51 protein-coding genes and 1 pseudogene (1 of these 52 running past the window's edge) are annotated in these 57,671 nt (G+C 69.8%); 25 read left to right on the top strand and 27 right to left on the bottom strand.

Features of this window, described 5'->3' with window-relative positions:
* On the bottom strand, positions 1 to 94 hold the 5' end (the start) of the coding sequence (locus tag B0I29_RS25805; RefSeq protein ID WP_221402837.1) for a 4-hydroxy-3-methylbut-2-enyl diphosphate reductase. It extends 950 nt beyond the left edge of the window; the window shows 94 of its 1,044 coding nt (coding positions 1-94); it begins with the start codon at positions 92 to 94; the stop codon falls past the left edge of the window.
* A 67-nt stretch (positions 95 to 161) separates the two neighbouring features.
* Between B0I29_RS25805 and B0I29_RS25800 the strand changes: the two genes are divergently transcribed.
* From B0I29_RS25800 to B0I29_RS25790, 3 genes are read left to right on the top strand one after another with little or no spacing between them, the layout of a single operon-like run.
* A complete protein-coding gene (locus tag B0I29_RS25800; RefSeq protein ID WP_111651669.1) occupies positions 162 to 731 on the top strand; it encodes a hypothetical protein in 570 nt (189 codons plus the stop codon).
* Positions 732 to 740: 9 nt separating this feature from the next.
* Positions 741 to 2,081 (top strand): exodeoxyribonuclease VII large subunit, encoded by a 1,341-nt coding sequence (gene xseA, locus B0I29_RS25795; RefSeq protein WP_111651668.1) that lies wholly within the window; start codon positions 741 to 743, stop codon positions 2,079 to 2,081.
* Positions 2,078 to 2,281 carry an exodeoxyribonuclease VII small subunit gene (locus B0I29_RS25790; protein ID WP_111651667.1) on the top strand — a complete coding sequence of 68 codons (204 nt, stop codon included), beginning with the start codon at positions 2,078 to 2,080 and terminating at the stop codon, positions 2,279 to 2,281. The genes xseA and B0I29_RS25790 overlap by 4 nt, the downstream gene beginning before the upstream one ends.
* 28 nt (positions 2,282 to 2,309) lie before the next feature.
* On the opposite strand, the gene B0I29_RS25785 is transcribed toward B0I29_RS25790, so the two are convergent.
* Complete coding sequence (locus B0I29_RS25785) at positions 2,310 to 2,861, bottom strand: DUF4245 domain-containing protein (protein WP_375790635.1); 552 nt, start codon at positions 2,859 to 2,861, stop codon at positions 2,310 to 2,312.
* A 50-nt stretch (positions 2,862 to 2,911) separates the two neighbouring features.
* Here B0I29_RS25785 and glpX point away from each other — a divergent pair, with 50 nt between their 5' ends.
* On the top strand, positions 2,912 to 3,979 hold the full coding sequence (glpX, locus tag B0I29_RS25780; protein ID WP_221402736.1) for a class II fructose-bisphosphatase: 1,068 nt from the start codon (positions 2,912 to 2,914) through the stop codon (positions 3,977 to 3,979).
* A gap of 51 nt (positions 3,980 to 4,030) precedes the next feature.
* Here glpX and B0I29_RS25775 read toward each other — a convergent pair whose 3' ends face one another.
* The 4 genes from B0I29_RS25775 to phoH2 all read right to left on the bottom strand — a co-directional run bounded on the left by B0I29_RS25775 (position 4,031) and on the right by phoH2 (position 7,929).
* Complete coding sequence (locus B0I29_RS25775; protein ID WP_111651664.1) at positions 4,031 to 4,654, bottom strand: rhomboid family intramembrane serine protease; 624 nt, start codon at positions 4,652 to 4,654, stop codon at positions 4,031 to 4,033.
* A 43-nt stretch (positions 4,655 to 4,697) separates the two neighbouring features.
* Positions 4,698 to 5,474 carry a S1 family peptidase gene (locus B0I29_RS25770; RefSeq protein ID WP_111651663.1) on the bottom strand — a complete coding sequence of 259 codons (777 nt, stop codon included), beginning with the start codon at positions 5,472 to 5,474 and terminating at the stop codon, positions 4,698 to 4,700.
* Between the two features lie 65 nt (positions 5,475 to 5,539).
* Positions 5,540 to 6,241: an aggregation-promoting factor C-terminal-like domain-containing protein gene (locus tag B0I29_RS25765; RefSeq protein ID WP_111651662.1), complete on the bottom strand. Its 702-nt coding sequence runs from the start codon at positions 6,239 to 6,241 to the stop codon at positions 5,540 to 5,542.
* 269 nt (positions 6,242 to 6,510) lie between these two features.
* Positions 6,511 to 7,929, bottom strand: a complete 1,419-nt coding sequence (phoH2, locus tag B0I29_RS25760) for an RNA 5'-3' helicase PhoH2 (protein ID WP_111651661.1) — start codon at positions 7,927 to 7,929, stop codon at positions 6,511 to 6,513.
* Between the two features lie 273 nt (positions 7,930 to 8,202).
* Here phoH2 and otsB point away from each other — a divergent pair, with 273 nt between their 5' ends.
* On the top strand, positions 8,203 to 9,012 hold the full coding sequence (otsB, locus tag B0I29_RS25755) for a trehalose-phosphatase (protein WP_111651660.1): 810 nt from the start codon (positions 8,203 to 8,205) through the stop codon (positions 9,010 to 9,012).
* A 4-nt stretch (positions 9,013 to 9,016) separates the two neighbouring features.
* Here the strand turns inward: otsB and B0I29_RS25750 are convergent, their stop codons facing one another.
* A complete protein-coding gene (locus tag B0I29_RS25750; protein ID WP_111651659.1) occupies positions 9,017 to 9,787 on the bottom strand; it encodes an isoprenyl transferase in 771 nt (256 codons plus the stop codon).
* A 32-nt stretch (positions 9,788 to 9,819) separates the two neighbouring features.
* Positions 9,820 to 10,941 (bottom strand): geranylgeranyl reductase family protein, encoded by a 1,122-nt coding sequence (locus tag B0I29_RS25745; protein ID WP_111651857.1) that lies wholly within the window; start codon positions 10,939 to 10,941, stop codon positions 9,820 to 9,822.
* A gap of 86 nt (positions 10,942 to 11,027) precedes the next feature.
* On the opposite strand from B0I29_RS25745, the gene B0I29_RS25740 reads away from it, so the two are divergent.
* A complete protein-coding gene (locus tag B0I29_RS25740; protein WP_111651658.1) occupies positions 11,028 to 12,518 on the top strand; it encodes a glycosyltransferase family 39 protein in 1,491 nt (496 codons plus the stop codon).
* 26 nt (positions 12,519 to 12,544) lie between these two features.
* Here B0I29_RS25740 and B0I29_RS25735 read toward each other — a convergent pair whose 3' ends face one another.
* The gene (locus tag B0I29_RS25735) at positions 12,545 to 14,353 is read right to left on the bottom strand and encodes a phosphoenolpyruvate carboxykinase (GTP) (RefSeq protein WP_111651657.1); all 1,809 of its coding nucleotides are present in this window, start codon (positions 14,351 to 14,353) and stop codon (positions 12,545 to 12,547) included.
* A gap of 311 nt (positions 14,354 to 14,664) precedes the next feature.
* On the opposite strand from B0I29_RS25735, the gene B0I29_RS25730 reads away from it, so the two are divergent.
* The 3 genes from B0I29_RS25730 to B0I29_RS25720 are packed head-to-tail and all read left to right on the top strand — an operon-like array spanning position 14,665 to position 16,643.
* A complete protein-coding gene (locus B0I29_RS25730; protein WP_111651656.1) occupies positions 14,665 to 15,429 on the top strand; it encodes a sigma-70 family RNA polymerase sigma factor in 765 nt (254 codons plus the stop codon).
* A gap of 46 nt (positions 15,430 to 15,475) precedes the next feature.
* Positions 15,476 to 16,045: a GtrA family protein gene (locus tag B0I29_RS25725; RefSeq protein WP_375790634.1), complete on the top strand. Its 570-nt coding sequence runs from the start codon at positions 15,476 to 15,478 to the stop codon at positions 16,043 to 16,045.
* A 40-nt stretch (positions 16,046 to 16,085) separates the two neighbouring features.
* Positions 16,086 to 16,643 carry a GtrA family protein gene (locus tag B0I29_RS25720; protein ID WP_111651654.1) on the top strand — a complete coding sequence of 186 codons (558 nt, stop codon included), beginning with the start codon at positions 16,086 to 16,088 and terminating at the stop codon, positions 16,641 to 16,643.
* Between the two features lie 16 nt (positions 16,644 to 16,659).
* Here the strand turns inward: B0I29_RS25720 and B0I29_RS25715 are convergent, their stop codons facing one another.
* From B0I29_RS25715 to B0I29_RS25705, 3 genes are all read right to left on the bottom strand, one after another.
* The gene (locus B0I29_RS25715) at positions 16,660 to 17,232 is read right to left on the bottom strand and encodes a PH domain-containing protein (RefSeq protein WP_111651856.1); all 573 of its coding nucleotides are present in this window, start codon (positions 17,230 to 17,232) and stop codon (positions 16,660 to 16,662) included.
* Positions 17,233 to 17,236: 4 nt separating this feature from the next.
* On the bottom strand, positions 17,237 to 18,091 hold the full coding sequence (locus tag B0I29_RS25710; RefSeq protein WP_111651653.1) for a biotin--[acetyl-CoA-carboxylase] ligase: 855 nt from the start codon (positions 18,089 to 18,091) through the stop codon (positions 17,237 to 17,239).
* A 123-nt stretch (positions 18,092 to 18,214) separates the two neighbouring features.
* On the bottom strand, positions 18,215 to 19,183 hold the full coding sequence (locus B0I29_RS25705; RefSeq protein WP_146616884.1) for a hypothetical protein: 969 nt from the start codon (positions 19,181 to 19,183) through the stop codon (positions 18,215 to 18,217).
* A gap of 133 nt (positions 19,184 to 19,316) precedes the next feature.
* Here B0I29_RS25705 and B0I29_RS25700 point away from each other — a divergent pair, with 133 nt between their 5' ends.
* Positions 19,317 to 20,888, top strand: a complete 1,572-nt coding sequence (locus B0I29_RS25700) for an acyl-CoA carboxylase subunit beta (RefSeq protein WP_111651855.1) — start codon at positions 19,317 to 19,319, stop codon at positions 20,886 to 20,888.
* Positions 20,889 to 20,904: 16 nt separating this feature from the next.
* Here the strand turns inward: B0I29_RS25700 and B0I29_RS25695 are convergent, their stop codons facing one another.
* The 3 genes and pseudogenes from B0I29_RS25695 to B0I29_RS25685 all read right to left on the bottom strand — a co-directional run.
* Positions 20,905 to 21,642: a M50 family metallopeptidase gene (locus B0I29_RS25695; RefSeq protein ID WP_111651651.1), complete on the bottom strand. Its 738-nt coding sequence runs from the start codon at positions 21,640 to 21,642 to the stop codon at positions 20,905 to 20,907.
* A 23-nt stretch (positions 21,643 to 21,665) separates the two neighbouring features.
* Positions 21,666 to 21,881, bottom strand: a complete 216-nt coding sequence (locus B0I29_RS25690) for a hypothetical protein (protein WP_111651650.1) — start codon at positions 21,879 to 21,881, stop codon at positions 21,666 to 21,668.
* Positions 21,882 to 24,022: 2,141 nt separating this feature from the next.
* A pseudogene (locus B0I29_RS25685) lies at positions 24,023 to 25,039 on the bottom strand (serine/threonine-protein kinase); the annotation flags it as partial.
* A gap of 101 nt (positions 25,040 to 25,140) precedes the next feature.
* Between B0I29_RS25685 and B0I29_RS25680 the strand changes: the two are divergent.
* Positions 25,141 to 25,338 (top strand): acyl-CoA carboxylase subunit epsilon, encoded by a 198-nt coding sequence (locus tag B0I29_RS25680; protein WP_111651854.1) that lies wholly within the window; start codon positions 25,141 to 25,143, stop codon positions 25,336 to 25,338.
* 83 nt (positions 25,339 to 25,421) lie between these two features.
* Positions 25,422 to 25,784 carry a hypothetical protein gene (locus B0I29_RS25675; RefSeq protein ID WP_111651649.1) on the top strand — a complete coding sequence of 121 codons (363 nt, stop codon included), beginning with the start codon at positions 25,422 to 25,424 and terminating at the stop codon, positions 25,782 to 25,784.
* Between the two features lie 929 nt (positions 25,785 to 26,713).
* Here B0I29_RS25675 and B0I29_RS47515 read toward each other — a convergent pair.
* Together B0I29_RS47515 and B0I29_RS25665 are read right to left on the bottom strand one after the other, a co-directional pair.
* Entirely contained in the window at positions 26,714 to 26,842 is a 129-nt protein-coding gene (locus B0I29_RS47515) for a hypothetical protein (protein WP_260329797.1), read from the bottom strand.
* Between the two features lie 228 nt (positions 26,843 to 27,070).
* Complete coding sequence (locus tag B0I29_RS25665) at positions 27,071 to 27,532, bottom strand: gamma-glutamylcyclotransferase (protein ID WP_111651647.1); 462 nt, start codon at positions 27,530 to 27,532, stop codon at positions 27,071 to 27,073.
* Positions 27,533 to 27,629: 97 nt separating this feature from the next.
* On the opposite strand from B0I29_RS25665, the gene B0I29_RS25660 reads away from it, so the two are divergent.
* A complete protein-coding gene (locus tag B0I29_RS25660) occupies positions 27,630 to 29,030 on the top strand; it encodes an NAD(P)H-quinone dehydrogenase (RefSeq protein WP_111651646.1) in 1,401 nt (466 codons plus the stop codon).
* Here the strand turns inward: B0I29_RS25660 and B0I29_RS25655 are convergent.
* Positions 28,957 to 29,667, bottom strand: coding sequence for a DedA family protein (locus B0I29_RS25655; RefSeq protein WP_111651645.1), 711 nt, complete (start codon positions 29,665 to 29,667; stop codon positions 28,957 to 28,959). The genes B0I29_RS25660 and B0I29_RS25655 overlap by 74 nt on opposite strands.
* A gap of 343 nt (positions 29,668 to 30,010) precedes the next feature.
* Between B0I29_RS25655 and B0I29_RS25650 the strand changes: the two genes are divergently transcribed.
* From B0I29_RS25650 to B0I29_RS25640, 3 genes are read left to right on the top strand one after another with little or no spacing between them, the layout of a single operon-like run.
* Positions 30,011 to 31,570 (top strand): circularly permuted type 2 ATP-grasp protein, encoded by a 1,560-nt coding sequence (locus tag B0I29_RS25650; protein ID WP_111651644.1) that lies wholly within the window; start codon positions 30,011 to 30,013, stop codon positions 31,568 to 31,570.
* Positions 31,571 to 31,583: 13 nt separating this feature from the next.
* Positions 31,584 to 32,522 carry an alpha-E domain-containing protein gene (locus B0I29_RS25645; RefSeq protein WP_111651853.1) on the top strand — a complete coding sequence of 313 codons (939 nt, stop codon included), beginning with the start codon at positions 31,584 to 31,586 and terminating at the stop codon, positions 32,520 to 32,522.
* A complete protein-coding gene (locus tag B0I29_RS25640; protein ID WP_111651643.1) occupies positions 32,519 to 33,376 on the top strand; it encodes a transglutaminase family protein in 858 nt (285 codons plus the stop codon). The genes B0I29_RS25645 and B0I29_RS25640 overlap by 4 nt, the downstream gene beginning before the upstream one ends.
* Here B0I29_RS25640 and B0I29_RS25635 read toward each other — a convergent pair.
* From B0I29_RS25635 to B0I29_RS25615, 5 genes are all read right to left on the bottom strand, one after another.
* On the bottom strand, positions 33,360 to 35,114 hold the full coding sequence (locus tag B0I29_RS25635) for an acetyl/propionyl/methylcrotonyl-CoA carboxylase subunit alpha (protein WP_111651642.1): 1,755 nt from the start codon (positions 35,112 to 35,114) through the stop codon (positions 33,360 to 33,362). The genes B0I29_RS25640 and B0I29_RS25635 overlap by 17 nt on opposite strands.
* A 67-nt stretch (positions 35,115 to 35,181) precedes the next feature.
* The gene (locus B0I29_RS25630; protein ID WP_111651641.1) at positions 35,182 to 35,796 is read right to left on the bottom strand and encodes a Maf family protein; all 615 of its coding nucleotides are present in this window, start codon (positions 35,794 to 35,796) and stop codon (positions 35,182 to 35,184) included.
* Positions 35,797 to 35,865: 69 nt separating this feature from the next.
* A complete protein-coding gene (locus B0I29_RS25625) occupies positions 35,866 to 36,603 on the bottom strand; it encodes an SCO6745 family protein (protein WP_111651640.1) in 738 nt (245 codons plus the stop codon).
* A gap of 58 nt (positions 36,604 to 36,661) precedes the next feature.
* The gene (locus tag B0I29_RS25620; RefSeq protein WP_111651639.1) at positions 36,662 to 37,591 is read right to left on the bottom strand and encodes a hypothetical protein; all 930 of its coding nucleotides are present in this window, start codon (positions 37,589 to 37,591) and stop codon (positions 36,662 to 36,664) included.
* 1 nt (position 37,592) lies between these two features.
* Entirely contained in the window at positions 37,593 to 38,228 is a 636-nt protein-coding gene (locus B0I29_RS25615) for an MBL fold metallo-hydrolase (protein WP_111651638.1), read from the bottom strand.
* A gap of 200 nt (positions 38,229 to 38,428) precedes the next feature.
* Between B0I29_RS25615 and B0I29_RS25610 the strand changes: the two genes are divergently transcribed.
* Positions 38,429 to 39,355, top strand: coding sequence for a DUF4349 domain-containing protein (locus B0I29_RS25610; protein WP_111651637.1), 927 nt, complete (start codon positions 38,429 to 38,431; stop codon positions 39,353 to 39,355).
* Positions 39,356 to 39,382: 27 nt separating this feature from the next.
* Here B0I29_RS25610 and B0I29_RS25605 read toward each other — a convergent pair whose 3' ends face one another.
* Positions 39,383 to 40,639 (bottom strand): amidohydrolase, encoded by a 1,257-nt coding sequence (locus B0I29_RS25605; protein WP_111651636.1) that lies wholly within the window; start codon positions 40,637 to 40,639, stop codon positions 39,383 to 39,385.
* A 426-nt stretch (positions 40,640 to 41,065) separates the two neighbouring features.
* On the opposite strand from B0I29_RS25605, the gene B0I29_RS25600 reads away from it, so the two are divergent.
* Both B0I29_RS25600 and B0I29_RS25595 read left to right on the top strand, forming a co-directional pair.
* The gene (locus tag B0I29_RS25600) at positions 41,066 to 42,976 is read left to right on the top strand and encodes a serine/threonine-protein kinase (protein ID WP_111651635.1); all 1,911 of its coding nucleotides are present in this window, start codon (positions 41,066 to 41,068) and stop codon (positions 42,974 to 42,976) included.
* A gap of 20 nt (positions 42,977 to 42,996) precedes the next feature.
* Positions 42,997 to 44,646 (top strand): phospho-sugar mutase, encoded by a 1,650-nt coding sequence (locus B0I29_RS25595; protein WP_111651634.1) that lies wholly within the window; start codon positions 42,997 to 42,999, stop codon positions 44,644 to 44,646.
* A 48-nt stretch (positions 44,647 to 44,694) separates the two neighbouring features.
* On the opposite strand, the gene B0I29_RS25590 is transcribed toward B0I29_RS25595, so the two are convergent.
* Together B0I29_RS25590 and B0I29_RS25585 are read right to left on the bottom strand one after the other, a co-directional pair.
* Entirely contained in the window at positions 44,695 to 45,381 is a 687-nt protein-coding gene (locus B0I29_RS25590; RefSeq protein ID WP_111651633.1) for a GOLPH3/VPS74 family protein, read from the bottom strand.
* A gap of 49 nt (positions 45,382 to 45,430) precedes the next feature.
* A complete protein-coding gene (locus tag B0I29_RS25585) occupies positions 45,431 to 48,937 on the bottom strand; it encodes a bifunctional glycosyltransferase/CDP-glycerol:glycerophosphate glycerophosphotransferase (RefSeq protein ID WP_111651632.1) in 3,507 nt (1,168 codons plus the stop codon).
* 176 nt (positions 48,938 to 49,113) lie between these two features.
* Here B0I29_RS25585 and B0I29_RS25580 point away from each other — a divergent pair, with 176 nt between their 5' ends.
* The gene (locus B0I29_RS25580; protein ID WP_111651631.1) at positions 49,114 to 49,644 is read left to right on the top strand and encodes an NUDIX hydrolase; all 531 of its coding nucleotides are present in this window, start codon (positions 49,114 to 49,116) and stop codon (positions 49,642 to 49,644) included.
* Between the two features lie 28 nt (positions 49,645 to 49,672).
* Here B0I29_RS25580 and upp read toward each other — a convergent pair whose 3' ends face one another.
* Positions 49,673 to 50,305, bottom strand: coding sequence for a uracil phosphoribosyltransferase (gene upp / locus B0I29_RS25575; protein WP_111651630.1), 633 nt, complete (start codon positions 50,303 to 50,305; stop codon positions 49,673 to 49,675).
* A 60-nt stretch (positions 50,306 to 50,365) separates the two neighbouring features.
* On the opposite strand from upp, the gene deoC reads away from it, so the two are divergent.
* The 5 genes from deoC (at position 50,366) to B0I29_RS25550 (ending at position 56,854) form a co-directional block, all read left to right on the top strand.
* Entirely contained in the window at positions 50,366 to 51,295 is a 930-nt protein-coding gene (gene deoC / locus B0I29_RS25570) for a deoxyribose-phosphate aldolase (RefSeq protein ID WP_111651629.1), read from the top strand.
* 5 nt (positions 51,296 to 51,300) lie between these two features.
* Positions 51,301 to 52,725, top strand: coding sequence for an aldehyde dehydrogenase family protein (locus B0I29_RS25565; protein WP_111651628.1), 1,425 nt, complete (start codon positions 51,301 to 51,303; stop codon positions 52,723 to 52,725).
* Entirely contained in the window at positions 52,718 to 53,533 is an 816-nt protein-coding gene (locus B0I29_RS25560; protein WP_111651627.1) for an aldehyde dehydrogenase family protein, read from the top strand. Before B0I29_RS25565 ends, B0I29_RS25560 begins: the two co-directional genes overlap by 8 nt.
* Positions 53,534 to 53,628: 95 nt before the next feature.
* Positions 53,629 to 54,516 (top strand): DNA primase, encoded by an 888-nt coding sequence (locus tag B0I29_RS25555; RefSeq protein WP_111651626.1) that lies wholly within the window; start codon positions 53,629 to 53,631, stop codon positions 54,514 to 54,516.
* A gap of 82 nt (positions 54,517 to 54,598) precedes the next feature.
* Complete coding sequence (locus B0I29_RS25550) at positions 54,599 to 56,854, top strand: transposase (protein ID WP_181557974.1); 2,256 nt, start codon at positions 54,599 to 54,601, stop codon at positions 56,852 to 56,854.
* The last annotated feature ends 817 nt before the right edge of the window (positions 56,855 to 57,671 follow it).

The following is a 57,671-nucleotide window of genomic DNA, read 5'->3' as shown; positions in this document are numbered from 1 at the left end:
ATCCACGCGGCTTGGCGAGCAACACACGCTTACGAGGTTCAGTCACCCGGCCATGGTACGTGGACCGCTCCCTTGCCTGTCGATGTGCGATCAGCGCCACAGGGCGGGCAGAGTGACCGTTTTGCCGCTAAAGTCATGGATCGAGCGCGATACTGACGTTCATGGGCGGCGCGCATCGGGGTGAGGATCCCTGGGCTGCGTGGCCGTCGATCCCGGCCGTGCTGCGGGTGATGGCCGGCTGGTTCTTCGTCGGCATCGGCGTACTGAATCTCGCCGTCGAGGTGGACGGCGGCCTGATCGCCCCCTATCTGATCTTCCACGTGGTGCTGCTGGGCGGCGGCGTGCTGCTGCTGTCCTGGCACCGGATCGCCCCGAGCCTGGCCGCCTGCCTTGTCGCCGCGCTGCTCGCCCTGGCCGGCATGGCGGCCACCGCGGTCCCGGTCACGTCCGGGTGCTGCCTCGCGGATCATCCGCAGCGGCGCGGTTATCCGTTCCCGTTCCTCGGCACCGGTGACGGCGTGCACGTCGACCCGGAGTACCTGGTCACCGACCTGATCTTCTGGGGTTGCGCCGGCCTGATGCTGCTCGTCGTGCTCACCGGGATCGAACGGCTGCTGCCGGAACGGCGTACCCCGGTCGACCTCGGCGGTTATCAGGGCAAGCACGCCGAAACACGCGCGATGGACGCCACCACCGATCGTGCCGACGAGAATGTCGGTGGTCTTCCGTAATCTGGCCGGGTGACCCAGCCAGAAGCCAAAGGGACCGATCCCAAGAGCAGCGCCGACGAGCCGTGGCCGGTCCGCGTGGTCAGCCAGAAACTCGGCGCCTGGATCGCGAAACTCGGCTGGGTCTGGGTGGACGGGCAGGTCGCCCAGATCAGCCGCCGCCCCGGCTCCGGCGTGGTCTTCCTGACCCTGCGTGACCCGTCCGCCGACCTCAGCCTGACCGTCACCGCCCACCGCGACGTGCTCGACGCCGGCGCGCCGGAGCTGGCCGAGGGCGCCCGGGTCACCATGCATGCCAAACCCGAGTTCTACCCCGGCCGGGGCACGCTGAGCCTGCGCGCCGACGAGATCCGCCAGGTCGGGCTCGGCGAGCTGCTGGCCCGGCTGGAAAAGCTGAAAAAGCTGCTCGGCGCCGAGGGCCTGTTCGCCCGTGACCGCAAGCGGCGGCTGCCGTTCCTGCCCGGCCGGATCGGCCTGATCACCGGGCGGGCCAGCGCCGCCGAGCGCGACGTCCTGATGAACACTCGCCGCCGCTGGCCGGCCGTGGACTTCCGGGTGGTCAACGTCGCGGTGCAGGGCCCGACCGCGGTGCCGCAGATCATCGACGCCCTCAAGGTGCTGGACAACGACGACACGATCGACCTCATCGTGATCGCGCGCGGCGGCGGCAGCGTCGAGGACCTGCTGCCCTTCTCCGACGAGGCGCTGTGCCGGGCGGTCTTCGCGGCCCGCACCCCGGTGGTCAGCGCGATCGGGCACGAGACCGACGCGCCGCTGCTCGACTACGTCGCTGATCTGCGCGCCTCCACCCCGACCGACGCGGCGAAACGGATCGTGCCGGACCTCGCTGACGAGATGCGCCTGATCGAGATGGCCCGCAACCGGCTGGACCGCGCGGTGATCACCCTGATCGAGCGCGAACGGCAGCGGATCGAGGCGTGGCGCTCCCGCCCGGTGCTGGCCCGGCCTGAGTCGCTGATCGACCAGCGAGCCGCCGAGGCGGTCGCCCTGCGGGAACGGGCCGGCCGCAGCCTGGAGCACCGCGTGCGCCGCGCCGACGACGACCTGCGGCACACCGTGGCCCGGCTGCGCGCGCTGTCACCGGCCGCGACGCTGCAGCGTGGTTACGCGATCGTGCAGCGCGCCGGCGGTCACGTCGTCCGCGCCGCGGACGACGTGACCGCGAAAGACCTTCTCCGGATCCGGCTCGCCGAGGGCGAGATCCAAGCGACGGTACGCCCCAAAGCAGGCAAAGCCGTCAAGCCAGCCGAAGCCGTCAAGCCAGCCGACGCAGTCAAGCCAGCCGAAGCCGTCAAGCCAGTCGAAGCAGTCGAAGCGCAGGAGAACCGATGACCGACGAGAACCTCAGCTACGAGCAGGCCCGCACCGAGCTGGCCTCCGTGGTGGAACGACTGGAGCAGGGCGGCGGCTCCCTGGAGGAGTCACTGGCCCTGTGGGAGCGCGGCGAGAAACTGGCCGACGTCTGCCAGCGCTGGCTCGACGGCGCCCGCGAGCGCATCGAGGCCACTCGCGCCGCCCGAGCCGGCGACTGAGGAACACAAGCAGACGGCTAAAGGGACATCAGGGCAGCGCTGCCGCCAGGGTCTCCAGGTTCTCCTGGTCGGTCTTGCCGACCAGGACGATCGTGCGGTTCTGCTCGGTCACGATGAACGCGATCTCGCCCGGCCGCCCGGCGTACGTCAGCCAGGCCCGGTTCGCCGAGCGGAACGTGCCGGTCCGCGTGCCCTCGTCGCCCACCTCGGCGGGGACCAGGGTGGCCGCCGGCACGGTGCTCTGCACCATCAGGATCGGGTCGGCGTCCGGGTCGGCGTAACCGACGCGCAGTGTCGCCCCGCCGTTCTCGTTGCGGAAATTGGCCGACGTGACGGTCCAGTCCTCGCCGAGGCCGGTCGGCTGCGCCACGGTGAAGTGGGCCGAAGCCAGCTGGATGGCCGACGACGGGTCCTTCGCGATCGGCTTGTCGCCGTCGAGCACCACGCGCCAATAGACCATCCCGAGTCCGATCGGGATGAGCAGTACCAGCAACGACAGGATCATGTCGCGGGGACGGCGGCCCTCACGCGGGGCGAGCCGCGGGGACGGAACGGCAGGGGCAGACGCAGCGGGTTCCACGCATCCCATTGTTAACCATGTCGCTGAACCGAGACTTGGCGCGTCCTCGGATGCCAGGATCGGAAGACTTACCAGCCCCGCAACGTCGCGAGGAGGCCCCCGTGCCAGCCCGAGTCCCCCAGGACCTCGACCGCAACATCGCCCTCGACCTGGTCCGAGTGACCGAGGCGGCCGCCATGGCCGCTGGGCGCTGGGTCGGTCGCGGTGACAAGAACGGCGGAGATGGCGCCGCCGTCGACGCCATGCGCAAACTCATCAACTCGATCCAGATGCGCGGCGTCGTGGTGATCGGTGAGGGTGAGAAGGACGAAGCGCCGATGCTCTTCAACGGGGAGAAGGTCGGTGACGGCACCGGTCCCGAGGTGGACGTCGCGGTCGACCCGGTCGACGGCACCACGCTGATGAGCAAGGGCATGCCGGGCGCGGTGGCGGTCCTCGCGGTGGCCGAGCGTGGCGCGATGTTCGACCCGAGTGCGGTCTTCTACATGGAGAAGATCGCAGTCGGCCCGGACTGCGCCGACGTCATCGACATCAACGCCGGCGCCACCGAGAACCTGCGGCGTATCGCCAAGGCGAAGAAGTCCAGCGTCTCCGATGTCACGGTGTGCATTCTGGACCGTCCGCGGCACTCCAAGCTGGTCGAGGAGGTACGGCAGGCCGGCGCGAACATCCGGTTCATCTCGGACGGTGACATCGCCGGCGCCATCGCGGCGGCCCGCGAGGAGTCCGACGTCGACGTGCTGATGGGCATCGGCGGCACCCCCGAGGGCATCACCGCGGCGTGTGCGCTCAAGTGTCTCGGCGGCATGATCCAGGCGAAGCTGTGGCCGCTCGACGAGTCGGAGCGGGAGAAGGCGATCGGTGGCGGGCATGACCTGGACCGGGTGCTGACCACCGACGATCTGGTCACCGGCGACAACTGCTTCTTCGTGGCGACCGGCGTGACCTCGGGCGACCTGCTCAAGGGCGTGCGGTACCGGGCCGGTGGCGCACACACCCAGTCGATCGTGATGCGGTCCAAGAGCGGCACGATCCGGGTGATCGACTCGTATCACCGGCTGGAGAAGCTCGCGCTGTACTCAGCGGTGGACTTCGACGGGCACCTGCCCACGCTGTAAAGCCTGCCCACGCTATAAGCCTGCCCACGCTGTAAAAGACAGAGAAACGGGTCAGCGCCGGCGGCGGAACAGCACCGCCGCCAGCGCGCCGCCCACCAGGCCGAGCAGGTGCCCCTGCCAGGAGACACGCGCGTCGGTGGGCAGGATGCCGTACAGCTGGTACCAGTACAGCAAGCCGATGAAGACGGCGACCGCGAAGTTCCACCAGCTGCGCTCGACCAGGCCGCGGGTCAGCAGGATGCCGAGATATCCGAAGATGACGCCGCTGGCGCCGACCACGACGCTGCGCGGGTCGCCGATGAACCAGACGCCGAGCCCGGACACTCCCATGATCAGTACGGTCGACCAGATGAACCGGCGCACGCCTCCGGCCAGCACGAACGTGCCGAGCAGGATCAGCGGGACCGCGTTGCCGTACAGATGCTCCCAGTCGGCGTGCAGGAACGGGCTGAACAGGACACCGTCGAGCCCCTCGATGTGCCGGGGAATGATGCCGCCGGCCACGTCGAGTGTGCCGGGACCGAGGGCGACGTCCAGCGCCTCGATCAGGAAGAGTCCCGGGACGATGGCGCACATCGTGACGAAGGCGCGGCCCAGCGCCGCGTAGAACGCCTCGGTGCCGAACTTCGCCGCCTCGTCCTCACGTGCCTGCTGCGCCCACCCGCCGTACCCCATGCTCCTGATGGTGTCAGCCGGACGCACCCGCGGCCACTCAGGTTCAACTCAGCTTCCGGGTGGCAGCCAGAATCGCCTCACGAAACTTCGACACCTGGGTATACACACCGAAATATCCGTCACGGGCACATCCGAGCCCCCAGCTGACGATCCCGACCTGCACCCACTTGCCGCCCCGGTCCCGGCGCACCATCGGACCCCCGGAGTCGCCCTGGCAGGTGTCCACGCCGTGTCGCCCCGCGCAGATCGACTCGTCCCGGACCAGATCGACGCCGACCTTGTGGAACGCCTTCGCGCACTCCTCGTCGGCGATCGTCGGCACGTCCGCGTAGTGCAGCCGGCGCTCCTGCCGCAACGCGGTCTCCCGGGTCTGCCCCCAGCCCATCACGGTGAACGTGCCCTCGTCGCGGCTGCCGTCCGGGACCAGGTCCAGGGTGGGCAGGTCGAGGGCGCGTTCCAGCCGGACCACGGCCCAGTCGTCGCCGCTGGTCTCGGTGACGAAGTCGGGTGATCGGAACACCTCGACCGATTTCACCGCGATCGCCTTCTTGGACTTCAGATCGGGCGCACCGGCCGTGACGGTGATCTTCCGGTTCGGACCGGTCTTGCCGACACAGTGGCCGGCGGTGAGCACCACCCGGGGCGCGGTCAGCGTCCCGCCGCAGCCCATCGAGAGCCGCACCGCCCATGGGAACCGGCCGGCCGTGGCGACCTTGCCGCCGATGACCTCGGGAATGCGCCCGTCCGCGTGGGCCGGAACGGCGCCGACCGGCAGCGCCAATACGGCAGCCAGGACGAGCGAAGCGACATTTCGGACCATATGGACATTGGATCACAGCGAAAGAGGGCTGCGCGGCGTGCCGCGCAGCCCTCTTTCGCGTCAGATCAGTACCAGCCGACGTTCTGCGAGTGGCTCCATGCTCCACAGGGCGTGCTGTACCGGCCCTTGATGTAGCCGAGGCCCCACTTGATCTGGGTGGCCGGGTTGGTCTTCCAGTCCGAGCCCTCCGACGCCATCTTGCTGCCGGGCAGGGACTGCGGGATCCCGTACGCGCCGGAGCTGCGGTTCGTGGCCTTGTAGTTCCAGCCACTCTCCTTTTTCCACAGCTTGTCCAGGCACGGGAACTGGGCGAGGCCGAAACCGGCGTCGAGCATCAGGGCACAGCCGATCTTGCGGCTGCCGCTGTAGTCGTTGCAGGAATCCGGGATCTCACCGGTGTAGACCACCGGTCCGCCGGACTCCTCGGCTTTCTTCGCCTCGGCCGCCTTCTTCTCGGCAGCCTCCGCGGCGATCGCCTTTTTCTCCAGCGTGCGCGCCTTGCCGGCGGCGGCCTTGGCCTCAGTGGCCGCCTTCGCCGCAGCGGCGTCCTCCGCCTTGCTCCGGAAGGCCCGGGCCGCGGCGTGTTCCGCCTGACGCGCTTTCAGCAGCTGAATCTCGTCCGCGTTCGCCTGCATGACGAGCTGGGACTCAGCGCTGGCTTGCTGGATCTCTCGGTTCTGTCCGAGGTAGACACCACCGACCAGTCCCGCGAGGAGAAGACCGACAGACGCCGCACGAACACCGAGCCGGCTCCAGAGCCGCTTCACGAAGAATCCCTTCGTCGGGGGCAATGACGCGGCGCGACCCTGCCGTCACCGGCAGTTACGCGCCGCGAGCACCGCGACCACGTGGGGCCGCCACCTCAAACTGACGAGGGGGTGGCTCCAGTCGATCTCCGACGTCGTTGCCACTCGTAGGCGCTCGCCAGACACCATGGCGCAACGTGAAGTGGATGTGAAATGCCAACGCGGACTTGTGACGTTAGTCACTCGTTTTTTTACCTCATTCCGGCACAAAGTCCCGCGCTGGCGTCATCTCACAGGGGGATTTCCTCCAGCAGGTCGGTGACCACCTCAGCGATGGGAGACCGCTCCGAACGGGTCAGCGTGACATGGGCGAAGATCGGATGCCCCTTCAGCGCTTCGATCACCGCGGTCACACCGTCGTGCCGGCCGACCCGCAGATTGTCACGCTGGGCCACGTCATGGGTGAGCACCACCCGTGAGTTCTGGCCGATGCGGGACAGCACGGTCAGCAGCACGTTGCGCTCCAGCGACTGCGCCTCGTCCACGATGACGAACGCGTCGTGCAGGCTGCGGCCCCGGATGTGGGTCAGCGGCAGGACCTCGAGCATCCCGCGGGCCATGACCTCCTCGACCACGTTGGCGTGCGCCACCGAGCCGAGGGTGTCGAAGACGGCCTGCGCCCAGGGCGACATCTTCTCCGACTCGCTGCCGGGCAGGTAGCCGAGTTCCTGGCCACCGACCGCGTAGAGAGGCCGGAAGACGATCACCTTCTTGTGGCGGTTGCGCTCCATCGTCGCCTCCAGGCCGGCGCAGAGCGCCAGCGCGGACTTGCCGGTGCCGGCCCGGCCGCCCAGCGAGACGATCCCGACCGACTCGTCGAGCAGGATGTCCAGCGCCACCCGCTGCTCGGCCGAACGGCCCCGCAGCCCGAAGGCGTCCCGGTCACCGCGGACCAGCTTGACGCTCTTGTCCGGGTTGACCCGGGCCAGCGCCGAGCCTTTCGACGAGTGGATCACCAGGCCGGTGTGGCAGGGCAGGTTCTCCGCCTCCTCCAGCTCCAGCTCGTCACCGGCGTAGAGGGAGACCACCTGATCCTCGGTGAGCTTCAGGTCGGCCATGCCCGTCCACGTCGGGTCGCTGGCCTGGCCGTGCCGGTACTCGTCGGCGGTCAGGCCGACCGAGGCGGCTTTCACCCGCAGCGGCATGTCCTTGCTGACCAGCGTGACGTCGCGGCCCTCCGCGGCCAGCCCGAGCGCCACCGACAGGATGCGGGTGTCGTTCGAGTCGTTGCGGAAGCCCTGCGGCAGCGCGCTCTGGTCGGCGTGGTTGAGCTCGACGCGGACCGTGCCGCCCTCGTCGTTGCAGAGCACCGGCTGATCCAGCCGGCCGAACTTGATCCGCAGCTCGTCCAGCATCCGCAGGGCCTGCCGGGCGAACCAGCCGAGCTCGGCGTGGTGACGTTTGCCCTCCAGTTCGGAGATGACCACGAGGGGAATGATCACCTCATGGTCGGTGAACCGGCGGAACGCCGCCGGGTCGGACAGCAGGACCGAAGTGTCCAGGACGAAGACGCGGCCGGCCGGGGCGGGCTCAGCGTCGGTGTGCCGGTCTCGCACCTTGCGGCGGGAGGTCGTCACACGAGTCTTGGTCACCTTGTCGGCCGGGTCGGAGTTCGAAGCGACACCGGCATCGGTACGGCGAGATGTCACAGGCCTGCTCCAGCGAGCGTGCAACCCGCCGCTCGCGGTCCGCCACCTCCGGCCGCCGGCACATGCACAGAGCAGGATTGCGGGCCCTGTGGCGCAAGTTGTCGCAGGTCCGGGCCGGCCGGCTGGCTCGGGATGACCCCGTGCCATGACTCAAACGCTAGCGGTCAACAGCGTCCTGCGGTAGTGCGCAAAATCGGGCACTCAGGGGTGACGCTCACCCCACGCGAAATCGTCGCGCTTAAAAGACGACCTTCCGCGGGTAGTCTGGCTTGCGTGGCAGAGATTGCGCGTCCGACACATCCCCTGACCACCGACGAGGCCTGGGCTTTCACCGCCGCGCGGGCCTCCTCCACCACCTTCTTCTTCGATTTCGACGGTGTGCTGTCGCCGGTGACCGACGACCCCGACGACTCGCAGCCGGTCCCCGCCGTCCTCGGCGTGCTGGAGCAGCTGGCGTCGGTGGTGGCTCGTGTGGCGATCGTCTCAGCCCGACCAGTCAGTTTCCTGCGGTCGCGCTTCGAGACTCTGGAAGGCGTCGACCTCTACGGGCTCTACGGCCTCGAGGTGTGGCACGACGGCCAGGTGGTGACCGAGCCGGCCGCGCTGGAGTTCGTGCCCACCATGAGCGAGCTCGCCGAGCGGGCGCGCACCGAGCTGCCCGCCGAGACCCTGGTGGAATACAAGCGGCTCTCCGTCGCCCTGCACTACCGGACCGCGCCCGACCTGGCCAAGACCGTCGAGCGCTGGGGCCACGAGCAGGCCGAGCGCCTGGGCCTGCGGATTCAGAACGGCCGCATGGTCGTCGAGCTCAAGCCCCCGGTCGACCAGGACAAGGGCATGGTCATCACCGAGGGCGTGCGCAACGCGGGCTGCGCTTGGTACTTCGGCGACGACATGTCCGACATCAAGGCCTTCGACGCGCTGCGCGCCCGGGAGGCCGTCGACCCGCGCTTCTTCGGCATGGCGGTGGCCGTGGCCAACCCGGAGACCGGCGCCGAGGTGTCCAGCGCCGCCGACCTGACCCTCGACTCACCGGAAGCCGTCGCCGCCTTCCTCGCCGAGGGCCTCCACCGATTCAAATAGGGAGTCAGGCTCCGTAACGGCGCTGCCGGCTGCCGTACGACCGCAGCGCCCGCAGGAAGTCGATCCGGCGGAAATCCGGCCAGTTCGCGTCGTGGAAGTAAAACTCCGAGTGCGCGGACTGCCAGAGCAGGAAACCGGAGAGCCGCTGCTCGCCGCTGGTCCGGATGACCAGGTCCGGGTCGGGCTGGCCACGGGTGTACAGGTGCTCGGCGATGTGCTCCACGTCGAGGATCTCGGCGAGCTCCTCGATCGTGCCGCCGGTCGCCGCGTGTTCGTACAGCAGCGAGCGCACCGCGTCGGTGATCTCGCGTCGGCCGCCGTAACCGACCGCCATGTTGACCTCGACACCGTCACCACGGTTCTGGGTCTTCTCCTGGGCGGCCTTGAGCGTCGCGGCGGTCGCCGACGGCAGCACGTCGAGCGCGCCCACCATCCGCAGCCGCCACGGGTTGCCGTCCTCGGCCAGCTCGGTCGCGAGGTCCTCGATGATCCTCACGAGCGGATCCAGCTCCGCGGACGGTCGTTGAAGGTTGTCGGTTGCCAGCAGATAGAGCGTGACGTGCTCTATGCCGGCCTGATCGCACCAGGTCAGCAGCTCCTTGATGCGGGACGCGCCGACTCGGTGGCCGTCGTTGGGGTCGACGAAACCCATCTCGCGGGCCCAGCGCCGGTTGCCGTCGCACATGACGCCGACGTGCCGGGGCACGGGCTTGCCGACGAGCTTTCCGGCAAGCCGCCGCTCGTAAAAGGAATAGACCAGGGAACGCAGACTCATCACCGCAAAGGGTAGCCACACCCGCTGAGGGCTCAAGCGGCGACGGCCTGCCACTGCACCATCCGCCATCCGATGCGCCCGATCGTGCGAGCATCCAGCAGCCCGTCCGCGAGTCCCAGCTCCACCATCCGGTTGAACGTGCGGGCGTCCGAGGCAGCCGCGCTGACCGCGGCGTCGGCGACATGAGGCCATCCGGTCAGCCCGGCCGCGAACGCCGAATGCCGCAGGTGACGCCCGAGCCGCCGCCGCAGCGCGTCCCGGTAACGCCGCGCCGCATCCCGCGGGCCCCGCGCCGCTTCGGCACCGGCCAGCGCGCCGGAGAGCACCGCGTAGAAGATCCCCTCCCCGGTCAGCGGGTTGATCAGCGACAGCGCGTCGCCGGCGAGCAGCACGCTCCCGCGACCCGCCGCCGGGCGGCGGGTGGACAACGGCAGGTGGTGCCCACTCACCCTCACCGGTCCGCTGCCGGGCAGCAGCTCGTCGAGCCGCCGGCGCAGGTACGCCCGAGACAACGCCCGCCCCCGCAACAGTTCCCCGTAACCCACGTTGGCCGTCCCGTCCCCGATCGGGAACTGCCAGGCGTACGCGGGCCAGCGCTGCCGGGTCGTCACGATGACCTGCTCGCCGGTGTCCGCCGCGGGCGCGTATCCCCGGATCGCGATCGCCAGATGCCCGGCCGGGTTCGCGCCGTGCCCGAGCGCGCGGCGCACCACCGATCCGGCCCCGTCGGCCCCGATCAGCACCCGCGCCCGGTACGTCTCGTCGATCACGATCGGGTCGTCCACGCGTACCCGATGGGCTTTGTGCAAGCGCAGGTCCGCGCCCTGCGCGACCGCCGCACGGACCAGGCGTTCGTCGAAGATCTTGCGGGGCACGGTGTGCGCCGGGCGCGGCAGCGTCCGGGCCACCGCCGCGCCACCGGGCGCGACCAGCCGCAGCCGTTCGACGGACCGGAACCCGGCAGCGGCGTCCGGCACGCCCAGCGCGGCGAGCACGTCGAGGGCCTCGGCGGCGATGCCGTCACCGCACGGCTTGTCCCGGGGGAAGGCGGCCCGGTCCAGCAGGAGAACGCTGGCGCCGGCCCGCAGCGCGGCCAGGGCGGCGGCGGAACCGGCCGGACCGGCGCCGATCACCGCCACGTCATAGACGTCCATCAGCACAGCCTGCCGACTCCGGGGCTCGGGGGCCACTGTTCACCCGCAGGGCCCGTGGTGGTCATCCACTGCTCGTACCCCGGAGCATGACCCTCACGATCCCGGACCTGCGGGTGATCGCGCCGGCCGGGACGCGGCGGTGGCCGCCGCTGTACCCGTCGGTCTTCCCCGCGCTGATCATGCTGGCGATCGGGTCGACCGCGCTGCGGCGGCCGGCGCTCGGCTGGGACGAGCGCGCCACCTGGTCGGCCGCGACCCGCACCCCCGCCGAGATCGTCCGGATGGCCGGCGAGATCGACGGGGTGATCGCGCCCTATTACCTGTTCATGCACTACTGGATCGAGATCTTCGGCGACCGGACCGCGGTGATGCGGCTGCCGTCGCTGCTCGCCGTGGCGATCGCGGTGGGTCTCGCCGGCGAGTGGGGACGCGTCCTGTTCGGCCCGGTCACCGGCCTGACCGCCGCCCTGATCCTGGTCACCGTCCCGCAGCTGTCCCGGTACGCCACCGAGGCACGGGTTTACGGCATCGCGTTGCTCGCCGGGGTGCTCACCATGTGGCTCTTCCACCGCGCCATGGCGCGGCCCGCCTGGCGGCGGTGGCTGGGCTACGGACTGTCGGTGACGATCCTTGGGTACGCCCATCTGCTCGGCCTGCTGATCCTGACGGCCCACCTGACGATCCTCGGCAGCCGCTGGCGTGGCGGCGACCGGCGGCTGTGGCGCGGCCCGCTGGTGATGGCCGGAGCCGTGGCACTGACCGCCCCGCTGATCCGGCTCGGCCTGGCCCAGCGCGGCGCCCAGCTGGACTGGATCCCGCCGGTGAACACGCACGACGTGCTGACCGCGCCCGGTGCCGTCTTCGGCGCGACAGTGACCGCGCCGGCCGGGCTGCTCTACGGCGCTCAGCTGGCCGGCCTGTTCCTGATCGGGCTGGCCTTCACCGCCCGGTGGAAGGATCGCCGGACCCTCGCCGAGCTGACCGTGCTCGCGGTGCTGCCACCGGCGCTGCTGCTCGGCGCGTCACTGGCCGGCGCCTCGCTCTGGGTGCCCCGGTACGTCCTCGTGGTGACCGTCCCGGTGGCCCTGCTCGCCGCGCTGGCCCTGCGGAGGTTCCGGCTGAGGCAGGTCGCGGCGCTGCTCCTGCTGGTCGCGCTCACCCTGGAGACACACCAGGCGGTACGCCGGCCGTCGAGCCGCGACGGGATGAACTTCCGTACCGTGGCCTCGGTCGTCGCGGCCGGGCTGCGGCCGGGCGACGGGGTGGTCTACGGCCGGGTCGGCACGTGGTCGCTGCGGGCCGGGCTCGATTACGAGCTGCGCGACCGTCCCCGCCCGGTGGATCTGCTGCTGGTGCGGTCGGCGGCGCGGGCCGGCAGGCTGGACGCCGAGGAGTGCGCGACGCTGACCTGCTTCGACACGGCCCGGGTCTGGTACGTCGGGGCTCGGCGTGGTGACGACCCGATGTCCGATGCCGGCGGGCAGCTGCGGGCGAAGCTGGACCGGGATTACCGGCGAACCGGAATCTGGCTCCATCCGCTGGGTGTGGTGGCCCTGTTCGAGCGCCCGCCCTCCTGAAGCGGAGGGCGGGCGGCTCGACCGGTTTACTTGGCGTCGGCCAGGCGGGCGCGCAGTGCGTCCAGCTCGGCCCAGAGCACGGCCGGCAGCTTGTCACCGAACTTGTTGAACCACTCGGTGACCTGCGGGATCTCGGCCAGCCACTCCTGCGGGTCGACCCGCAGCACGGCCTCGAGGGCGGCCGGGTCGATGTCCAGGCCGGTCAGGTCGAGCGACTCCGGCGTCGGCACGTGGCCGATCGGGGTCTCCACCGCGTCGGCCTTGCCGTCGAGGCGGTCGACGACCCACTTGAGCACCCGGCTGTTCTCGCCGAAGCCCGGCCAGAGGAACCCGCCGTCCTCGTCCCGGCGGAACCAGTTGACGTAGAAGACCTTGGGCAGCTTGTCGGCGTCGCCCGAGGCACCCTTCGCCATGTCGATCCAGTGCTGGAAGTAGTCGCCGGCGTGGTAACCGATGAACGGCAGCATCGCCATCGGATCGCGGCGCACCACACCGACCTGGCCGACCGCGGCCGCGGTGGTCTCGCTGGAGAGCGTGGCGCCGAGGTACACGCCGTGCACCCAGTCCCGCGCCTCGCTGACCAGCGGGATCGTGGTCTTGCGGCGGCCGCCGAACAGGATCGCGTCGATCGGCACACCGCGCGGGTCGTAGTACTCGTCGGCGAGGATCGGGCACTGTTCGATCGGCGTACAGAAGCGGCTGTTGGGGTGGCTGGAGACGGCCTCCGAGTCGGGCGTCCAGTCCTTGCCCTTCCAGTCGGTCAGGTGCGCGGGCGGCTCGCCCATGCCCTCCCACCAGATGTCGCCGTCGTCGGTGAGCGCCACGTTGGTGAAGACCGAGTTGCCCTTGGCGAGCGTGCGCATCGCGTTCGGGTTGGTGTGGAAGTCGGTGCCGGGCGCGACGCCGAAGAGCCCGAACTCGGGGTTGGTGGCCCAGAGCCGGCCGTCCTCACCGAAACGCATCCAGGCGATGTCGTCGCCGACCGTCTCGACCTTCCAGCCGGGCAGGGTCGGCTCCAGCATGGCGAGGTTGGTCTTGCCACAGGCCGACGGGAACGCGCCGGCGACGTACCGGACCTGGCCTTCCGGCGAGGTCAGCTTCATGATCAGCATGTGCTCGGCGAGCCAGCCCTCGTCGCGGGCGGCCACGCTGGCGATCCGCAGCGAGTAGCACTTCTTGCCGAGCAGCGAGTTGCCGCCGTACCCCGAGCCGAACGACCAGATCTCGCGGGTCTCCGGGAAGTGCGAGATGTACTTGGTCTCGTTGCACGGCCAGGCGGCGTCCTCCTGGCCCGGCTCCAGCGGCGCGCCGATCGAGTGCAGCGCCGGCACGAAGTCCGCGTCGTCACCCATCGCGTCCAGGACCCCGGCCCCCATCCGGGTCATGATGCGCATGCTGGCGACAACGTACGGGCTGTCGGTGAGCTCGACACCGAACATCGGCTGCTCCGCGTCGAGCGGGCCCATGCAGAACGGGACCACGTACAGCGTGCGGCCGCGCATCGAACCCCGGTACAGCTCGGTCATGAGCTGCTTCATCTCGGCCGGGGCCATCCAGTTGTTGGTCGGGCCGGCGTCGGCCTCGTCGACCGAGCAGATGTACGTGCGCTCCTCGACACGCGCCACATCGGACGGGTCGGTACGCGCCCAGAACGAGTTCGGTTTCTTCTCCGGATCGAGCCGGACCAGTGAGCCGGCCTCGACGAGCGTGTCGGTGAGGCTGGTCCACTCGGCCTCCGAACCGTCGCACCAGACGATCCGGTCGGGCGTGGTCAAGGCTGCGACCTCGTCGACCCACGCCAGCAGGCGGGGATGCGAGGTAGGGGGCAGAGACAAGATGAAGCTCCTTCGGTCGGCACTGACCAATGACGAATCGGCCGGAAATCCGGCTCTGTCATGGGAGTCACATCAGCGTAAGCCCGACTGCGCTTGGAGTTCATCGGCAGAACCTGTGGACAACCGCACAATCTATGGTTGCGGTGCTCGCAGACGATCGATTCTTCGCCTCTTAGCGCACCTGCGCGCACCCGAGTCCGTTACGAAGCCGAGGCTCACCGTCCCGCCTGACAACTTTCACAAAAAGGACTTAACCACCTAGACTTTCATCTAATGGGGCTTTCCTCGCGGTTCCTGCCACAGGAGGCGGAATGACGACCCCGGACACCGACGCGGACTCGGATACCGATCTGCTGAGCGCCGTCCGGGCTGGCGACACCGCCGCGTTCGGCACGCTCTATGAGCGGCATCGTGCGGCAGTGCGTCAGTTCGCGTTCGGCCTGGTACGCGATCCCGCCGACGTCGACGACCTGGTCGCCGAGACGTTCGCCAAGGTGTTCGCGACGCTGCGCGCCGGGCGGGGGCCGCTCGTGGCGTTCCGCGCGTACCTGAACACCACGATGCGGCACGTCTGTTATCACCGGGCCAAGCAGGACCGGCGGCTGGAGTTCACCGACGACCTCACCCCGTACGACGAGGGTGAGCCGTACACCGACCCGGCCCTGGACCGGCTGGAGCGCAAGTACGCCGCGGCCGCGTTCCGCCAGCTGCCCCCGCGCTGGCGTGACGTGCTCTGGCAGACCGAGGTGGAAGGAACCACGCCGGCCGAGCTGGCGCCGCTGATGGGGCTCACGCCGAACGCGGTGGCGGTCCTTGCCCACCGGGCCCGCGAGGGCCTGCGCAGCCTCTATCTGCAGCAGCACGTGACCGTTGCTGATCACCCGGAGTGCCGGTGGGCCGGCGAGCGGCTGGGCGGGCAGGTCCGCGGCCGGCTCGCCGCCCGCGACGCCCACCGGATGCGCGCCCACCTGTCCTGGTGTGGCGAATGCCGGGTCCGGCTCGCCGAGATCCGCGAAGTCGACGGATTTCGGCACACTCCGTTACGCCCACGTCACCATGCCGGGAGCCACGGTTAAGACTCGGTCGCGAGCGGTAAAGACTCGGCAGCGCGGACAGCGACGCGTGACCCCCACCGGTACCCTCGGAGCCGTGCCCCCGAACCCAGCGCAGCCATCCAGCCTGCGTACACGGCTGCGGGCCCTCGTTCACGAGGTGGGCAAGTTCGGCACGGTCGGTGGCATCGCGTTCGCCATCGACTTGATGATTTTCAACGTGCTGCTCCGCGCCGGCGCCGAGACGCTGACCGCCAAGACGGTCTCCACGACCATCGCGACGACGTTCGCGTTCCTCGGCAACCGGTTCTGGACCTGGCGCGGCGGCCGGCACACCAACATGGCCCGGCAGTACACGACCTTCTTCGTGCTGAACGCGATCGGCCTCGGCATCGCCTTGGCATGCCTCGCCATCAGCCATTACGGTCTCGGCCAGATCTGGCCCGCATTGCGGAGCCCAGTGGCCGACAACATAGCGGGCCAGTTCGTCGGTACCGCTATGGGTACCATGTTCCGCTTCTGGTCATATCGCCGCTTCGTCTTCCGGGCCACCGACGCCCCGGTCGAGGACAACGAGGCGAAACCGGCCGGATCCCCGCCGAACCGGAGCGTGACGCCATCGTCGTCGTCCGCGCTGTGACACATCGGCGTCATTGCCCCTGTTCCCGTAAGGTTGCCCAATGCCCTCAGCCAGCACGCTGACGGAACGCCTGCGCCGTCTCGCCCCGGAAGCCATCGCCTTCGGCATCATCGGGGCCGGCAACACGCTGCTCTACATCGCGATCACGTACGCCCTGCTCGACATCGGCGCCGTCAAGGCCAGCATCGTCGGCACGGTCGTCACCACGACGCTGGCGTACGTGGCGAACCGGTACTGGACGTACCGGCATCACACCCGCACGGCGCTGCGCCGGGAGTACAGCCTCTTCTTCGGGTTCAACCTGATCGGCATGGTGATCCAGTCGGGCACCATCGCGATCGGCAAGTACGGGTTCGGTCTCACCGAGGAGCACGACGAGCTGCTCTTCATGATGACCACCCTGATCGGCATCGGGATCGGGACGGTCTTCCGCTTCTGGGCATACCGCACGTTCGTCTTCCTGAAGCCGCCGGTCGACGGGCACGAGGCCGCGATCACCGAGCTGGACGCCACAGCCGGTCTCGCCGAGCTGAGCGCCGCCGACGAGCCGGGCAGCGTGGCCAGCCTCGACCTGCAGGCGGAGCTCGACGCCCGCTAGTTCTCGATAACGAAGATCAGCGCCGGAACAGGCCGCGACGCGGCTCCGGCGCTGTTTCGTGTTCCAGCGCCGTTTCGTCGTCACTGTCGGCCTCGTCGTCCGGTGCCGGGCTGTGCTCGATCAGCTCGTACAGCGTGTTCTGCACCCGCTGGGCGTGCGGCAGTCCGGCCAGCACGGCGCTCTGGTCACCGATCGAGTCGACGGTGAGCGTGCCGCTGCCGAGCATCCGGTCCAGCACCGACTGGGCCAGCGAGTGGTCGTTGACCCGGTTCAGCGGGAGGTCACGCCGCTCCCGGACGAGCACACCGTGCTGGAGCAGGATCCGCTCGTCGGTCAGGACGTAGTGGGTGAAGCGCCAGATCACCAGCGGGCGGACGGCGTACCGCGCCGAGTACCAGAGCAGGATCGCGGTGACCAGCCACAGGCCGATTCGGCCGCCCTCGGTGCCCGGCAGCATGACCCAGGCCAGGATCTCGCCGGTCACCGACAGCAGCAGCACCGCGATCGGCAGCACCGCCACCTTCCAGTGCGGAGCCAGGTGGAGGACGACCTCCTCCTGCTCCGTGAGCACATCCTCCGGGAACGCCACGCGGTCAGCGTACGTGCAGCACGTCACCCGCTGAGACACGATGTTCGGCGCCGTCCACCGTACGGATCACCAGCTGGCCGTCCCGGTCCACCGTGGTCGCCTCGCCGGTCAGCTCGCCGCCGCTGGGCAGCAGCACCCGGACCTGGCGGCCGATCGTGGCGCAGCCCCGCCGGTACTCGCCGGTCAGCCCGCACATCTCGGCGTCGCCGCCGGCGTCCCGCCAGCCCTCGTACCACCGGGCGAAACTGCGCAGCAGGGCACGCAGCAGCGGGTCCCGGTCGAAGGTCTCGGCGCCGGCCACCCGCAGCGACGTGGCCGGCACGCCGTTCGTGGGCGGCAGCTCGTCCTCGCGGGTGCTGACGTTGAGACCGATTCCGATCACGATGGCGTCGCCCGCGACCTCGGCCAGGATTCCGGCGCACTTACGGTCGCCGACGAGCAGGTCGTTCGGCCACTTCAGCGCGGCCTCGACGCCGGCCACCCGGGTCACCGCCTCGCGCAGGGCCACCCCGGCAAGCAACGGCAGCCATCCGTACGCGCTGGGCGGCGCCGCCGGCCAGTCCCGCTCGGCGACCGGCGCCGACGGTCGCAACAGGACACTCAGGGTGAGGCCGGCCCGGGGCGGTGAGCTCCACTGCCGGTCCCGGCGGCCCCGGCCGGCCGACTGGCTCTCGGCGATCACGACCAGACCCTCGGGCTCGTCGCGGCGGGCCGCCTCGGCGGCGTCGGCGTTCGTCGAACCGGTCTCGGCACGCACATCGATCCGAGACCAGAAGCCGCCCGGCACCACCACGGCGCGGGTCAGCGCCCGTGCGGACAGCGGTGGCCGGTCAAGATCGGCATACGACGAAGAACTCATCCCGAAAGCCTATGCCGGATCTCCGAGGCCGCTTCCGGCGCGCCGGGGCCCTCTTCCGCACGCCGGATCAGGGCCAGGCTTCTGCGCGCCGGATCAGGGCCTGCCGGATCAGGGCCTGCCGGGTCAGCCGTATGGGCCTGCCGCGTGCCGGCTCACGTAGCCGGATGCCTGGGCGGTCGGGCGGGGACGAGGGCGCGGGCGCTCGCGGCGGCCGCGGCCCTCCTGCTGGAGGTCACGGTCACGCCAGGAGCGGCGCTCGTCGTAATCCCGGAAGGAGCGCAGCTCGTCGGGACGCTTCTCGTCCCGGTCGCGCCACGAGCGAGGCAGCCGTACGCGCAGGTCCTCGGACTCCGGCGGCCACATCCTCGGCACGGCCCTCGGCACGAAGGCGGCGGTCGGTTCGGCGGCCTCCACCGGAGTCAGATCGAAACCGGTCGCCGGCTCGTACGCCGGTACCTGCGGCAGGCGTTCCACCGGGACCGGCCAGCCGTAACCGCGGGCCGACGGCTCCGGGTCGGCGTAGAGCTCGTCCGGCACCGGGGTCCAGTACTCGCCGGACGGCGGGCTGTCGTCCAGGTCCTGGTAGTCGGGCCGGACCCAGCCCTCGACCCGGTCGCCGTACCCCAGATCGGTTCGGTCGACCTCGGCTCGGGGCCCGGGTACCAGGCTTTCGGCGTACCCAAGGGGGTCGAAGATCTGGGGTTGCTCCATGAAGACTTGAGGCTGCTCCACAAAAACCGGGGGCTGCTCCACAAAGACTTGGGGCTGCTCAACAAAGACCGGGGGCTGCTCCACGAAGACCTGGGGCTGCTCCACGAAGATCGGGCCCGGCTTGGTGGGCGGCGGAGCCTGTTCCAGGAGCATCGGAGCGGCGGGGAGAGCCAGGAGTACCGGTTCGGGTTCGATCGGCGGGGCCTCAGGCAGCGCGATCGCCGGACGGTTCTGCGCCTTCGCGCGACGGCCTCGGGGATCGGGGCCGTTCCGGTTCGCGCGACGGGCACCGCCACCGAAGATCACCGACCAGAAACTGATCAATGTGGCGAGGCCGCCTGCGATGAGCGCTAGTCCTGCCGCTGTCATCCAGTTCGTCACGGGGAGAGTAACGAATGGGGAGCGAATGGGGCATTGGGTACCAAACTCTCCCGTAACGACGGCCTCTCGCCTGAACGTCCGCTTGGTTACGATCAACCCCGAGTGCATCGTCGCATCGGAGCGGGAGACCACCGTGACAACGCAGCCCGACATACACACCACCGCCGGAAAGCTCGCCGACCACGCTCGCCGCACAGACGAGGCAGTGCACGCGGGATCCGAGCGGGCGATCGAGAAGCAGCACGCCCGCGGCAAGAAGACCGCCCGCGAGCGCATCGAGTTGTTGCTCGACAAGGACTCGTTCGTCGAGCTCGACGAACTGGCCCGGCACCGCTCCACCGCCTTCGGCCTGGAGAAGAACCGGCCGTACGGCGACGGCGTGGTCACCGGCCACGGCACGATCGACGGCCGGCAGGTCTGCGTCTTCTCCCAGGACTTCACGATCTTCGGCGGGTCGCTCGGCGAGGTCTTCGGCGAGAAGATCGTCAAAGTGCTCGACCTGGCCATGAAGATCGGCTGCCCGATCATCGGCATCAACGACTCCGGCGGCGCGCGGATCCAGGAGGGCGTCGTCGCGCTCGGGCTCTACGCCGACATCTTCTTCCGCAACGTCCGGGCCAGCGGCGTCATCCCGCAGATCTCGCTGATCATGGGCCCGTGCGCTGGTGGCGCGGTCTACTCCCCCGCGATCACCGACTTCACCGTGATGGTCGACAAGACCTCGCACATGTTCATCACCGGACCGGACGTCATCAAGACGGTCACCGGTGAGGAAGTGGGCATGGAGGAGCTCGGCGGCGCGCGTACCCACAACACGCGCAGCGGCAACGCGCACTACCTCGCCAGCGACGAGGAGGACGCGATCGACTACGTGCGGGCGCTGCTGTCGTACCTGCCGTCAAACAACCTGGACGAGCCGGTGCTCTTCTCCTCCGAGGTTGATCTTGAGGTTCTCGAGGCCGATCGCGCTCTCGACACCCTCATCCCGGACTCGCCGAACCAGCCGTACGACATCAAGAAGGTCGTCGAAACCGTTGTCGACGAGTTCCTTGAGGTCCAGCCGCTGTACGCGCAGAACATCGTGGTCGGGTTCGGCCGGGTCGAAGGGCGTCCGGTTGGGGTCGTCGCCAACCAGCCGATCAGCCTGGCCGGCACGCTCGACATCGCCGCCTCCGAGAAAGCGGCCCGGTTCGTGCGTACCTGCGACGCGTTCAACATCCCGGTCCTGACGTTCGTCGACGTGCCCGGCTTCCTGCCCGGCACCGGACAGGAGTGGGACGGGATCATCCGGCGCGGGGCCAAGCTCATTTACGCGTACGCGGAGGCCACGGTTCCGAAGGTCACCGTGATCACGCGGAAGGCGTACGGCGGTGCGTACGACGTGATGGGCTCCAAGCACCTCGGCGCCGACGTCAACTTCGCCTGGCCGACCGCGCAGATCGCGGTGATGGGCGCACAGGGCGCGGTCAACATCCTGTACCGCGGCGACCTCGCCTCGGCGTCGGATCCGGTCGCGCGGCGGTCAGAGCTGATTCAGGAGTACGAGGACACACTGGCGAACCCGTACATCGCGGCCGAGCGGGGTTACGTCGACGCGGTCATCCAGCCGTCACAGACCCGGGCTCAGGTGACCCGGGCGCTGCGGATGCTGCGGACCAAGCGGGAGACCTTGCCGCCGAAGAAGCACGGCAACATCCCGCTCTAGGGTTTGCCCGGGCGTCCTACACGGTCGCGGTGTCCGGGAGCCACTGGCCGGCCAGGAGGAAGGCGCCGACCGCGAGAGCGATCAGGTTGACCGCCAGAAACACGCCCACCCAGAACACGGCGGGCAGGTGGGTCAGCCGGCTCAGCTGGTCGGCGTCCGAATCACGCATCCGGCCGCGGCTTCGCAGCTTCTGCAGCTCGAAGACCGGACGAACACCGCCGAAGAGCAAGAACCAGACTCCTGCGTACGCGAAAGCGGCCTGCACCTGCGGGGACGCGTACCAGGAGACGGCGAAGACGATCGCGCCGGTGATGACCAGCGAGACCACTCCGAACAGGTTCCTGATGTTGATCAGCATGAGGAGCAGCAGGACCACGGCCAGCCAGAGCAGCAGCGTGATCCGATTACCGCCGAGCAGCCAGGCGCCGAGAACACCGACAAGCGACGGCGCGATGTAACCGCCGAGCAGGGTCAGGATCATGCCAGGCCCGGTCGGACGGCCGGCCGAGAGAGTCAGGCCGGACGTGTCGAACTCGAGACGGATGCCGCGCAGCTTGCGGCCGGTCAGCAGGGCGATCAGCGCATGACCGCCCTCGTGAGCGATCGTCACCGCGTTGCGGGCGATCCGCCACACCGGACGGAACGCGACCGCGAGGAATCCGGCCACCGCGGTGAGCAGAACCAGGAGGCCGGGCGGATCGGGCTGGGCGCCGAGAAGTTGGTCCCAGAGGTCAGTCACACCGTCGATCGACACGCCGGGGACTGTATCCGATCAGGCTATGCCCGGCGTCGCACGACCGCTTCGACCGGCTCCGGCCGCTGCCTGCGCAACGAGCGGACAGCGACGAAACCGCCGCCCACGACGGCCAGCACGAGTACGGCGAGCAGCGCCGTGAGAAGACCGGTGGCAGCGACGACGAGTGCGATGTCGGCGACCGCGACCAGCATCCAGAGAGCGATCGTCGGCTTACCGCCGTGACGTCGGCAGTTCATGGTGTACCTCCATCCGTGATGCTGGATCTACTACCCAGCAACCTGGATCTCACGCCTTACCGGGTTTTGAAGCCCTGGAAGATCGCGTCGAGGTCCGCCTTGGCCGCGTCCCAGTCCTCCGGAGAGGTGTAGAAGCCCACCGTCCACGCGGTGTCGTCGATCTCGAAGACCCGCTTCACCACGTGCTGCGCGTTGTTGCCGCTGTTTGTGGTGTAGGTGAACTCCCAGTCCGCGGCGTCGTCCTGGTAGTCGACCTCTTTGACGCCGAGGTTGTTGTAGTTCCGGTAGTGGCTGGTGCTCTGCTGCTGCAGGTACTCCACCGGGTCGTCGATCTCCTGGTTCACCTTGTTGATGATGACCAGGCGATTGTTGAAGTTGACCCGGGTCTCGCTGCCGCCGCCGGAGACCGACGCGCTCTTCGGCAGCGACAGGCTGAACCCGGAACCGTTGTAGGAGCGCCAACCCGCCGGTACGCCGGCCGCCGCGGTGCTCGCGGCCGTGCTCGGCGCCGCGCTGGGCGAGCTGTTGGCCGCCGGCTTGGAGGCCTCGCCCTGGCTTGCCGGGCTCTCCGCTGCCGACGGGTTGCCGGCCGCCACAGCGCCACTGCTCGGGTTCGCGCCGGTCGCGCCTTCCGCGTCGTCGCCGAACGCCTGCACCACGATGATGCCGATCAGCAGGAGGAACGTGAGCACGATGCCGAGACCGATCGCCGCCTGGCGGTGGGTCAGCGTCGTGCCGAGCACGGTGATGCCGCGGCGCTCAGGCGGGCGCATCGGCATGGGCGTCCACGCCGGACGGCTCGGCCGGTTGAACCCGCCACCCGCACCCGCGCCTCGACCGACGACCGAGGTGCGGTCGTTGTCCGGAGCTGCCGGGGTAGCCGGAGCACGCCGCGGACCGGGCGGCGAGAGCGGAGCGACGATCGAGGTCCGGTCAGCATCCGGCCCACGCCCGACAACGGAGGTCTTGTCGGCGTCCACCGGTTTGCGGGCGACCGGGGTCATGATCGCGGCCGGGGCCACGATCGTGCGGTCGTCGGAGAGGTCGGCGGCCGGCTCGATCTTGGCTGGCTCGATCTTGGCTGGCTCGACCTGGACCGGCTCGACCTTGGTCGGCTCGTTCTTCGATGGCTCCTCCTTGGCGGCCGGGGCCGCTTCGGAAGTTTCCGTCGGTTCCGGGGCGTTTTCGGACGGCTGCTCGGTGGCAGTTTCCTGCGCCTCGTCGGCGTTGTCAGCCGTCTCGGCCTGGTCCGCCTGGGCTGCTTGCTGGTCCGTGGCCGGCTCAGCCTGGACCGAGTCCGCCCGGGCCGAGTCATCCTGGCCCGACTGGGCGGAACCGTTTGCGGTGGTCGGTTCGTCCTCCTGGACGGTTCCGGTGGCTGCTTCCTGGGACGTCTCGTCCTGGGATGTCTCGTCCGAGGACGAGGGCTCCGCGGAGATCGGCTCTTGGTCGGCCTGCTCCGAGGAGCCGGTCGCCGGGGTCTGAGAGGTCTCCTCTTGGGAGGTTTCCTTCTCGGGCTTGGCCACGGTCTCCGGGGAACTCGAAGCCTGGGAACTCGAAGCCTGGGAACTCGACGCCGGGGAACTCGACGCCTGGGAGCCGCGCTCCTGGGACGGAACCGGTGGTGCGCCGGTCGGCATCATCGTGGTCGCCTGGGCGGACTCGGACGCTGCCACGATCGGGTATGCCCCGGTCGCCGCTGCCAGCGACTTCTCGTGTTCCGGTGCTGCCTTCTTCCGGCGGTTCGCGGCGACGTCGGCCGCGGTGAACCCGACGCGGGCCGGGCTCACCGGGGCGCTGGACGGCGTACCCGTGGAGAACCTCGGACGGCCGGGCGGCGCGGGCGGATAAGGCGTACTCGGGATGTCTTGAACCGCGGGAGAGTCGATGCGCGTGGCATCGAGGGGTTTCGGGCCGCGGCCGGGAGGCTGCGGACCGCGCGGCGGCGCGTCCGACGGCGCGGGACCACCGACCGGCGCCTTGCCCGGCGCGAAGATCGGCGGGCGACCGTCAGCGGGACGACCCTGCTGCGGGTTGCCGCCCTGCTGGTTCCCGAACTGCGGGTTTCCGGCCTGGGGGTTTCCGGCCTGCGGGCGGCCCGGCTGCTGCGGGTTGGCGGCGGCGGGGCGCTGAGGCGGGTTGGCGGGCGGGCGGCCCTGCGGCGTGTTCGTGACCGGCGGGCGCGGCGTCGGCACCACCGGCGCCGAACCGGTCGCGGTCACCCAGCCGGAACCGGGCAGAACGGGCGGACCACCCGGACCGCTCGGCAGCGACGGACGCTCCCGGCCGACACCCGGGCGGCGCATGGTCGGGCTCATCGGGAAGGCGATCTTCGATCGCCGGCCGGCGGCTCGCGCCAGCAGGCGCTCGGCCTCCTCCGCATCGATGCGGTGAGCGGGATCCTTGCGCAGCAACCCGTTGAGTACGGACTTGAGCGGTCCCGCGTTCCGTGAAGGGGGAACGTTTTCGGTCGCCAGTGCGGCGAGCGTGGCGATGGCGGACGGCCGCGCGAACGGCGACTGACCCTCCACCGCGGCGAACAGCGTGGCGCCGAGCGACCAGAGGTCGGCTGCCGGGCCTGCTGTGCCGTCCCGGGCACGCTCCGGCGCGATGTACGCCGGAGAGCCCAGGACGAGGCCGGTGCGTGTCACGTTCGGGTCGCCGGGCACGGTGGCGAGACCGAAATCGGTCAGCACCACACGGCCGTCGGCGCCCATCAGCACGTTGCCGGGTTTGACGTCGCGGTGCACGACGCCGGCCCGGTGCGCGGCGCGCAACGCGTTCAGCACACCGAGACCGATCTCGGCGGCACGAACCGGGTTGAAGGGACCGTCGGCGGCGAGGGTGTCCTGCAGCGAACGGGAAGCGACGTACTCCATGACGATCCATGGGTCGGCGTCCGTCCGCAGCACGTCGAAGACACGCACGACGTTGACGTTGTTGAGCCTGGCAATGGCGCGTGCCTCACGCAGTGAGCGCTCGCGCATCTCCTGCCGCTCGGCCGGGGTCAGACCCGGAGGCGGAACGAGCTCCTTGATGGCGACGTCCCGGTGAAGGACGACGTCAGTGGCCCGCCAGACACGCCCCATCCCGCCCTGACCGAGCGGCGCAACGAGCCGGTACCGATCAGCGACAACGAGTGGGGGAGAAGAAGACATCACGCAGAAAATACCTGGTTCTGTCGAGCGGCCGCGAATTGATCAGCCGAGTGTGGGACACGTGTCACCGGATCTCCGGTCACCCGTCGTACGCTCGGTTGATGAATGCGGAACCGCTGGTCAGCGTCGTACGAGGAAGCCTAGACGATCATGAGCTGGCCGCGCTGGCCGCCATCCTGACATCTCGATCCACTTCGGTCAATTCCGAAACTCCGTCGCAAGACACCTCCGAATGGACGCGATCAGCCCGCCCAGCAGGCGCTGCGCGCGGATGGCGAGCCTCCGGCCTGCCCCGATAACGGCTGTCCACAGGGGGCAGTCATACGCGGTGTGAGCGGATAATCTCGGAGGGAAATCACACCACACGTTCCGGGAGGCCGGGGTGACCGTCCCACTGGGCGACCAGGGTCACATCGAGGCGGACATCCGCGCCATGGAAAAGATCGCGGCCCGGCTGGCGGATTCAGTCGAACGCGATTACACCCCTCGCGCGATCACGGTCAGCGACACACTGCTCACGCAGCTGACCGGCGACGCGACCTTCACCGAGCTTGACCTCTTTGTGCACGCTCACGCGCAGGCACAGGAGGTCACGCTGCGCAACGTCTGCGACTACGCGGACGGGACGTGGGGTCTTGCAGCGGCGGCCCGTGCGGCCGGCGCGCTATACGCGGAAAGCGACGCGAACGCGCAAGCCGTTCTTGGAGGACAGGCCGCTCCCGGCCGGCCTGCCGCACCCGGATGATCGCGGCGACGGGTGGCGGCGGCGGCACGAATTGGGCGGCGCTGCGCGTCGATCAGATGTGGGCCATGCTCGCCTCCCACGACGAGGCCACCCATGCCCGTCTGGCCGGTGGCTGGCGCCGATCGTCCGAGCTCGTGCAGGAACACATCGGACAGGTTCGGCGATACCGGGAGAGTCTGGCCGACGCCTGGCCTCCGTCCCGCAGTCCGGCCGCAGCGGCATATTTCACCCGGTTGGACGCACTGATCACCAACCTGGAGGAGACGTACGAGGCCGCGGTCGCCAATCAGCGCGCCTTCGGCGGGGCGTCCGGCGCCCTGCGATCGGCCCGGCGGGAGATGGCCGCGATCGCCCGGGAGCACGCGGCCAACGATTTGCTGCTCGCGGGATTCGCCGAGGAGAAGCGGCTGCACCAGCTGGTCGGCGGCAAGTCCCGCGGCGCCGCGCCGCAGAGGCCGGTGTCGGTGGGCCGGCAGGCGGTGCTGGAGGCCAGGGCGCGGGCGGTGATGCAGTCGCTGAGCGCCGAACTGGCCCAGGCGCAGACGGCGCTGGTGGTCCCCTCCCCCTACAAGCCTGCGGCCGCCTCGCCGCTCCCGGTCAGGCCGCCCGGGTTGCTGGACGCCGGGCGCCAGCAGGCCGGGGTTCGACCGAGTGCGGGCCAGGGCGAGGGAGCGGGTTCCGGAGGGCCCTCAGGGGCGGCCTCGGGCACGGATGCCGGCTCGGGTACGCGTGCTGGCACTCGCCCTGGTGCTGGCCCTGGTGCTGGCCCTGGTGATCGTGCTGGCGGCGTGGGTGCTGGTCCTGGCTTGCGGCCGGATCGGACGGCGGGCGGTCCGGTTATTGGTCCTGTCCCGGCGGGGCGTTCTCCCGGAAGCCGGCGAAACGGTGTTATCGAGCCGAACAGGGCGGCTGGCAAAACACCGCGACCTTCAGAAGACCTGCGACAGCCGCGCCCGGTCGGCGGCGTGATCGGTGGGTCCGCTGCCACCGGCCAGCACGCGGATCAGCGGCCACTTACCAGGGTCAACCCGGTCGGTGGGCTGATCGGGCAGCCGCAAGCCAGACCACCTCAGCAAGCAAGACCCACGAGAAGGAAGCCCACCGAAGAGCCCTGGGAAACGAAACAGGGCGTGGACCCCGTCATTTCGCCCGCCCCGGAGCAACCGATAGACCCCGGCCCCGCGATCGGCCACACCCCTCGGCGGACGTGATCCGGTCGTGGGAGGTGAGCCGTAGCTCAGGCTCGTGACATGTCTGAGCTACGGCTCGCCACCCGCGGGTGCGGGTCAGGCCTCGGGTGAGGCTGTCCCGGTCGGGCGGCTGCGTAGTTCGTGCACGTAATCGTCGGGCGCGCCGGCTTTCTCCGCCGCGTTGGCGATCTCGGAGAGGTACCACGCGGTGGGCATGCCGCCCTCGTACCCGGCGTAGACGTAAATCCACGCGGGTATGTCTCCGTCAAGGGTCGATACACGGACGGTGAGCTTCTGGTAGGCGCCAGCAGTCACCCCCTCGACCTCGTCGAGCTGGGAGGCGTCCCATGGGTGGACGTCGTAGAGCGAGACGAACACCCGGTCGCCCGGCGACTCGGCGACCGTGGTTACCGCCCCCTCCCAGCCCATTTGTCCCTCACCGGCAAAGGTGAGGCGCCAGCCTTCGATCCACCCCACGCCAACCATCGGCGAGTGCGGACAGTAGGCCCGCATGCGGGCAGGGTCCAGGTTCGAGCCATACGCGGCGTAGTGACGCACGGCGACGACGATAGCCGCAGTGAGGGGTGGTGAGAATATGGAACGTGCGTGTCGGCACGTCTTGTCGGATTTAAATGGGTTTGTGGAGGTCGTTAGCGTGAGTCGGATCGTGATCATCGGTGGGGGACCGGGGGGATACGAGGCCGCCCTGGTCGCCGCGCAGCTCGGCGCGGACATCACCCTCGTCGAGGCGGACGGTCCGGGTGGCGCTTGCGTGCTGACCGACTGTGTCCCCTCGAAGACATTCATCGCCAGCTCGGAGGTGATGACCGGTTACCGGCACAACGAGCGGTTCGGCATCTCCTCGACCGGCCTGGACGGCGTGAGCGTCGACGCGGCCGCGGTGAACCAGCGGGTCAAGTCGCTGGCGCTGGCCCAGTCGGGCGACATCCAGACCAAGCTGATCAAGGCAGGTGTGGACGTGGTCCGCGGCCGGGCCCGGCTCGGCGAGGACCGGCTCGGTCACACCCACCAGGTGCTGATCACCCCGGAGAACGGCGAGACGTACGCGGTGGAGGCCGGCACCGTCCTGCTCGCCACCGGCGCCACCCCGCGGGTGCTCTCCTCGATGCGCCCGGACGGCGAGCGCATCCTCGACTGGCGTCAGGTGTACGACCTGACCGAGCTGCCCAGCCACCTCGTGGTGATCGGTTCCGGTGTGACCGGCGCCGAGTTCGCCAGCGCGTACCTCGCGATGGGCGTACAGGTGACGCTCGTCTCCAGCCGTGAGCGGGTGATGCCGCACGAGGACGCGGACGCCGCGATGGCGATAGAGCGGGTGTTCCGTGAGCGGGGCATGACGATCCTCAGCCAGGCCCGTGGCCAGTCGGTGGTGAACACCGGCGACGGCGTCCAGGTCACCCTCGGCGACGGCAAGGTGATCGAGGCCTCGCACGCGCTGATCGCGGTCGGCGCCATCCCGAACACGGCCGATCTGGGCCTCGAGGAGTACGGCGTAGGGGTCGGCGACGGCGGTTACGTGACCGTCGACCGGGTGTCCCGGACCAACGTGCCGGGCATCTACGCGGCCGGTGACTGCACCGGTGTGCTGCCGCTGGCCAGTGTCGCCGCGATGCAGGGCCGGATCGCGATCTGGCACGCCATGGGTGAGGCGGTGGCGCCGCTGCGGCTGCGTACCGTCTCGGCGAACGTCTTCACCGACCCGGAACTCGCCACTGTCGGTGTCTCGCAGAACGAGGTGGACTCCGGGCGTACGCCTGCCCGCCAGGTGATGCTGCCGCTCACTGGTAACGCCCGGGCCAAGATGGCCGGCCTGCAGGACGGTTTCGTGAAGCTGTTCTGCCGCCTGGCGACCGGGCAGATCATCGGCGGTGTCGTGGTGGCGCCGAAGGCCAGCGAGCTGATCCTGCCGATCACCATGGCGATCGAGAACAACCTGACTGTCGATCAGCTGGCGCACACCATCACGATCTACCCGTCGCTCTCCGGCTCGATCGCGGAAGCGGCGCGGCAGCTGATGCAGCACGAGATCCAGTAGAACCACTGGAGGGCTCTTCGGCGGCCGGTCCGCCGCCGAAGAGCGCGAGAATCCAGCCGGCCGTGCCGAAGATCACAGCGGCCGCGGCGGCGACCGCGAACAGCCGCCAGGCCGACTGGGTGATGGCGGTGCCGCCGAGGTGGCCGACCAGCCCGCCGTAACTGGCCCAGCACAGTGAGGCCAGTCCGTCGTACGCGACGAAGAGCTTGACCGGGTAACCGGAGCGGCCCGCGTGGTAACCCGACGCCATCCGCCCGCCCGGGACGAACCGGCAGAGCAGCATCACCAGCGGGCCGGGCCGGCGCAGGCCGCGGGTGAACCGCTCGGCCGCCCGCCGGGTCCGGCCGGGCTCGCCGGCGTCCTCGCCACGCGGGGCGAAACGTTCGCGCAATGCGCTCAATCGGGCACCGGTCGACCGGCCCAGGACGAACGCGACGGCGTCACCGGCGAACATGCCGATCGCGCCGACGGCGATCACCGCGGCGAGATCGAGATTGCCGTAGACGGTGAGGGCCCCAGAAGTGATCATGATGGCCTGGATGGGTACGACCGGCACCAGAGCGTCCACCGCCAGGAAGCCGAACAGGGCCAGGTAGGCCCATGCCGGCGTTGCCAGCATGGTCAGCAGTTCGGTCATCGGCGTGTCACCTCGCGGCTTCGGGGCTCACGGCATTGTGCGTGGCCGTAGCTGAGAGTGCGCTGTGCTGGTGTAAGAACTCTTTATTCAGAATGCTCTCCGTCCAGACGCTCTCCGTCGTGACGCCGGACACGGTACGTCCGAAGTTCATCCCTGCGCGCCCGGTTTTCGATGGCACCGGGGTCCGCGGCGTACGGTTGGACTGCCCGTGCCGCCGGGTCTCGGAGTGCCCCGGCAGTGCGGCGCGGGCCGCCGGTAGGTCCCGTATCGGCGGCCCGCCCACGGTGACGTGCGATGACACAGCCGAAATCCCTGCGCAACGAACCGTCCGTATGTTCGCGCCATGGCGGATCTTTTCGAGGAATACCGCCTCGGCCCCGGCTGGGACGAGATGTTCGCCGAGCTGGGCGTGCCCCGTGAGAGCTACGAGGCGCTGCACGCAACGTTGCAGCCGCTGTCGAGCGCCGAACTGGGCGTGCGGGCCGAGGTGCTGGCCCGGGCGTTTCTCGACCAGGGCATCACGTTCGCCCTCAAGGGCGTGGAACGACCGTTCCCACTGGACATCGTCCCCCGGATCATCGCGGCTCAGGAGTGGCGCTCGGTCGAGGTCGGCGTCGCACAGCGGATCCGGGCGCTCGAAGCGTTCCTGGCCGATGTGTACGGCGCGGGCCAGGTTCTGGCTGACGGCGTGGTGCCGCGACGGATCATCGCGACCAGCGCGCACTTCCTGCGCGCGGCGGCCGGGATCAACCCACCCAATGGCGTACGCGTACACGTCGCGGGCGTCGACCTGATCCGCGACGAGCAGGGCACGTTCCGGGTTCTCGAGGACAACGTACGGATCCCGTCCGGGGTCAGTTACGTCATGGAGAACCGGCGGGCCATGGCCCAGGTGCTGCCCGAGGTCTTCGCGGCATCCCGGATCCTGCCGGTCGAGTCGTACCCGGCCATGCTGCTGCGGGCACTGCGCGCGGCGGCGCCGACCGGGGTGAACGATCCGACGGTCGTGGTGCTCAGCCCGGGTGTCTTCAACTCGGCGTACTTCGAGCACACGCTGATCGCCCGGGAAATGGGCGTCGAACTGGTCGAGGGCCGTGACCTGATCTGCGTCGGCAACGGGGTCGCGATGCGGACCACGGCCGGCGAGCAGCGGGTCGACGTGATCTACCGCCGGATCGACGATGACTTCCTCGACCCGGTGCATTTCCGGGCCGACTCGATGATCGGCGTCGCGGGCCTGCTCAACGCGGCCCGGGCCGGCCGCGTCACGATCGCCAACGCGGTCGGCAACGGTGTGGCCGACGACAAGCTGCTCTACACGTACGTGCCGGATCTGATCCGGTACTACCTGAACGAAGAGCCGCTGCTGCCGAACGTCGACACGTACCGGCTGGACGAGCCCGGCGTACTGGAGCACGTGCTGGACCATCTGAACGAGCTGGTGCTCAAGCCGGTCGACGGGGCCGGCGGCGCCGGCATCGTGATCGGCTCGGCCGCGATGAACCACGAGCTGGACGCGGTACGCGAGAAGATCGTCGCCAACCCGCGCGGCTGGATCGCCCAGCGCGAGGTGAAGCTCTCGATGGTCCCGACCCTGATCGGTGACCGACTGCGTGGCCGGCACGTCGACCTGCGGCCGTTCGCGGTCAACGACGGCGAGAAGATCTGGGTCCTGCCCGGTGGACTGACCCGGGTGGCGCTGCCGGAAGGCGAGCTGGTCGTCAACTCCAGTCAGGGCGGTGGTTCCAAGGACACCTGGGTCCTGGCATCGCCGGACGACACCATCCCGTTCGAGGTGCCGCACCTGCCCGCCGACCCGGCGCCGCTCAAGGCGGCCGGGCGTCCCGAACCCGGGCCGGCCGGCGCCGCCGATGCGGCCGAGCAGCAACAGCAGCAACAGTGAGGCGGGTGCGGACATGCTGAGCCGGATCGCGGAGTCCCTCTACTGGATTGGCCGGTACGTCGAGCGGGCCGAGGACACCGCCCGCATCCTGGACGTGCACCTGCAGCGGATCCTGGCCGACCCGTGGACCAACGAGGAGACCGCCGTCCGGTCGCTGTTCGGGGTCATGGGCCTGCCGGTGGAAGCGGGTCAGGTCACGTCCGCGCAGGTGGTGGACCTGCTCGGGCTCGATGCCCGGAACCCCAGCTCGGTGGTGGGCGCCCTGGCCGCGGCCCGGGAGAACGCCCGTGGCTGCCGGGAGATCGTCTCCTCGGAGATGTGGGAGTGCCTGAACGCCACGTACCACGGTCTGCCGGGCGCCCGCCGCACGGTGGAGCAGCAGGGTGTGCACGCGTTCTTCCGGTGGGTGCGGGACCGCTGCGCCGTGATGGCCGGGCTGACCGACGCCACCATGAGCCGTGACGAGGGCTGGGTCTTCCTGGTCCTGGGACGCAACATCGAGCGCGTCGACATGACCGCCCGGCTGCTGCGGACCCACGAGCGGGCCGGCGGCAGCATCCCGTCCTGGCTGACGCTGCTGCGGTCCAGCGGGGCGTGGGAGACCTTCTTGCGTACGTATCGAGGCTCGCTCGACGATCGGCACGCGGCCGAGTTCCTGCTGCTCGACCGGCTTTTCCCGCGGTCGGTCTTCGCGGCGCTCTCAGCGGCCGAGGGCTGCCTGGCCGACCTCGAGCCGGACCCGGGCCGGGCCGGTGTGGCGACCGACGCGCAGCGCATCGTCGGCCGGGCTCGCACCGGCCTGGAGTTCCGTGGCGCCGACGAGCTGATCAACGACCTGGGTCCGGTGCTGGCCAGCCTGGAACACACCTGTTCGCAGGTCAACGACGCGGTGTCGCGCCGCTATTTCCGCCAGACGTCGGCGGTCACTTGGAGCAGCGGAGCGGTGGCATGAGCGTGGACAGCTGGCGGCTCAAGGTCCAGCACAAGAGCGGCTTCGAGTACGCGGGACCGGTGTCGTCGTCGTACAACGAGGCCCGGATGTGGCCCCGCAACGAGGCGCGGCAGGCGGTGCTGGACGCCAAGGTCGAGGTCTGGCCGCCGGCGCGCACCTACAAGTACGAGGACTACTGGGGCACCGTCGTCACGGCGTTCGACGTGCACGCGCCGCACGAGCAACTGACCGTGACGGCGTCCTCCACGGTCGAGACCCTGCCGCCCGGCGACCTGGTACCGCCCGGCGAGGGCGCGAGCTGGACCGACCTGGAACAGCACGTCGACCGCTGGTACGAGATGCGGCTGCCGACCCGGCGTACCGGTGTCGACGACGAGCTGCGGTCGATCGTGGCGGACCTACGGGGTACCCACGGCACACCGCAGGAGGCGGCCATGGCGGTCTGTGAGTTCGTGCGGGCCGAGGTGGCGTACGTGCCCGGGTCGACCGGGGTGCAGAGCGACGCCCTGCACGCCTGGGCCCAGCGCAAGGGTGTCTGTCAGGACATCAGCCACCTCGCGGTGGGGATGCTGCGGGAGATGGGCCTGCCGGCCCGGTACGTCTCCGGTTACCTGCACCCGAAACCCGGCGCGACCATCGGCGAGAGCGTCGTCGGGCAGAGCCACGCCTGGGTCGAGTGGTGGGCCGGGCGCTGGACCTCGTTCGACCCGACCAACGGGATCCCGATCGGCGAACGGCACGTCAGCGTCGGCCGAGGCCGGGAGTACGCCGACGTGCCGCCCCTGAAAGGGATCTACTCCGGTCCGAAGAGCACCGGGCAAGGAGTCGAGGTGACGATCACCCGGCTGCGTTGATCTCGCAGATCAGCGTGCCCGCGGTGATCGTGGCGCCGACCTCCAGCGCGAGGCCCGCCACGGTGCCGGCGCGGTGTGCGGTGAGCGGCTGCTCCATTTTCATCGCCTCGATCACCACGATCGTGTCGCCCTCGGCCACCTGGTCACCGTCCTGCACGGCGACCTTGACGATGGTGCCCTGCATCGGAGCGGTGAGACCGCCGCTGGTGACGGCGGACGTCGCGCCCTGAGCGCCCCGCGGACGAGCAGAGCTTCGTTTCGGGGTGCTCCCACCCGTACCGAAGAAGGTTTTGGGAAGACGCACCTCGATGCGCTTTCCACCCACCTCGACCACGACGGTCTCGCGTTCCGCGGCCTCGGCAGAGGCCGCGGCCGGTGCCGCGAAGGCAGGCACCGTGTTGTCCCACTCGGTCTCGATCCAGCGGGTGTGCACCGTGAACGGGTCGCCGGTGAACGCCTCGTCGCGGATCACCGCGCGGTGGAAGGGCAGCACCGTGGCGATGCCCTCGATGATCGTCTCGTCCAGCACCCGGCGGGCACGCTCCAGCGCCTCGGGCCGGGTCGCGCCGGTCACGATGATTTTCGCGAGCATCGAGTCGAAGTTGCCGCCGATCACGCTGCCCGTCTCGACTCCCGAATCAACCCGGACGCCGGGGCCGAACGGCCAGGTCAGCGCGGTGACCGTGCCGGGAGCCGGCAGGAAGCCGCGACCGGCGTCCTCACCGTTGATCCGGAACTCGATCGAGTGGCCGCGCGGAACCGGGTCCTCGGTGATCGCCAGCGGCGCGCCCGAGGCGATCCGGAACTGCTCGCGCACCAGGTCGATGCCGGTGGTCTCCTCGCTGACCGGGTGCTCCACCTGCAGGCGCGTGTTCACCTCCAGGAACGAGATCGTCCCGTCCTGGCCGACCAGGTATTCCACAGTGCCGGCGCCGTAGTAGCCGGCCTCGCGGCAGATCGCTTTCGCGCTCTCGTGGATCTTGGTGCGCTGCTCGTCGGTGAGGAACGGCGCGGGCGCCTCCTCGACCAGTTTCTGATGCCGCCGCTGCAGCGAGCAGTCACGGGTGCCGACCACCACGACGTTGCCGTGGGTGTCCGCGATGACCTGCGCCTCGACGTGCCGGGGACGGTCCAGGTAACGCTCGACGAAGCACTCGCCGCGACCGAACGCGGCCACCGCCTCGCGGGTCGCGCTCTCGAACAGCGCCGGGATCTCCTCGATGGTGCGAGCCACTTTCAGACCACGGCCGCCACCACCGAACGCCGCCTTGATCGCCACCGGGAGGCCGTGCTGCTCGGCGAACGCGACGATCTCCGAGGCGTCGGCCACCGGGTTCGCCGTACCGGGCACCAGGGGTGCACCGGCGCGCTGCGCGATGTGCCGTGCGGTGACCTTGTCACCCAGATCGCGGATCGACTGAGGGCTCGGGCCGATCCAGGTGAGGCCGTTTTCCAGGACGGCTTCCGCGAACTCGGCGTTCTCCGACAGGAAGCCGTAACCCGGGTGCACCGCGTCGGCGCCGCTGCGCACCGCCACGTCCAGCAGTTTGTCGATGCGCAGGTAGGTGTCGGCGGCGGTCTCACCGTCCAGCGCGTAGGCCTCGTCGGCCGCGCGCGCGTGCAGCGCGTCCCGGTCGCTGTCGGCGTAGACGGCGACGCTCGAGAGGCCGGCGTCCTTGCAGGCCCGGATCACCCGGAGGGCGATCTCGCCACGGTTGGCGATCAATATCTTCCGCACGGGAAGAGCCTAACGGTCGTTCCGCTCTTTTGGCCTCGATGCGAATCCGAATTTACTTCCCGGAGATTCAGTTTCGCCACAGGCTGGTGATCGGTACGCCCATCTCGCCGAGAAGCGTGCGCAGCAACGGCAGCGAAAGGCCGATCACGTTGCCCGGGTCGCCCTCGATCCGCTCGACGAACGCGCCACCCCGGCCGTCCAGGGTGAAACCGCCGGCCACCTGGAGCGGTTCGCCGGAGGCCACGTACGCCTCGATCTCCGCGTCGCTGACGTCGGCGAAGTGCACCGTGGTGGTGCCGACCGCCTCCGCCTGAAGGCCGCTGACCAGGCCGGTCAGGTGGTGGCCGGTGTGCAGCACGCCGGACTTGCCGCGCATCGCGGACCAGCGCTTCATCGCTTCCTCGGGGCTCGACGGCTTGCCGAAGATCTCGCTGCCGAACGCCAGCACCGAGTCGCAGCCGAGCACCAGCGCACCCGGGTCGGCCGGGAGGTCGGCGGCCACGGTGCGTGCCTTCATCCGGGCGAGGGCGAGACAGAGCGTGGACGCGTCCTCAGCATCGACAACGCTCTCGTCCACGCCACTCACGATGACCTCGGCGTCGATGCCGGCGCCGGTCAGAAGGGCGCGGCGGGCCGGGCTGGCCGAGGCGAGGATCAGGCGGTACGTGATGTCGGTCTGCACGGAAAGGGAGCCTACAAGGCATCGGTGTGTGCTTGTGGGCGCAAGCGTCAGGTTTACGCCATTTATGGGTCAGCGGGTCAGGCGGTGGCTCAGGGATTCCAGAAGGCCGGCGAATTCGAGGCGTTCACCGCGGTCCAGGCTCGCGTACGCCTGACCGGCCAGGGAGTTGGCCACCGCCTCGGCCCACATCAGGCGGCGGACCAGGGGGCCGGCGTGCGGGTACGGCGGCTGCCAGCCGAACGCCACCGCTCCGGTCTCGCCGTCCGGGCCCGCGATGATCGCTTCGAGCGGGGTGAGCCCGCTGGCCCGGACCGCGATGACGTGCACACCCTGCCGGTGCTCGTGCAGCAGGTGCAGCAGGACGGCCGCGCGGGCACCCGGTGCCGGGTCCGGCACCGGCATGGCCCGCCAGGCCGCGAAGAGGGTCAGGCCCGCGGCGTCGATCGCGTCGACCACCCGGCCGGCCAGCTCCAGCAGCCGGGTCAGCCGGGGGAAGGCGCCGAGCTGCTCGGCACCCCAGGCGCAGAGCTCGTGCAGGTGCCAGGTGGCGACCTCGACCGGGGCGGACGTTTTCGCTGTCGCCTCCCAGCCGTCGGTGACCGCCTCGGGGGCGATGAAGGCGAGCGCGGCGGCCACCGTCTCCGGCCGGACGTCGCCGAGCGCACCGGCCCGGGCCGACACGTGGTAGGCCCAGCCGGAGAGCCCCAGCAGCCGGGCCCGGCGCAACGTCTGCGGTGATTCCGCGAAGGCTCCGACTATGGCGGCGAGTCCCGCCTTGGCGTTGGCGGCGGCCTGTTCGGGGGTCACCTGCCCGATTCTGCACTCCCTGACCGGTTAAAGAAAACGCTCCCTGCCGATCTCAGCCTCAGGATTCCAGGTCGTCCAGCGCCGCTTGGACGTCACCGACCTGCCGCCGGGCCGCCGCTGCCTCGCGCTCAGCGGTACGCCGGGCCAGCTTGCGCCGTGCCACGTCGGCCACCGCCTCGGTGCGCCGCCGTTCCAGCTCGGCCAGTTCGGCGTCCAGATCCTCGACCAGGTGGCCGGCGTCGCGTTCGGCCGCCTCGGCCCGCTCCAGCTGGGCGTCGGCACGGTGCTCGGCCGCCATCGCCGCGGTCAGTTCCCGATCGAGTTCCCGGCGTCGCCGCTCCTGCTCGCGTTTGCGCTGATCGGCGGCGGCACGCTCACGGGCGGAGAGGCGGGCTGGTTCCGTACCCTCGGGCTCCGGATCGAAGGGCGAGATGGGCTCCGAGGTCGCGGCAGGCTCGGACGGCGAGCCGGCAGGCTCGTCGGTGACTAGGCGCAGGCGGGGGCGCGGCACCTCGCCGAAACCGGCGTAGGTCGCGGCCCGGATCAGCCGTCCGGTGCGCACCTGCTCGGCGATCTCCGGCTCGGCGAGGGCGGCGGTGAGCGTCGCCTCCACCTCGGCGAGCGGCAGTTTGGTGGTGGTGGCACCGGCCTTGACGGCCAGTTTGCGGGCCGCCGCGACCAGCGCGGACACGAACTGGCGGCGCTGGTTGGACAACTCACGCAGCTGGTCGCCGTGCAGGTCGCGCTGGGCGCTGCGCAGGGCGGCGGAGAGCTCGACCAGCTCGTCGATGAGGTCGGGGCGGTGCAGGGCGAGCAGGTTGACCACCCAGGCCGCCACTGTCGGTTTCTTCAGCGCGGCGAGACGTTTGGCCGCGTCCCGGTCGCCGGACCTGCGGGCCTCTTCGATCGCGGCGGCCCGGGCCGCGACGAAGCCGTCCGGCGGCTCCTCGTAGAGACGCCGGACCGTGGCATCGGTGCCGGTGACCACGTCAGTCGAGCACGGTTCCGGGCGCCACCCGCTGGAACTTGGTATCGGAGAAGTTCTCCAGGTGGTGGCCGTAAACGGTCGCGCCACGCTCGTTGAGCAGGCCGTCGTGCAACGCGAAGGCCCGGCCCGGCCGCGCCGACCGGATGAACTCCAGCGACTCGGCGATGGTGGCCCAGGGCGCGTTCATCGGCGCGAAAAGGGTCTCCACCTCCACCCCGTCGGGCAGCGTGAACGAGTCGCCCGGGTGGTAGACGTTGGCGGCGCCGTCGTCGATCAGGAAGCCCAGGTTCGCGAAGACAGGCACGTACGGGTGAATGATGGCGTGCTGTCCGCCGTACGCACGGACCCGGAAACCGGCGGCCTCGAACTCCTCGCCGGACGCCACCGCGGTCGTCGAGGCGGCCACGCTGTCGAGCAGAGGCAGCACCGCCTCGTGCGCGAAGATCCGCAGGTCCGGCCGCCGGGACACCGCCGCGGTCACCGCGTCGACGTCCAGGTGGTCGAAGTGCTCGTGGGTGATGAGCACGGCGTCCGCGCCGTCCAATGCGGACTCTTCGGAGAAAACGCCGGGATCCACCACGAGAACTCCCGCGCCCTCGAGTCGCAGACATGAATGCGTGAACTTCGTGACGCGCACGGGACCCCTCCGCTGCTCGGTGAACCTTTTTCAACCTGACATCAGGCCGAAGGTATCTGGCCGTAACCCGGCGCCAGCCACTTCGGCCCTCGCCACGTTGAAAAAAGTTCAATCGTGACCGGTCAACAAGCAGTCTGCCGGAACCGATCGCCGTGTGGCGTACGTCCCAACTCCTCAAGCATGAGCGGATCGGAGTGACGATGCATAAACGGGGTGCCACCAAACTGATCGCCGCGGCGTTGCTCGCGGGGGCGTTGCTCGCCGGGTGCGGAGCGGACAGCAGCGACTCAGGGGTCGCGTCGCAGGCCGAGCCGGCCATGGGCGGAGCGGATCAGGAAGCCCCGGCGGCCGACCGCGCGGGCGGCGGCGAAGCGGACAGCGCCGGCAAGGCGAACGAGGGCTCGAACACCACCGCGGAGTCGCCCGACCTGCGGGTCGACCAGCGTTCGATCATCTACACCGGCTCGATCACGGTACGCGTCGACAACGTCACCACGGCCGCCGCGCAGGTCACCGGCATCGCGTCGGCGTCCGGCGGTTTCGTCGGCGGCGACGAGCGGCACAGCGGCACCGGCGCGGACACCGCGAACCTGACCCTGCGGATCCCGGCCGCGAAGTTCAGCTCGGTGGTCGACCAGCTCGCCAAGCTGGGCACCGAGGAGACCCGCGGGATCAACACCGAGGACGTCACCGAGCAGGTCGTCGACCTGGACGCCCGGATCTCGGTGCAGACGGCCCGGGTGGAGAGCGGCAAGAAACTGCTCGGCCAGGCCAAGTCCCTCGACGATCTGGTGATGCTGGAACGCGAGGTGGCGACCCGGGAAGCCGACCTGGCCTCACTGGAGGCGAAGAAGCGCCGGCTCGCCGACCTGACGTCGCTCTCCACGATCACCGTGGTGCTGCTCGACCCGGACGCCACCAGCGCCGAGCCGGACGACGAGACGCCGGGCTTCCTGGCCGGCCTCGCCGGCGGCTGGGACGCGCTGAAGGCGTCTCTGGCCGTCCTGGCGACAGTGCTCGGCGCGTTGCTGCCGTGGCTCATCGCGCTCGGCATCCCCGCAGCGGTGGTCGTTTACCTGGTCCGGCGGTACCGCCGCCGCGAGGCACCGCCGGCCGCAACCCCCTGACCCCCTGACCCCCTGACCTCAGAAGGCTCAGAAGGCTCCGGAGGCGAGCGCCGCCAGGGCTGTGTGCGTCATGACCCGCACTCCGTAACCGATGCTGCGCTCGTCCACGTCGAAGTCGCCCTGGTGCAGGTCGTGACGCACGTCCGAGCCGGGGACGGCGGTGCCGAGCCGGATCATCGCGCCCGGCACGTGCTCCAGGTAGAACGAGAAGTCCTCGCCGCCCATGCTGAGCTCGGCCTCGACCACCCGGTCGGCGCCGAGCGCGGCACCGGCGGCGCCGGCCACGATCGCCGACGCCATCCGGTCGTTGATCACCGGCGGCACACCGCGCTGGTAATTGACCTCGACGTCGGCACCGGTCGCCGCGACCACGTCGTGGATCAGCTTGGTGACCAGTTCCGGCGCCTCGCGCCAGGCCTCCCGGCTGAGCACCCGGACGGTGCCGCGCACCTCGCCGGCGCCCGGGATCGCGTTGAACGCCTGCCCGGCGTGCACCGCGCCCCAGACCAGGGAGAGTCCGGCCCGCGGGTCGATCCGGCGGGCCAGCAGAGCCGGCACGTCGACGATGACCCGGCCCAGCGCGTGCACCAGGTCGGCGGTCAGGTGCGGGCGGGCGGTGTGCCCGCCGGGGCCGGTCAGCTTCACCGAGACCGCGTCGGCGGCCGCGGTGAACGGCCCGGAGCGGACACCGACGAGACCGGCCGGCAGCTGGGGGTAGCAGTGCAGCGCGAAGATGGCCGCGACGTCCTTGAGCGCACCCGCCGCGATCGCCTCGGGGGCGCCGGACGGCATCGCCTCCTCGGCCGGCTGGAAGATCAGCCGCACCCGGCCGGACAGCTCGCCCTGCTCGTGCAGTTTCGCCAAGGCCAGGCCGAGGCCGAGCATCACGGTGGTGTGCACGTCGTGACCGCAGGCGTGCGCCAGGTTGTCCACGGTGCTGCGGTACGGCACGTCCTTGAGGTCCTGCAGCGGCAGCGCGTCGATGTCGGCGCGGAACGCGATGATCCGATCACCCTCGCCGATGTCGCAGACGACTCCGTTGCCCCGGGGCAGCATCCGCGGGGTGAGGCCGGCGACGGTCAGCTCACGGGCGATCAGCGCGGCGGTCTCGAACTCGGAGTGTGACGGCTCCGGGTGAGCATGGATGTGCCGGCGAATCGTTACCAGCTCTGAACCCCGCGCGGCGAGCCAGCGATCAAGCTGACCAGGGAGCGGGTCGGCACCGGGCAGCATCCCGGGCCACGGCGTATCGACACCTTCCGGCGCCGTCAGAGCAGCAGTCACGTCGGCTTCCGTATTCGTTCTAGAGGTTTGTCGGGTTTCGCGACGCGCGTCAGCGTAGCCCGAATTCCATCACGCTGTGTAACGGGAGGGTAAAGAGGTTGCCACTCCACAGCAGGGGCGAGGCGGGCCCACGGGAGATCGTCCCGGCCCGCCAACCCCTCAACGGGTAGCGAATCGCTCAGGTGACGCGACACACCAGCTGTACGTTGCCTCAACGGTAGGACGTTCGCGCTCCCTCCGGCGACCAACCGCCGACAGTGAGGGTTTTTGCACCCTGAGTTCGCCGGCGCCCACACTCGGCCACTTCACGGCTACCCACCGTCGAAGTGTGTTGAACACTCCACCCGTGACTTTCATTGAGCGCCACCCAGCGGGCAAGATAGCGGGGTTGGCGACAGCCCCTATACCCCCTCGGTGGCATCCTCAGTGACTCAGATTCCGACGTGGAGCGGTGGCAACACCTCCCCTCTCAGCGGACGTGCGGCCCCGGGCACGCTCATCGGCGGGCGGTACACGCTGCGCGCCGCGGTGGGTCACGGCGGCATGGGAACGGTGTGGCGCGCGGCGGACACGCTGCTGCGCCGCGACGTGGCGATCAAGGAGGTGATCCTCCCGCCAGGTCTCGCACCCAGCGACCGCGACTCGATGTACGAGCGCACCATGCGGGAGGCCCGCGCCGCCGCCGCGCTCCAGCACCCGGCCGTCGTCCAGGTCTACGACGTGGTCCACGAGAACGGCCGGCCATGGATCGTGATGGAGCTGCTGGACGCCCGCAGCCTCGCCGACATGGTCATCGAGGACGGCCCGGTCTCCCCGCGAGTGGTCGCGAAGATCGGCATCGCTCTGCTCGGCGCTCTCGAGGTCGCGCACGCCCACGGCGTGCTGCACCGCGACGTGAAGCCGGCGAACGTGCTGATCTGCCAGGACGGCCGCTGCGTGCTGACCGACTTCGGCGTCGCCCGGATGCCCACCGACGTGCAGCTGACCACGCCCGGCATGGTTCTGGGCTCGCCGCACTTCATCTCGCCGGAGCGGGCCATGGGCCACGACTTCGGCCCGCCGAGCGACCTGTTCTCGCTGGGCGTCACGCTCTACACCGCGATCGAGGGACGCCCGCCGTTCGACAAGGGTGACCCGATCGAGACCATGCACGCGGTGGTCGAGGACCCGCCGGCGCCGGTCGTGCGCGCGGGCTCGCTCGCCCCGGTGCTGATGGGCCTGCTGGAGAAAAACCCGGGCCAGCGGATGGACGTGACCACCGCCCGCACCATCCTGCGTCAGCAGCTGGCCGGCCCGCTGGCCAGCAAGCAGCCGCCGCACATGATGACCGACCCCTACTCGGTGGTCTCGTCGTCCCGACCGACCAGCCCGGCGCCCGGCGCGACCCAACAGATCCCGCCGCAGCCCAGCGGCCAGATCGGTGGCCGGGCGATGCTCCAGTCCGGTGAGTCGCTCACCGACCACCTCAACAAGCTCCAGCAGCAGAACTCCCCCGGCGGCCGCCGCCGTGCCCCGGAGCCCGCCGGTGAGAACCCGGGCGGTTTCCCGACCAGCATGATGCGGCAGCAGCCGCAGTCGGGTGACCCGACCAGCGTGATCCCGCCGCACAACCCGTGGAACTCGGGCGACCAGCGCCCCGGCACCGTGGTGATGAGCCCGGCGGCGAAACGGCGCGCCACCATGAGCAAGGTGACGACCGGCGCGAAGGAGACCACCGACAAGCTGGTCACCACGTTCAAGTCCTGGCCGCGTAACAAGCAGCTGGCCTCGGCCGGCGCCGCCGCGGCCGTCGTGCTGGTGCTGATCCTGGTCTTCTCGCTGGGCGGCGGCGACGATCCGGCCGGCCAGGACGCACAGGCTCAGCCGGCGGCGAGCGCCGCGGTCGAGCTGCCGCCGGTGCAGACCCAGGACTTCCAGGGCAACGCCTCGATCAGCGTGCAGGTTCCGGCCGGCTGGACCCGCACCTCCGGCCAGACGTACGTGGATTACGTGAACCCGGACAACAAGGCGGTCAAGGTCCGCGTCCTTCTGGAGAAGGGCTCGATCTCACCGAACCGGTTCGTCAACGAGACCGCGCCCGGCACCTTGAAGAAGTCGAAGAACTGCCCGAAGCCGTACACCCAGGGCGAGACCATCGAGGTCGAGGTCGCGGGCAACGCCGGTGCGCAGTTCGAGTACACCTGCGGCGAGGGTGACGCCATGCGTCACGGCATCTGGCGGATGACCACCATCGGCAACAAGATGTACTCGTTCTACCTGACCACTCCGGAAGTCGACTTCGCCGCCAGCAAGCCGTACTTCGACAAGATGGCGGAGACCTTTCAGATCGCCGGGTGACGCTGTGCTATCAATCCCTGATGGTGTCCGAAGTTGATGTTGACCTGATTGAGCGGGCCGAGGCCTGGCTCACCGACGATCCCGACCCGGTGAGCCGGTCCGAGCTGCGCGAGCTGATCGACCGGCTGCCGGCGACCACCGCGGAACTGCGCGACCGGTTCGCCGGCCCGCTCACCTTCGGCACGGCAGGGCTGCGCGGTCCGCTGCGCGCCGGCCCGAACGGCATGAACCTCGCGGTGGTCACCCAGGCCGCCGCCGGCCTGGTGACCTGGCTGGGCGCGCAAGGTGGCGAGGGACCTCTGGTCATCGGGTACGACGCCCGGCACGGATCCCGCGAGTTCGCCGAGCGGACCGCACGCGTCGCCACCGGAGCCGGCCGCCCGGCCATGGTGATGCCACGAACCCTGCCCACGCCCGTCCTGGCCTACGCGGTGCGCGCCCTCGGCGCGGTCGCCGGCGTGATGGTCACCGCCAGCCACAACCCGCCGCAGGACAACGGTTACAAGGTCTATCTCGGTGAGCAGCTCGGCGGTCCGGCCGGTCACGGCGCGCAGATCGTGCCGCCGGCCGACGCCGGCATCGAGGCGGCCATCCGCGCGGTCGGCAGCCTCGCGGCGGTCCCGCTCGGCGGTCCCGGCACGCTCCTCGACGACAAGATCTTCCAGGGGTACGTCCGGAGCGCCGCGAACGTGCTCATCGAGGGCGGCCCGCGGGAGCTGACCATCGCGTACACCCCGATGCACGGGGTGGGCGGGGAGACCGTGGAGGCCGCGTTCGCCGCCGCCGGGTTCGCCGTGCCGGCCGTGGTGGCCGACCAGGCCGAGCCGGACCCGGAGTTCCCGACCGTGGCGTTCCCGAACCCGGAGGAGCCGGGTGCGATGGACCGGCTGCTCGCGCTGGCCGGCACGAACCACGCCGACCTGGCGATCGCCAACGACCCGGACGCGGACCGCTGCGCCGTCGCCATCCCGGTGGCCGGCGGATGGCGGCCGCTGCGCGGGGACGAGCTGGGCGTGCTCCTGGCCGACCACCTGATCCGGCGCGGCGTCACCGGCACGTACGCCACCACGATCGTGTCGTCGCAGCTGCTGGGCCGCCTCTGCGCCGCCCGTGGTGTGCCGTACGCGGAGACCCTGACCGGCTTCAAGTGGATCGTCCGGGCCGCCGAGGAGCTGGCGTTCGGGTACGAGGAGGCGCTCGGGTACTGCGTCGCCCCGGCGATGGTCCGCGACAAGGACGGGGTCACGGCCGCGCTGACGGTCGCCGAGCTGGCCGCCCAGCTGCGGGCCGAGGGTCGAACCCTCGGTGACCGCCTGGACGAGCTGGCGACCGAGTTCGGGGTGCACGCCACCGACCAGCTCTCGGTCCGGGTCGACGACCTGTCCGAGATCGGCCGGGCGATGGGCCGGGCCCGTCAGGCGCCGCCGGCGACCCTGCTCGGATCACCGGTGACCGAGATCGCCGATCTGCTGCCGGACAACGACGTCCTCACGTTCCGGACGGCCGGCGCCCGGGTGGTGATTCGTCCTTCGGGCACGGAGCCGAAGCTCAAGGCGTACCTGGAAGTGGTTGAACCGGTCGCCGAGGGCGACCTGGAAACGGCCCGGAGCCGCGCCGCGGCCGCGCTCGTCAGCCTGCGCGGCGAGATCGCCGCGACGCTGGGCGTGTAGAAGACCCCATCCGGCTGGCTCAGCAGTGAGCCAGCCGGTCCAGGGGCCTCACAGCGGTTTCGGAGTGCCCAGGGCGGCCTGGATGGCCCGGCCCAGCGTCGCGACCACGAGGGCCACGCTGGGACGCACGATCGAGTCCTCCAGCGAGACGTCGCCGACGAACCCGGCGTTGCTGGCGATCTCCTCGAGCCGCTCGTGTGCGCGGTCGGCGTCCTCGGGCGGCAGCTTCAGCGCCGGTTCCATCCGAGCCGCGACAAGCAGCGTGGCGAGCGCGGCGGTGCGCTCGTCGGGAAGCGTGTTGCCGACCAGGGCGGCCGCAAGCCGCTGCCGGATCTCAGCCTCGTACGCCGGGTCGCTCGTCGGGTAACGGTGCACGTGGATCACACCGAGCTGAGTCTCGTCGACGTCGCGGACGACACCCCGGTCACACAGATCCTCCAGGATCCGGGTGCGCAGGCGGTGACGCAGACGCTGGAGCCACTGCGCGGGGGTGTGCGGCTCGTCCGCCGCGACCTTCGCCAGCACGGCGTCGGCGACGACGTCACCGAGCGGGGTGGCGTCGACGACCTTGAGGTAGCCGTCAGCGGCGTACGCGACCCGGTTCGCCAGAGCGAGGTCGATCAGGATGGCCGCGGCCATGCCCAGGTCGAGCCCGATGCGCGAGCCGGTCGCCTTACCGGTCTGGTCGTCGTACGCGAGGAGGAGGAGTTCCTCGGCGAGCGGGATGGGGGTCATATTTGACAACGATAGTGCTCCGCGTCACGGGATCCGATCCCCAGGTCGGTCACTTGCTCTTGCGCCCAGCCGTCAGCATCGCGTCGACCAATCGGGCCGATGCGTGTCCGTCGTCGAGGTCACTCGCGCGCCGGGTGAAGGCCTGGTATTGGGTGGCGTACTTCTCCACCACCTGATCCGAGGTACGGATCGCGTCGATCACCTCGTCGGAGGTGCTCAGCAGCGGCCCGGGAGCCTCGGTCTCGAAGTCGAAGTAGAAGCCACGCAGGTTGTCCCGGTAGTTCTCCAGGTCGTACGTGAAGAACAACATCGGCCGGCCGGTGCTGGCGAAGTCGAACATCACCGAGGAGTAATCGGTGATCAGGACGTCGGCGATGGCCAGGAGGTCCGCCATGTCCGGGTACGTCGAGACGTCGTACACGAAGCCGTTGCCGGCGCCGCGGATCTCGTCGACGACGTTCGGGTGGCGCCGGATCAGCAGCACGTGGTCGTCGCCGAGACGCTCCCGGGCCGCTTCCAGGTCCAGCATCATGTTCATCTTGTACGCGCCACCGGCGTAGTACTCGTCGTCACGCCACGTCGGCGCGTAGACCACGACCTTCTTGCCGGCCGGCAGCCCGATCCGGCGGCGCACGTCGGCGACCAGCGCGTCGCGCTTCTCCCCTTCGAGGAAGAGCACGTCGTTACGCGGGTAACCGACCTCCAGGATCTCGCCCGGGAAGCGGAAGGCGCGCTTCAGGATCGGCGTGCTGAACGTGTTCGGCGAGACCAGGTGACTCCAGTTCTTCGCCTCCGCTTCCAGCTTCTCGAAGTACTGCTTGTCGGCGAAGTGCAGGTCCTCGATGTCGAAGCCGATCCGCTTCAGCGGGGTGCCGTGCCAGGTCTGGATGACCACCTGGTCGGGGCGGCGCTCGAACCAGCCGGGCAGGTGCTGGTTCGTGACGATGTACCGGCTCGTGGCGAGGGCCTCGTACCACTCGTGGCGCCAGAGGGCGACCGCGCGGGCGGAGTCCGGCACCGCGGCCTGGCCGTCGGTGATCACCCAGAGGTGGCCGAGCGGCAGGCCCCGGGCGACGAGCTCCTCGTGGACCGCGCGGGGGCTGTCCGAGTACTGCCGGCCGGTGAAGCTGTTGTAGAGCACGACGTCGCGCAGCGGCGCCTTGCGCAGCTTCGGATAGAGCTCGGTGCGGTTGCGGAAGCCGTTCGCCTTGCCGCGCTCCTCGTCGGTGAGAGCGGTCCGGACGCGGATCACGCTGCGCTGGTCGGTGAGCCATTCCAGGGTGACCCGTTTCGGGTCGGCCGGGTGGCCCAGCGGCAGGCTCTCCATGCTCCCGGCGGCCAGCGGCAGCGGGCGGATCGGGCCGTCACCGAGGCGGTAGTAGACGTTCCAGGTGCCGGCCCGCAGCCGGATGTCCCAGCCGAAGCTCGGCACCCGCAGCGGGTCCAGGTCGAGGCTCCAGGTGTCGCCGTCGACCTTCACCGGGAAGTGCCGGGTCTCCCGCGCGTTCGAGATCCGGGCCACCACCCGCATGTCGCTCCAGTCGCCGCTCGGCGGGAGCGTGCCGGTGAGCCGGAAACCGGTGCTCAGCGACGTGACACCGGAGACCGCCGGGGTCAGCGGCAGTGCGGTCAGCACCGGGTGACCCTTGCGGTCCGGCAGCAGGTTGAGGGTCCGGCTGTCCAGGTAGATCGGCGGGAACGTGAAGTAGTCGTGCATGGCGAGGTGGATCGGTGCGGCGTGCTCGTCGCCGGCCGACAGCTCGACCTCCCAGCGCTCGCCCGGCTCGCCGGGCAGCAGCTCCGGGTACGCCAGTGACTCGTCCTGCAGGTCGGTCAGGGGGACCCGGAACGCGAACTGGTCGTCGGAGATCTCCACCGGGTAACTGCGCCAGGCGATCCCGGACGTGCGCGACAGGCGGGCCGTGGCCGGTTTCCGGTTCGCACCGGTCACCTCGCCGCGGATCTCCAGGTGGTCGCCGTCGAGGCGGCCGCCGGTGAGCCGGGCGCCGATGTGCTCGATGTGCAGCTGGAACTTGCCGTTCGTGACGACCGGGGTGATCCGGACGTCGGAGTCGACGTAGAGGCTGGTGAGCCGGATCGGGTTGGCGTGCTCGCCGACGGTCAGCGGGCCCTTGCTCTTCTGCCCGAGGCCGAGGACGCCGACCACGACGGTCCAGATCCCGTCGTGCCACTTGCCGTCCTCGCCGCGCAGCGACTGGACGTCGATCTCGGCCTCGAAGCCGGACCAGTCGTACGAGATCGTCGGGCTGCCGTGCACCGCTGTCGCGTCCAGGCACTTGTGGTTGACCAGGGCCTGCCGCTTGGTCCGCCGGCCGTCCTCGTCGCGCAGCCAGACCAGCCGGGTGGTCGACCAGGCGTGCCCGGCGGCCTGCCCGGGGATGAAGGCGTGACCGCGGACCTGAAGCTTGTCGCCGCGCCAGTGGGCGTCGTGCATCCGGGTCCGCGGGCGCGGGGTGCCGGCCAGGAAGAGCGACCGCGGCACGGTCGGCAGGCGCTCCTCCAGGAACATCAGCTTGTGGTAACGCCGCAGGCCCTTGCGGACGATCCGGTGCCGGGCCCGGACGGTCGGGATCATCTCCAGCAGCTCGGGCAGCATCCGGTTGCGCACCAGGCGCCAGAGCACCCGCTGGGCGGCCGGGATCTCGTCGTAGACGCGGGCGTCGACGGTGTCCAGGAAGCGGTTGCAGCCGTCCAGGAACTGCTGGTGGTAATCGTCGTCGACCTGCGGGAGCACCCGCATGAACAGCATCAGGTCGCCCTTGAGCGCGGACGCGTCGTAGAGGCGCTTGAGCTTGTTCTGCTTGTGCTTGGCGAGGAACTTGCTGACCTGCTCGACGCCGGCCAGCCGGTCGATGAAGCCGCGGATCTCGTCACGCCGCTGGGTGATCGACTTGTCCGCGCCCTCGCGCTCGCGCCAGTAGTAGACCGGCACGTCGAGGATGTCGACGCTTTTCGCCAGCACGTGCGCCGGGACCATGACCGGGGTGTCTTCGTAGAGCACACCCTCCGGGAAGGCCAGCTTGTGCTGGTCCCAGAACGAGCGGCGGAAGATCTTGTTCCACGCGGTGCGGTCGTCCATCAGCGAGACCTGCTTGCTGACGTGGGTACGCAGGTTCGTGGTGGCGAACGGGGTGCGGTGCAGTCCGGACTGGTGCACGCCACGGCTGGTAAGCCGCATCACGTTGCCGGAGGCGAAGTCCGACCCGGTCTCGGCGATCGACGCGATGAGCAGCTCGCAGGCGGCCGGCGGCAGGACGTCGTCGCTGTCGACGAACATCAGGTACTCGCCGGTGGCGTGCTCCACGCCGGTGTTACGCGCGGCACCGAGCCCGGCGTTCGCCTTGGTCACCAACTTGAACCGAGAGTCACGACTCGCGAAGTCCGCGGCGATCTCGCCACTGTTGTCCGTTGAGCCGTCGTCGACCATCACGACTTCGATCTGGCGGTAATACTGAGCCGCGATGGAGGAGAGGCATTCCTCCAGGTAGGGTGCCACGTTGTAGACCGGCACGACGACGCTCAGCACGGAATGCATCCCGTGACCCTCCTGGAGAACTAGACAGCCCGGGACCGGTTGACGGCGCACCCGACTCTTCACTCTATGCGCCCGCTGTTCGGCGAACGTTAGCAGAACAGCCAGGCGCTACGTGAGCGCGCTTCATCATCATATGGGCCGTTTGTCACCCATCGCCATGCTCTAGGGTTGGCCGAGTGCAGGCCATCGTCGCCACTTTGGGATACGTCTACTCACCCGATCGGCGTCAGATCTTGATGATCCGCCGCGACGCTCGCCCGGATGACATTCATTTCGGTTACTACAACGGCCTGGGCGGCAAGCTCGAACCCGATGAGGACGTCGTCTCCGGCATCCGCCGGGAGATCTTCGAAGAGGCCGGCATCGACTGCACCGGCATCGAGCTCGCCGGCACCATCTCCTGGCCCGGTTTCGGCCGCGGCGGTGAGAACTGGCTCGGCTTCGTCTTCCGGATCACCGAGTGGTCCGGCACGCCGCTGCGCGACAACCCGGAGGGCTCGCTGCACTGGGTCGATGTCGCCGACGTACTGGCCGGGAAAATGCCGATGTGGGAGTCCGACCGGCACTTCCTGCCGCTGGTCTTCGCCGAGGACCCGTCGGTGTTCCACGGTGTGATGCCGTTTGCCGATGGCAAGGCGATCTCGTGGAGCTACTCGACGCTGGCTACGCGTACCGAAGTGGAAAAGGCCGCGTCTCGCTCGGAGTGAGCGAAAAGCGGCCTTTTTCGGTTTTGGATCAGAAGCGGCGCATGCCGCCGAACTGGCGGTCGCCGGCGTCGCCGAGGCCGGGGACGATGTACGCCTTCTCGTTCAGACCCTCGTCGATCGACGCCGTGATCAGGCGGAGCGGCAGGCCGGACGACGCGAGGCGCTCGACGCCCTCGGGGGCGGCCAGGACGCAGCAGATGATGATGTCGGTGCAGCCGCGGTCGGCGAGCAGCTTGCAGCAGTGCAGCAGCGAGCCGCCGGTGGCGAGCATCGGGTCGAGGACCAGGACCGGCTGACCGGCGAGGTCCGCCGGGAGCGACTCCATGTAAGCGCGGGGCTCGTGGGTCTCCTCGTCACGGGCCAGGCCCACGAAGCCCATCGAGGACTCGGGGAGCAGGCCGAGCGCGGCGTCGGCCATGCCGAGGCCGGCGCGGAGAACCGGGACGATCAGCGGCGGGTTCGCCAGGCGGGTGCCCTCGGTCTGCGCCACCGGCGTCTCGATCGAGTACTTCTCCACCGCGAAGAGGCGGGCCGCCTCGTAGACCACCATCGTGGTCAGCTCGTGCAGCGAGGCGCGGAAGACACCGGACTCGGTCTCGGTGCGGCGCATCGCGGTGAGCCGGGTCTGTGCCAGCGGGTGATCTACAACAAGGACGTCCACGGGCCTCAACCTACCGTTCATTCAAGATCAATTGTCACAGGCCTGCTTAGAATCGGTTTCATGACTGCGACAGCGTCCATCGGGCTGTCCGACCTCCGCTCCTTCCTGCACGGCCTCCCCGGGGTCGACAAGGTCGGGGTCGAGTCGAGGGCGGCGGCACTCGGCACCCGGTCGGTGAAGGCGAGCGCCAAGGCAAGCGCCATCGACCTGGCCATACGCATGGTCGATCTGACCACGCTCGAAGGCGCGGACACCCCGGGCAAGGTCCGGGCACTCTGCGCCAAGGGTCGGCGGCCCGATCCCGCCGATCCGAGCTGCCCGGCGGTGGCCGCCATCTGCGTTTATCCGGCGATGGTCCCGGTCGCCGCGGCCGCGCTCGCCGGTTCGGGGGTGCACCTGGCCAGCGTCGCCACCGCGTTCCCGTCCGGGCAGGCGCCGCTTGAGGTGAAACTCGCCGACACCCGCGCCGCGGTCGAGGCCGGCGCCGACGAGATCGACATGGTGATCAGCCGCGGCGCGTTCCTTGCCGGTGAGTACAACCGGGTCTTCGACGAGATCGTCGCCGTCAAGGAAGCGTCCGGCGCGGCGCACCTCAAGGTGATCCTGGAGACCGGGGAGCTGGCAACGTACGACAACGTGCGCCGCGCCTCCTGGCTCGCCATGCTGGCCGGTGCCGACTTCATCAAGACCTCCACCGGCAAGGTCGCGGTGAACGCGACGCTGCCGATCACGCTGGTCATGCTGGAGGCGGTGCGGGACTACCGCATTGCTTACAACAGGCAGGTCGGGGTCAAGCCGGCCGGCGGCATCAAGAACACCAAGGACGCCATCAAGTACCTGGTGACGATCAACGAGACGGTCGGTGACGACTGGCTCAGCCCGGACTGGTTCCGGTTCGGCGCGTCGTCGCTGCTCAACGACCTGCTCATGCAGCGGACCAGGCTCACCACCGGTCACTACGCCGGTCCGGACTACTTCACCCTGGACTGAGGCCGATGTTCTCTTACGCACCAGCACCTGAGTCTCGCTCTGTTGTCGAGATCGCGTCTTCCTACGGTCTTTTTATCGACGGTGCTTTTGATCCGTCGAAGGACGGCAACGTTTTCAAGACCGTCAATCCGGCTACCGAGGAAGTCCTCGCCGAGGTCGCTTCGGCCGGCTCAGAGGACGTCGACCGAGCTGTCGACGCGGCCCGGCGCGCCTTTCAGTCGTGGTCCACGCTGCCCGGGTCGGAGCGCGCTAAGTATTTATTCCGAATTGCTCGGATAATTCAGGAAAGATCGCGAGAACTCGCGGTTTTGGAGTCGCTCGACAACGGGAAGCCGATCAAGGAGTCGCGCGACGTCGACCTGCCTCTGGTCGCGGCACACTTCTTCTACTACGCCGGCTGGGCCGACAAGCTTGGGTACGCGGGCTTCGGCCCCGACCCGAAACCGCTGGGCGTGGCCGGCCAGATCATCCCGTGGAACTTCCCGCTGCTGATGCTGGCGTGGAAGATCGCGCCGGCGCTCGCCACCGGAAACACCGTGGTGCTCAAGCCGGCCGAGACCACCCCGCTCTCGGCGCTGTTCTTCGCTGACATCTGCCGCCAGGCCGAGCTGCCACCGGGTGTGGTCAACATCGTCACCGGCGCCGGTGACACCGGGGCCTATCTGGTGCAGCACCCGGATGTGAACAAGGTGGCCTTCACCGGCTCGACCGAGGTGGGCCGGGAGATCGCCCGCTCGGTGGCCGGCACCGGCAAGCGCCTCACCCTGGAGTTGGGCGGCAAGGCGGCGAACATCGTCTTCGACGACGCTCCGATCGACCAGGCTGTCGAGGGGATCGTCAGCGGCATCTTCTTCAACCAGGGTCACGTCTGCTGTGCGGGCTCGCGCCTGCTGGTGCAAGAGTCGATCGCCGAGGAGCTGCTCTTCTCGCTGAAGCGGCGGATGTCCACGCTGCGGGTCGGCGACCCGCTGGACAAGAACACGGATATCGGCGCGATCAATTCCGCGGCACAGCTGGCCCGTATTACCGAATTGTCGGAAATAGGTGCACAGGAGGGCGCGGAGCGCTGGTCGCCGGAATGTCAGCTGCCCGATCGCGGCTTCTGGTTCGCTCCGACGATCTTCACCGGCGTGACCCAGGCACACCGGATCGCCCGGGAAGAGATCTTCGGACCGGTGTTATCGGTGCTCACCTTCCGGACTCCGGCCGAGGCCGTCGAAAAAGCCAACAACACTCCGTACGGGCTCTCGGCCGGCATCTGGACCGAGAAGGGATCCCGGATCCTCGCGATCGCCGGCAAGTTGCGGGCCGGCGTGGTGTGGGCGAACACGTTCAACAAGTTCGACCCGGCGTCGCCGTTCGGCGGCTACAAGGAGTCCGGTTACGGCCGTGAAGGCGGCCGGCACGGCTTGGAGGCCTACCTTGCCTAAGTCTGCTCGTCTTGCCGTCCGCAAGACATACAAGCTGTTCATCGGCGGCGCTTTCCCCCGGAGCGAGTCAGGACGGACCTTCGTGGTGAACGGCGACAACGCGGCCCTCGCCTCCCGCAAGGACGCCCGCGACGCGGTGCTGGCCGCCCGTGCCGCCCAGCCGAAATGGGCCGGCGCCACCGCGTACAACCGCGGCCAGGTGCTGTACCGGATCGCCGAGATGCTGGAAGCGCGCCGCCGCGAGTTCACCCCGTTCGGCGTGAAGGCCGACGAGATGGACGCCACGATCGACCGCTGGGTCTGGTACGCGGGCTGGTCCGACAAGATCGCCCAGGTCACCGGCGGTGCGAACCCGGTGGCCGGCCCGTTCTTCAACATCTCCTCGCCGGAGCCGACCGGTGTGGTCGCCGTGGTCGCGCCACCCTCGCTGCTCGGCCTGGTCAGCGTGATCGCCCCGGCCGTGGTGACCGGGAACACCGTGGTCGTCCTCGCGCCGGAGGCACAGACCGCGATCACCCTGGCCGAAGTGCTGGCCACCTCGGACGTCCCCGGCGGCGTGGTGAACATTCTCACCGGCAAGTACGCCGAGACCGCGCCCTGGCTGGCCGCGCACGCCGACGTGAACGCACTGGACCTGACCGGGGTGGAGCACGCCGAGCTCGCCGCCGAGCTGGAACGGGCCGCTGCCGGCACGTTGAAGCGGGTGATCCGCCCTCGCCCGGACGCCGACTTCACCGCCGATCCGGGGTTACGGCCGATGACGGCGCTGCTTGAGACGAAGACCGTGTGGCACCCGAAGGGCGAGTGAGACCACCGGGGCCTTTGTCACACAGCGTTGCCGACTAGGGTGTGTGCCCAGAGTCACCCGTCCCGCCACCCCCATAAGTAATCCGGAGGTCAACCGTGACCAGCCAGTCCGACGAGCCCGAGGCGTCCGCGCCGGTGGCCGAGAAGTCCTCGTCCGAAGGGCTGTCCGGGCGTGAGCTTTGGGATTCCGTCCGCATCGAGCCGGTGGAGATCGCACTCCCGGCCGGTGTCGGTCTGACCCTGCGGGCGTACCGGAAAGCCGGCGAGGTCACGCCGACCGAGGTCGAGGTCGACGAGGACGACCCCTTCGAGGCGCGTAAGCGCGTCGTCGAGGAGGACGGCGAGGAGTTCGTCGAGGTCAGCGACGAGGAACTGGAGCGTCAGGCACTCGGCGCGGACAGCGACGAGGTCGACAAGGCCGTCGTTTCGGATTCTTCCGAGAGCGATTCGGCTGACGTCAAGGACGAGCCGGAGGAGACCGCCGACCAGGCGGACGACGAGGAAGTCCCCCTGTTCCTCAGCCACAAGGGCCGGCTGCTCGCGTTCAAGAGCACCGAATCGCTCGTCTCCTTCCTTCGTTCGGGTGCTCCGCACGATCTCGCACAATTGGACACCTGGGCGGTCCTCGCCGAGCGGGTACAGTCGAGCGACATCGACCCGCAGCCGGATGATCGCTACGAGCTTGACCTCGTGGTGGAGAACCTGCGCGGCGGGCACGACTCGTGGGATCTGCCGCTTCTCATCGCCGCCGGCGAGGTGGCCCGCGACCTCGGACACGGTCTCCGCATCAAGCCGGTGATCCTGGCGCTGTCGCCCGGTTCTCCGCTCGATGACCTGGACGAGTCCCTGCGCTCCGCGGAAAACGGTGGGATGAGCGGATTCTTCGGACGTCGCCGGCTGAAGAAAATCGGGGCACAACAGGCGAGTCTGGGTTGGCGTTCGGTCATCAGCAAGATCTCTGCCGCTGTGGACTGGCGTGACTGACCGATTACCAGGGAACATCAGTCCTTGGCCGACGAGAAGCAGGCCAGAGAGAAGCAGCAGTCCCGGGGAGGAGGACGACGCCGTGGCGCTCGTGCGCGTGTACTGCGGTCTGGCGTCGGCTGATGATTCGGTGCGTACGGCTTCGGCCGCACCACTGACCATCGCCGTGGTGGACGACGCAGGCCGGCTGCTCGGCGTCCACGAGATCAGCGACGACCCGGCGGGCTACGCCCAGCTGGGAACGCTGCTCGTGGAACGGACGACGGGGTTCAGCGACGCGGCGGTCGCCGCCGACAGTGACGACCACGTCGTCACCTCGCTGCTCACAGCGGCCGGACGCCCATTGGTCGTTGTCGACGACGACGACGCGGACGACTACGCCGAGCGTTTCTCCGACGACGACTCCCCAGAGGAGATCGCGGCGCCGGTCGCCGCCCGCCGGGCCGTCGGCCTGGCCCGGGCGTTGCAGGCCGGCGCGATCGCCGCGATAAACCTTCCGACGCCACGCGAGCTGGTCAGCTACAAGCCGGTCCTGGCCGCGCACGTGGCGATGCTGGTCGGGCGTAACTCGGCTGCCGTCGCTCTGCGCGAGGTGCTGCGTGAGCTTTATCCGGCTGCCCTCCGGGCGTACCCGGACCCCGCTCACCCGCTGGCCCTGGCCGTCCTCGACGCCGTGCCCGAGCCCGGGCGGATCACCAGCCGCCCCGGCGACACCGGGCACGTCACCCGCGAGATCGCCGGTGAGCTGGCCCGTAACGGCGCCGGCAGCGACGAGCAGCTGATCGCCGCCGTCACCGCACTCCAGGTGGCCATCAGCGAGTCACCGCGACGTGGTGGCGTCAACAAGTCTCTGGCCCCTGCCGCCGCCGACGCCGTGCGTCAGGCAATCAGTGCGGTCCGTGCCTGCGACTCGGCCTGTTCGGCGCTTGTCGGCACGCTGAGCGCCCGCAACGGCACCTCGGTGACCGGACCGAGCACCGGCCGGCGGTCTTCCCGCCGGACCCCGGACCCGATTCCCACGCTGCAGCCCGTGCCGACCGGTGAGAACTCGCGCTTCGGCCGGCGCAGCCGTCCCGAGCCGGCGACCACCGGCAACGGTCCGGCCATGCCGCGGCCGATGACGGCTCCCCCGGTCGCTCCGGACCCGATCACCCCGCCGCCGATCGCTCCGGCAGCGGCGAACGGGCTTCCCACCCGTCCGACCACGCCGGGCAACCGGCCGGTCTCGGTGCCGCCGCCTCCGCCCGGCATGACCCCGATCACTCCGGGTTCGCGTCCGGTCCCGGCGTCCCGGCCTCCGGCGATGCCGACTTCGGCGCAGCCTGGCGGTCGTTCGATGCCGACCTCGGCGCAGCCGGGGAGTCGTTCGATCCCGACCTCGGCGCAGCCGGGGGGTCGGTCTTCTCCGGCGGACGCCGGCGAGCCGTTCCGGCCCACGCTTGCCAACGCCGAGCTCAACCGGGCACGGTCCGAGCGTTCGCGCACGGTCATTCCGTCCCGGCCGAAAACGACGCCGGCCAACGGTGTGCCCGGCGGCCCGACCGATTTCAGCCTGCCGTTGCCTCCGCAGTCGCCGGCCCCCGCGCCGACGCCCGCGCAGCGTCCCGGCCAGGAAATCTCGGACCCGGGCTCACGGGCCAACTGGCCGCTGCTCAACAGCGGCAAGGACGACCTGGTGACCCCGCCGCCCGTGGCGGCACCGGTCAGCCCGCCCGCTTCGGGCCGGGTCAAGCCGCCGTGGCAGGACATGCCGAAAGAGCCGCCGTCACTGCGGGGCATCGACCCGCAGCTGGGCGGCCGGGCGAACGGTTCGGGCCGGGCCACGCCCAGCACCCCGCCGCTGCGGCTCGTCGACGGCGCACCGAAACTGACCGCCCTGGATCGCAGCACCACACCGCCGGTCTCCACCGACGGCAACGACGGCGACCTGCTGATCTTCGCGGCGGCTCGCTCGGCGTGGTTCACCGGGCCCGCCGAGGAGGACTCGGTCGACTGGTCCAACCCGAACGACAGCGGCTGGCGCGCGGCGGAAAAGGCGTCCACACCGGCCGTCGCTGCCGAGACCTCAGCAGGCCTGCCGAAACGGGTGCCGCAGGCCAACCTGGTGCCGGGTTCGCCCCTGCGCGAGGAACGCCCGGTGCGGATCGTCCGAGACGCGGCGTCGATCGCGGCGCACACCACGGGTTATTTCCGCGGGTGGCGGCGCGGTCAGGAAATCGGCGGGTTCGCCATGGGCGGCCGCCCGGGCCGGGAAGCGGCCGGCGGATGGGACTTCACCCGCGACGGCCAGCCGGCCGATGAGTACCGCGACAACAACGCCGGTTTCGGCGGTCGTTGAGGTAGAGGTTTGTGAGAGAGGCCGCGTCCCGTTTTATGGGGCGCGGCTTCTTGGTTTGGTGGGTTTGCGGGTTGGTCGTTGGCGCCCGGTTGTTGGGGGTTTGGCCGTTCGCGGCCCGATTGCTCGCGGCCCGATTGTTCGCGGCCCGGCCGTTCGCGGCCCGGCCCCTCGACGCCCGGCCCCTCGACGCCCGGCCCTTCGACGCCCGGCCCTTCGACGCCCGGCCCTTCGTCGCCCGATTGTTTCGCGGCCCGGTTGTTGCGGCTTGGCCGTTCGCCGTTTTCGGTTAGCCGCCTTGCCGGGGGCGCCCCTTTGCTCTTTGCATCGCCGCCCGTGCCGCATGCTCGCGCTGAGCGGGCGCACGACCGGGCTGAGTGGACAGACGGGCCGTGTGAGTGCCTCAGCCGCCCATCATTCACCCACCCCCGGTCCTAGCCAGTCAGCTAAGAGGGCTTGACGCGGGCATCTCGTGACGCTGGCCGAGTGCCGCGGGTTTAGGTCGTACCGGGTCAGGCTGGGACGCCAGGCGGCGCGCGTGCAAGTCCAGGCCGTCACGCCGCTTCGGCTACCTGCCTTGGTCACGGCCATAGCGCAGACACCCTGCAACACCGGCCGAATGCCGCGGGACACGGCTATAGCTGGCCAGGCCGGGAGACCAGGCGGACCGCGACCGGACCAGACGGCTCGGACCGCACGGCTCGGACCAGACCAGACGGCTCGGACTAGGTTCTGTCCCGCGGATCATGCGTGGCGATCAAGGATGACCGTCGTTGAACCGGTGTGGCGCGTGGTGATCTGAGCAGCGAGGAATGGGCTG

Source organism: Actinoplanes lutulentus, from assembly GCF_003259845.1.
GTDB classification, from domain to species: Bacteria; Actinomycetota; Actinomycetes; order Mycobacteriales; family Micromonosporaceae; genus Actinoplanes; species Actinoplanes lutulentus.
The sequence above is the reverse complement of the archived record's forward strand: the minus strand, read 5'-3'. Positions and strand labels throughout refer to the sequence as shown.

Bases quoted from the DNA above. Each gene is read 5' to 3' on its own strand.
- B0I29_RS25790 (WP_111651667.1), top strand. From the start codon at position 2,078: ATGACCGACGAGAACCTCAGCTACGAGCAGGCCCGCACCGAGCTGGCC.
- B0I29_RS25565 (WP_111651628.1), top strand. From the start codon at position 51,301: ATGTTCTCTTACGCACCAGCACCTGAGTCTCGCTCTGTTGTCGAGATC.
- B0I29_RS25680 (WP_111651854.1), top strand. From the start codon at position 25,141: ATGAATGCGGAACCGCTGGTCAGCGTCGTACGAGGAAGCCTAGACGAT.
- deoC (WP_111651629.1), top strand. From the start codon at position 50,366: ATGACTGCGACAGCGTCCATCGGGCTGTCCGACCTCCGCTCCTTCCTG.
- B0I29_RS25585 (WP_111651632.1), bottom strand. From the start codon at position 48,937: ATGCATTCCGTGCTGAGCGTCGTCGTGCCGGTCTACAACGTGGCACCC.
- B0I29_RS25650 (WP_111651644.1), top strand. From the start codon at position 30,011: ATGGCGGATCTTTTCGAGGAATACCGCCTCGGCCCCGGCTGGGACGAG.
- glpX (WP_221402736.1), top strand. From the start codon at position 2,912: ATGCCAGGATCGGAAGACTTACCAGCCCCGCAACGTCGCGAGGAGGCC.
- B0I29_RS25710 (WP_111651653.1), bottom strand. From the start codon at position 18,091: ATGAGTTCTTCGTCGTATGCCGATCTTGACCGGCCACCGCTGTCCGCA.
- B0I29_RS25770 (WP_111651663.1), bottom strand. From the start codon at position 5,474: ATGGTCCGAAATGTCGCTTCGCTCGTCCTGGCTGCCGTATTGGCGCTG.
- B0I29_RS25800 (WP_111651669.1), top strand. From the start codon at position 162: ATGGGCGGCGCGCATCGGGGTGAGGATCCCTGGGCTGCGTGGCCGTCG.
- B0I29_RS25720 (WP_111651654.1), top strand. From the start codon at position 16,086: ATGCCCTCAGCCAGCACGCTGACGGAACGCCTGCGCCGTCTCGCCCCG.
- B0I29_RS25645 (WP_111651853.1), top strand. From the start codon at position 31,584: ATGCTGAGCCGGATCGCGGAGTCCCTCTACTGGATTGGCCGGTACGTC.
- B0I29_RS25740 (WP_111651658.1), top strand. From the start codon at position 11,028: ATGACCCTCACGATCCCGGACCTGCGGGTGATCGCGCCGGCCGGGACG.
- B0I29_RS25595 (WP_111651634.1), top strand. From the start codon at position 42,997: ATGGTGTCCGAAGTTGATGTTGACCTGATTGAGCGGGCCGAGGCCTGG.
- B0I29_RS25775 (WP_111651664.1), bottom strand. From the start codon at position 4,654: ATGGGGTACGGCGGGTGGGCGCAGCAGGCACGTGAGGACGAGGCGGCG.
- B0I29_RS25745 (WP_111651857.1), bottom strand. From the start codon at position 10,941: ATGGACGTCTATGACGTGGCGGTGATCGGCGCCGGTCCGGCCGGTTCC.
- B0I29_RS25610 (WP_111651637.1), top strand. From the start codon at position 38,429: ATGCATAAACGGGGTGCCACCAAACTGATCGCCGCGGCGTTGCTCGCG.
- B0I29_RS25730 (WP_111651656.1), top strand. From the start codon at position 14,665: ATGACGACCCCGGACACCGACGCGGACTCGGATACCGATCTGCTGAGC.
- B0I29_RS25590 (WP_111651633.1), bottom strand. From the start codon at position 45,381: ATGACCCCCATCCCGCTCGCCGAGGAACTCCTCCTCCTCGCGTACGAC.
- B0I29_RS25750 (WP_111651659.1), bottom strand. From the start codon at position 9,787: ATGAGTCTGCGTTCCCTGGTCTATTCCTTTTACGAGCGGCGGCTTGCC.
- B0I29_RS25640 (WP_111651643.1), top strand. From the start codon at position 32,519: ATGAGCGTGGACAGCTGGCGGCTCAAGGTCCAGCACAAGAGCGGCTTC.
- B0I29_RS25690 (WP_111651650.1), bottom strand. From the start codon at position 21,881: ATGAACTGCCGACGTCACGGCGGTAAGCCGACGATCGCTCTCTGGATG.
- B0I29_RS25655 (WP_111651645.1), bottom strand. From the start codon at position 29,667: ATGACCGAACTGCTGACCATGCTGGCAACGCCGGCATGGGCCTACCTG.